Origin of the sequence: Salmonella sp. SJTUF15570 (assembly GCF_043357055.1) — a bacterium.
Taxonomy (GTDB): Bacteria; Pseudomonadota; Gammaproteobacteria; order Enterobacterales; family Enterobacteriaceae; genus Salmonella; species Salmonella enterica.
Genome location: NZ_JBEUKJ010000009.1, coordinates 1 through 57671 on the forward strand (window position 1 = coordinate 1; position 57671 = coordinate 57671).

Genomic DNA, 57671 nt, shown 5'->3' on the forward strand with positions numbered 1-57671 from the left:
AATAAATATCCTCCGGCATAGCCGGAGGTTTTTCAGATGCGCCTGTAAGGCTCTCTTACCAGCCGCGCCCTAACAGGCGCATACGATCTGACATTTGCATCAAACTTCGTTACTTACGGCCCGTAAACGGGCTGCCCGGATAAGGGATCGATAATTGCTCACCCATTTTATCCTCTTCAAGCTGGTGCTTTATGTAGTCCTGTATCTTCGCCGTGTTCTTACCCACCGTATCGACATAGTACCCTCTGCACCAGAACTCCCTGTTCCTGTATTTGAATTTTAGATCCCCAAACTGCTCGTAAAGCATCAGACTACTTTTACCCTTCAGATATCCCATGAAGCTCGACACACTCATCTTCGGCGGGATCTCCAGAAGCATGTGAATATGATCTGCACAACATTCCGCTTCCAGAATTCGTACGTTTTTCCATTCACACAATTTTCTTAATATGCTGCCTACTGCCCTACGCTTCTCTCCATAGAACGCTTGTCTTCGGTATTTGGGCGCGAAAACTATGTGATATTTACAGTTCCATCGGGTGTGCGCTAAGCTCTTTTCGTCCCCCATTGGGACCCCCTTTTGATTTCTTGTTGAACTTTTGCAGTTGCCAGACCGCAAGATGTTTTAACAAATCAAAAGGGGTTTTAATAACTGGCTTAAAGCTGAAAGCTTTCCGGAACCCCCAGCCTAGCTGGGGGTTTTCCATAGACAAAAAAGAGGCCGGATTATCCGGCCTCCTGGGAAAAATGAGGTAAATGATTAGGCGTAACCGTAGCTCATCAAACGCTGGTAACGACGGTTTTTTAAATCATCGGTGCTTAACACATCGAGATCGGCTAAATCTTCCAGCAGCTGCGCTTTTAGCGATGCCGCCATCGCTTCCGGATTACGGTGCGCGCCGCCCAGCGGCTCCGGAATGATGGAATCGATTAGCTTCAGCTCTTTCAGACGCGGCGCGATGATGCCCATTGCTTCAGCAGCCAATGGCGCTTTGTCGGCGCTCTTCCACAAAATAGAGGCGCAACCTTCCGGGGAGATAACGGAATAGGTGCTGTATTGCAGCATATTCACTTTATCACCCACGCCAATCGCCAATGCGCCGCCGGAGCCGCCTTCGCCAATCACGGTGCAGATGACCGGTACGTTCAGACGAGACATCTCACGCAGGTTGCGGGCGATGGCTTCAGACTGACCACGCTCTTCCGCGCCCACGCCAGGGTAAGCGCCCGGGGTGTCGATGAAGGTGATAATCGGCATGTTGAAGCGTTCAGCCATTTCCATCAGGCGCAGCGCTTTGCGGTAGCCTTCCGGCGCTGGCATGCCAAAGTTACGACGAATTTTTTCTTTGGTTTCACGACCTTTCTGATGACCAATGATCATCACCGGCCGCCCTTCCAGACGCGCGATACCGCCGACGATGGCTTTGTCATCAGCATAGGCGCGATCGCCCGCCAGCTCATCAAACTCATCAAACGCCAGACGGACATAATCCAGGGTGTACGGACGCTGCGGATGGCGCGCCAGTTGGGCTACCTGCCATGCGCCGAGATCGGCGAAGATTTTGCGCGTCAGTTCTACGCTTTTTTCGCGCAGGCGATGGACTTCTTCATCGATATTAATATCCAGTTTCTCATCCTGGCGGCTTACCGCAGTCAGAGAATCGATTTTCGCTTCCAGCTCTGCTATCGGCTGTTCAAAATCAAGGAAATTCAGACTCATAGTATTCCTGTATTAGTCAAACTCCAGTTCCACCTGCTCCGAACCAATGAGGCCACGCAGATCGTTAAGTAAACGATCGCTCGGAGAGACACGCCACGTTGCGCCAAAACGCAGCCGCGCACGCGCATCCGCCCTCTGATAGTAGAGATGTACTGGAATGGTCCCCGAGCGGTGGGGTTCCAGAGACTGACGGAGTCGGTTTAAAAGCTGGTCATCAATTTGCCTGTCCGTCAGCGAGATAGCAAGCCCGCGAGCGTATTTTTCGCGAGCTTCGTCAATATCCATCACTTCGCGGGCGGTCATTTTAAGCCCCCCGCTGAAGTCATCAAAGCTGACCTGTCCGCTGACGATAAGTATGCGGTCTTTTTCCAGCAACTGCTGGTATTTATCCAGCGCGTCGGTAAATAACATCACTTCCAGACGCCCGGAACGGTCATCCAGCGTACAGATGCCGATACGATTGCCGCGCTTGGTGACCATAACCCTTGCGGCAATCACGAGCCCCGCAGCCGTGGTGACTTTACCACGTTCTGTCGGATGCATGTCTTTGAGCCTTACCCCGCCGACATAGCGCTCAATTTCTTTTAAATACTGATTGATGGGGTGGCCCGTCAGGTACAGCCCCAACGTTTCACGTTCCCCATCTAACACCACCTGCTCCGGCCACGGCTGGCAGCTGGCATAGGATTGCTCGATTTGCTCCGGCTCTTCCGCCAGTACGCCGAACATATCCGCCTGACCGATAGCTTCCGCTTTGGCGTGCTGGTCGGCGGCTTTCAGCGCATCGCCCAATGAGTTCATCAGCGCGGCGCGGTGCGGCCCCAGGCGGTCGAACGCCCCGGACATGATCAGCTTTTCCAGCACCCGGCGGTTGAGCTTTTTGGTGTCGGTCCGCGCGCACAGATCAAACAGCTCGCGGAAATAGCCGCCCTGATTACGCGCGTCGATGATCGCTTCGATCGGCCCTTCGCCGACGCCTTTGATCGCGCCGATGCCGTAGACGATCTCGCCCTCATCGTTAACGTGGAAATGGTACAATCCGGAGTTAATATCCGGCGGCAGAATTTTCAGTCCCATCCGCCAGCACTCGTCCACCAGGCCGACGACCTTCTCGGTGTTATCCATATCGGCAGTCATCACCGCCGCCATAAATTCAGCCGGATAGTGCGCCTTTAGCCATAGCGTCTGGTAAGAAACCAGCGCATAAGCGGCGGAGTGCGATTTGTTAAACCCGTAACCGGCGAATTTCTCCACCAGGTCAAAGATTTTCATCGCCAGTTCGCCGTCGATACCGTTCTTTTTCGCGCCCTCTTCAAAAACGGAACGCTGTTTGGCCATCTCCTCCGGCTTTTTCTTACCCATCGCACGACGCAGCATATCCGCGCCGCCGAGAGTATACCCGGAAAGTACCTGGGCAATCTGCATCACCTGTTCCTGATACAGAATGATGCCGTAGGTCGGCTCCAGTACCGGCTTCAGGCTTTCATGCTGCCACTGAACGTCCGGGTAAGAGAGTTCTTCACGACCGTGCTTACGGTCGATAAAGTTATCTACCATCCCTGACTGCAACGGGCCGGGACGGAACAGGGCCACCAGTGCGATCATATCTTCAAAGCAGTCTGGCTGCAGACGTTTGATCAGATCTTTCATGCCGCGCGATTCAAGCTGGAAGACCGCCGTGGTTTCCGAGCGCTGCAGCATGTCGAAGCTTTTTTTATCGTCCAGCGGAATGGCGGCGATATCCAGCGGCGGCTCGCCGTTTTTCTCGCGCCGCTTGTTGATCATCTCCAGCGCCCAGTTGATGATGGTCAGCGTACGCAAACCGAGGAAGTCGAACTTCACCAGTCCGGCATATTCCACGTCGCTTTTATCAAACTGGGTAACCGGATGCTTGCCCTCTTCATCGCAGTACAGCGGCGCAAAGTCGGTAATTTTGGTCGGCGCAATGACCACGCCGCCAGCGTGTTTACCGGCGTTACGCGTGACGCCTTCAAGCTTACGCGCCATATCGATCAGCGCTCTGACCTCTTCGTCCGCCTCGTAAATTTCCGGCAGTTGCGGTTCCGCTTCAAAGGCTTTTGCCAGCGTCATGCCCGGATCGGGCGGCACCAGCTTCGAGATACGATCGACAAAACCGTACGGATGCCCCAGCACGCGGCCCACATCGCGGATAACGGCTTTCGCCGCCATCGTACCGAAGGTGATAATCTGCGATACCGCATCACGCCCGTACATGTCTGCGACGTGCTCAATCACCTGGTCGCGTTTCTCCATACAGAAGTCAACGTCGAAGTCAGGCATCGAGACACGTTCCGGGTTCAGGAAACGTTCGAACAGCAGGTCAAATTCCAGCGGATCAAGGTCGGTAATTTTCAGCGCGTAGGCCACCAGCGAACCAGCCCCGGAACCACGTCCCGGCCCTACCGGCACGCCGTTATCTTTTGACCACTGGATAAACTCCATCACGATGAGGAAGTAGCCAGGGAACCCCATCTGGTTGATAACCTGTAGTTCAATATCCAGACGCTCGTCATATTCCGGGCGACGCTTTTTGCGCTCTTCTTCGTCCGGAAACAGGAAAGCCAGACGCTCTTCCAGCCCCTCTTTCGATTTTTTGACCAGATAATCTTCGGTGGTCATATCGCCGGTCGGGAACTGCGGCAGGAAATATTCACCCAGACGCACCGTTACGTTGCAGCGTTTGGCAATCTCCACCGTATTTTCCAGCGCCTCCGGAATATCGGAGAACAGCTCGCACATTTCTTCTTCACTGCGCATATACTGCTGCGGTGAATAATTGCGTGGACGCTTAGGATCGTCAAGGGTGAAACCGTCGTGGATCGCGACACGAATTTCATGGGCGTCAAAATCATCGCTTTCAAGAAAACGGACATCGTTTGTCGCGACAACCGGCAAACCACGTGCCTCAGCCAGCTCAACCGCAGCATGGAGATAGGTCTCTTCATCCTGTCTGCCGGTACGGATCAGTTCCAGGAAGTAGCGATCGGGAAAATGCGCTTCATAGAAAGCAACGCACTCCTCCACCAGCGCCTGGTTGCCGCGTAGCAGACAGCGGCCTACGTCGCCCATGCGCCCGCCGGAAAGCAGGATCAAACCTTCTTTAAGCTCTACCAGCCAGTCGCGCTCGATAATCGGGCCTGCCGCGCCGTAGCCGCGCTGATACGCTTTCGAGATCAGCAACGTCAAGTTCTGGTATCCCGTATTATTCGCCGCCAGTACCGTCAGATGAGTCAGCTCATCTCCCAGCAGTTCGTTGTGAACGTTAAAGTCCGCCCCGACGATGGGTTTAATGCCCGCGCCATGACCCGCTCCGTAGAACTTCACCAGACCGCAGAGGTTGGTAAAATCGGTGATCGCCAGCGCAGGCATACCTAATGAGGCCGCCTTTTTCACCAGCGGCCCGGTCTTCGCCAGCCCATCGATCATAGAGTAGTCGCTGTGCACCCGCAGGTGAACGAAACGTGGTTCAGACATCTTCAGATTTCTCGATACAAGAATCAGGACACAAGTCCCAGAGCGCGTTTAACAGGCGCAAAACTGCGTCGGTGGTGCGCCGTCGCGCCATACTGGGCCAACTTTTCCAGATGAAAAGCGGTTGGATAGCCTTTGTGCTGCGCAAAGCCATACTGAGGAAAAACGATATCCAGCGCCGCCATTTCTGCGTCGCGGGTGACTTTTGCCAGAATAGACGCCGCGCTAATCTCCGCCACGCGACTGTCGCCTTTCACCACGGCCATTGACGGCACAGGCAGCGCCGGACAGCGATTGCCGTCGATCAGCACATATTCTGGCGCAATATGCAGACCAGCGACAGCGCGCTGCATGGCGAGCATGGTGGCGTGCAAAATATTCAGCTCATCAATTTCATGCGCTTCCGCGCGTCCCAGACTCCAGCTTAACGCCTTTTCTTTAATCTCGTCATACAATGACAGACGACGCTTTTCAGACAATTTTTTGGAATCATTCAGACCGACGATCGGACGAGCCGGATCGAGGATCACGGCGGCGGTCACTACGGCGCCCACCAGCGGGCCACGGCCCACTTCATCCACACCCGCCACTAAATGGGTGTGTGGATAAACAAATTCGATCATTGTGCTAACTCCAGGACGGCATCTGCCGCCTGCTCATCGGCATTACAGCGGATCTGCTGATGCAGTTCACGGAAGGTGTCGTGCATCGCATGGCTGGTTTTACCGTTCGCCAGTAGCGGCAACAGCGCTTCGGCGAGTTTTTGCGGTTCGCACTCTTCCTGCAACAGCTCTTTGACTAATTCTCTTCCCGCCAGCAGGTTAGGCAAAGACACATACTCCGTTTTCACCAGACGTTTCGCCAGCCAGAAAGTGAAGGGCTTCATACGATACCCCACTACCATCGGGCATTTTGCCAGCATACACTCCAGCGCCGCCGTACCCGAGGCCAGCAGAGCCGCGTCGCTGGCGATCATCGCCTCGCGCGCCATGCCGTCCAGCAAATGAACGGCGAGATCCGGCGCAACCTCCGCTTTAATTTTTTCAAACTGCTCGCGGCGTTTCGCGTTCACCAGCGGCACTACCACTTCCAGATCGGGATAGCGCTGTCGCAGCAATTGTGCGGTTTTCAGGAAGTCGGCGCTGAGCATTTCCACTTCCGCGCCACGGCTGCCTGGCAGTAGCGCCAGACAATGGGCGTCATGCGGGATACCCAGCACGTCGCGCGCCGCATTTTTATCCGGGTCCAGCGGCATGGCATCCGCCATGGTGTGACCGATAAAGCGGCACGGGACGTTAAATTTATCGTAAAACGCTTTTTCGAAAGGCAGAAAAGCCAGCACCATATGGGTGGATCTGCCTATTTTGAAAACGCGTTTCTGTCGCCAGGCCCAAACGGACGGGCTGACATAATGAATGGTCTTAATCCCTTGCTTTTTCAGATTACCTTCGAGGGTAATGTTGAAATCAGGGGCATCAATCCCGACAAAGACATCGGGCTTGAGCTCGGTAAAACGGCGGGTCAGATCGGCGCGGATATGCAACAAACGGCGTAAACGTCCGAGCACTTCAACAATGCCCATGACCGCCAGCTCTTCCATTTCGTACCAGGCTTCACACCCTTCGGCCTGCATACGCGGCCCCGCAACGCCCACAAAACGGGCGTTGGGTACGCGCGCTTTCAGCGCACGAATTAAGCCTGCGCCAAGAATATCGCCGGACGTTTCACCGGCGACCAGGGCAATCGTTAAAGGACGCTGTGCCGCCATTAACGAATCGGACCGCGCGTTGAACGCTCAAAGAACTCGGTAAACGCCTTCACTTCCGGATGCTTTTCAGCAAGTTCAGCGATTTCCAGCTTCGCTTCATCGAGCGTTTTACCACTGCGGTACAACAGTTTGTAGGCATTACGAATCGCCACCAGCCCTTCACGGCTAAAGCCGCGACGCTTCAGCCCTTCGATATTTACCCCGAACGGCGTCGCATGGTTACCCTGCGCAATCACATACGGAGGGACATCCTGCGCCACGCCGGAGCAGCCGCCGACCATCACATGCGCACCGATAATGCAGAATTGATGAACTGCCGTCATACCGCCGATAATCGCAAAATCATCGACTGATACGTGCCCCGCCAGCGTGGCGTTGTTGGCGAGGATACAGCGATTACCTACCGTACAATCATGTGCGACATGCGCATTGATCATCAGCAGGTTATCGCTACCCACCTTCGTCAACCCACCGCCCTGCACTGTACCACGATGAATGGTGACGCTTTCGCGGATGCGGTTACGATCGCCAATTTCCACACGGGTCGGCTCACCCGCATATTTCAGATCCTGGTTCACTTCACCGATGGAGGCAAACTGATAAATCTCGTTGTCGCGGCCGATTTTGGTTTGACCATTCACGACCACATGAGACTTCAGTACGGTTCCCTCACCAATTTCGACCTGCGGCCCAACAATACAAAAGGGACCAATGTGGGCATTAGCGCCAATTACAGCGCCGTCTTCCACAATGGCGGTAGGATGAATAAAGGCGGATTTATCAATCACGAATCAGGCCTCCCGGCTACGAGCACACATCATGGTTGCTTCGCACACAACTTTACCGTCGACCAGCGCAACCCCTTTAAAGCGGGTCAGGCCACGGCGCGTTTTCTCGAAAGTGACTTCCATGATCATCTGATCGCCTGGCACCACCGGACGCTTAAAGCGCGCTTCATCAATACCCGCGAAATAATACAGTTCGCCAGGTTCCAGTTTACCAACGCTTTTAAACGCCAGAATACCGGTTGCCTGCGCCATCGCTTCCAGAATCAGCACGCCTGGCAAAATCGGTTTGCCCGGGAAGTGTCCCTGGAAAAACGGCTCGTTGACGGAGACATTTTTCACCGCACGCAGAAAACGACCTTCTTCAAAGTCCAGCACGCGATCGACCAGTAAAAACGGAAAACGGTGCGGCAGAAGCTCTAAAATCTCTTCAATCTGCAGAGTATGAGTGTTAGTAGTCAAAATACTCTTCCTGTCCAAATATACAAAAAGGCAATAATAACACGGCCTGCCGCAATCGTATGAATGTGACAGGCCGGAAAAGAATGGCAACTACAAGGCGGAACGTTAGTCTTGTTGATTAACCTTGCGCTCAATCGCTTTGAGACGCTTGCTCATATCATCAATGTTCATCACCAGTGCAGCAGTTTTACGCCATACTTTGTTGGGTTGCAGCGGAATGCCTGAGGAGTAGACGCCCGGTTCCGTGATGGGACGCATCACCATACCCATGCCAGTTACCGTGACTTTGTCGCATATTTCCATATGCCCATTGATCACGCTGGCGCCGCCAATCATGCAGTAACGGCCAATCTTCAGGCTACCCGCCATAATGACGCCACCGGCAACTGCCGTATTGTCGCCAATCACGACGTTATGTGCAATCTGGCACTGATTATCAATAATCACGCCATTGCCAATAACAGTATCATCCAACGCGCCACGGTCAATGGTGGTACAAGCGCCGATCTCGACACGATCGCCAATAATGACCCGGCCCAGTTGTGGGATCTTCACCCAGTTGCCACGATCGTTAGCGTAGCCAAAACCGTCCGCGCCGATCACCGTACTGGACTGGATCAGGCAATTCTCACCGATCTGAATGTCGTGGTAAATCGTTACGTTCGCCCACAAGCGTGAACCCGCCCCGATTTTGCTATTTTTTCCGACGAAACAGCCTGCGCCGATAACCACGTTATCGCCCAGTTGTACGCCAGATTCAATCACCGCATTCGCGCCGATTGAAACATTGCTACCCAGCGTTGCCGTCGCATCAATCACGGCGCTTGGCGCGATATTCTGCGCGGGCTGCGGCGTAGTATCTAAAATTTGCGCCATGCGCGCGTAGGTCAGGTAGGGATTTTTAACTACCAGCGCCGCGCTCTTGGCAAAAGGAAGATCGTCCTGCGTCATGACAACCGCAGAAGCCTGGCATATACCTAAGTGTTCACGGTACTTAGGATTTACCATAAACGTAATGTGGCCTGTTGTTGCAGATTGCATGGACGCAACGCCGGTGATGACGATATCGCCATCACCGTGTAATTCTGCATCCAACTGTTCTGCTAAGTCAGCCAGTCGAATTGAAGGCATTACTTATTTAACCTGTTTCAGTACGTCAGCGGTGATGTCTTTCACATCGCTGCTGTTGTAAGCAACGGTGTTTGCGTCTACCACCAGATCGATACTCTGGTCGTTAGCCACTTTTTTCACCGCAGTCTGGATACGAGTCACCAGTTTGTTGCGTTCTTCGTTGGAACGACGAGCGCGATCTTTCTCAAAAGCCTGCGCTTTTTGCGCGAAAGTCTGGCGCTGAGACATCACGTCTTTTTCCAGCTTAGTACGATCGCTACCTGCTTTCATGGATTGCAGACGCTGCATTTTAGATTGCAGATCGGTTTCCATTTTTTGCAGTTCAGCCGCACGGCCTTTAAATTCGTTTTCCAGTGTATTGGATACACCCGTCTTCTGCGCAACCTGTTGGAACAGATTACCCATGTTGACGATTGCAATTTTGTCAGCAGCCTGTGCGGACGTTACCATCGCCAAACCAAGACCTGCAGCTAATAACCACTTTTTCACAATAAACTCCTTACCATCCCATTTGCACCCGAAGGTACAGCTCTTTGCGTGGCCTGGCGATCCCCGGGGGCATCGCCAAAAGTCATCGCTACACTACCAATGCATTCCTTTGCAGTGAACAATTACCAGGTTTTACCAATGTTAAACTGGAACTGCTCGGCTTTGTCTCCATCGTACTTTTTAAACGGCTGGGCGTAGGAGAAGACCAACGGCCCCAATGGGGACATCCATTGTAATGCGATACCCGCGGACATACGGATGTTGCCTGGATCGCTGTAATCCGGTACATCTGACGGCGCAGATGACGGATCCCAGTTCGTATCCCAAACGGTACCCATATCCCAGAAGAAGGAGGTACGAACCGAGTTGGCATACTTTTCGCTGATGAACGGCGTCGGGGTAATAAATTCCAGGCTGGCGACAGCCATGGCATTACCACCTACCGCATCATCTGATTTACAGCCTGATTCCTGAGTACAGTCTTCGTAATCATCATTATCGCCCCCACTAGTGCGGGCGCCGTTTTTATAGACCGCTTTCGGGCCGATAGTATTCGACTGGAAACCACGCACGGTACTGGAACCACCGGCATAGAAGTTCTCATAGAACGGCATTTCCTTGCCGCCTAAACCATCGCCGTAACCCCAACGAGTACGCCCCAGAACCACCCACTTGTGATCGTTATCAATAGGCACATAGGTCGCGGTATCCAGCGACACTTTGTAGTATTCGTTGTCGGAACCTGGAATCGTCACCTTACCCGTCAGGTTGACTCGCGAGCCGTCCGTCGGGAAATAACCACGGTCAAGCTTGTTATAGGTCCAGCCGTAGTTAAAGGTGAAGTCGTCGGCGGCAAAATCGCTGGCATCAGGGTCGCCCATCGACTCAAGATAACGATCCATCGCAATCTGCGGCTGCATGTTGGACAGTTTGTTATGGACATAACCCAGACCAGCACGCAACGTGTTGTACTCGTTGATGGGGAAGCCAAGCGTCACATCCGTACCGTAACTCTTGTTGGTATAGTCGGACAGGTCGGCATCATCCGCTTCAAAGTCGTTATAGAAAATACGACCACCGAGGCTCACGCCGTCAACGGTAAAGTATGGGTTAGTAACGGACAGTTCGCTGTAGGTCTGGTAGTCGTTTTTGGTACCGTTAATCCCCACGGAATAACCGGTACCTAACCAGTTGTCCTGCTGAACGCCGGCCTGGAAGCTAACGCCGCTTTCTGTACCGTAACCGATACCGAAGTTAAAGCTACCGGTGTTGCGCTCTTTCACCTTGTACACCACATCAACCTGATCCGGGCTACCCGGAACGCGCTGCGTGTCGGTGTCGACGGTTTCAAAGAAGCCGAGACGGTTCAGACGCTCTTTTCCCTGGTCAACCAGGTCGCTGCCCAGCCACGCCCCTTCCATCTGGCGCATTTCACGGCGCAGAACGGAATCTTTTGAGGTGTCGTTGCCTTCAAAGCGGATCTTACGCACGTAGAAACGGTTGCCCGCATCGACGTTTACGCGCAGTTTTACGGTTTTGTCAGCATCGTTAATTTCAGGCTGTGACTGCACGCGCGGATAGGCGTAACCATAGCGACCCAGAAGCTTTTTGATGTCATCTTCCATTTTGGTCACTTTGGTGCCGTTATAGAGCTCGCCCGGTTCAATTTTCGTCAGTTTCTCAATTTCAGCGGAATGTCCGGCCAGGTTACCGCTCACCTGAACCCCGGAAAGCTTGTACTGATCGCCTTCGGTGATATTGACGGTGATGTAGATCCCTTTCTTATCCGGCGTCAGACTCACTTGCGTGGAGTCAATATTGAAACGCGCGTAGCCGCGATCCAGATAGTAGCTGCGCAAGGTTTCAAGGTCGCCCGCCAGCTTCTGTTTCTGGTATTTACGATCGCCGACGACGTTCCACCACGGCACTTCGTCACGCAACTGGAAATGAGAAATGAGTTCTTCGGTGCTAAAGGCATGGTTACCGACGATGTTGATCTGTTGGATCTTCGCCGATACGCCCTCCTGGAACACCAGTTTAAGATCAACACGGTTGCGCGGTAGCGGCGTGACGACCGCCTTAACGCTGGCGCTGTATTTACCTACGCTATAGTAAAAGTCTTCCAGACCTTTTTCGATATCAGACAACGTGGTGCGATCCAGAGACTCGCCAACACGTACGCCAGACGCTTCGAGGTTTTGCTTGAGCATGTCATCTTTCACCGACTTGTTCCCGGAGAAAGTGATGCTGGCAATGGTCGGACGTTCTTTTACCTGAACCAGAAGGGTATTACCATCGCGCAGGACGCGGACGTCCTCAAAGTTGCCGGTGGCGAACAGAGCGCGAATGGTGTTACTGATATCTTCATCATTAACCGTGTCGCCTGTGCGCACCGGCATACTGAGGAGAGCCGCACCAACGGCGACTCGCTGCAGGCCTTCGAAATGAATGTCCTTCACTACGAACCCTTCAGCACCGTATACGGTGGCGCTGCTGAACAGCAGCGACGCTATGAGCAACTTTTTCATCGCCATCGTTATTATGCGTTCTTCCTAACTAACTCTCTTACAACCGAGAGAAATCATTGAAAAGTGCAAGCCCCATTAACAACACCAGCAAAATCGAGCCAATGCGATAACTAAAGTCTTGAACCCGCTCGGATACCGGCCCGCCCTTAAGCTTTTCAATCGCCAGGAACAGCAGATGCCCCCCGTCAAGAACGGGCAGCGGAAACAGGTTAATTATCCCTAAGTTCACGCTGATTAGCGCAAGGAACATCAGGTAATAAATCACCCCGAACTCCGCTGACATCCCAGCCCCCTGAGCGATAGAAATCGGCCCACTGAGGTTGTTCAGTTTCACATCACCGGTTATCAATTTACCCAGCATACTGACCGTCAGCTTCATCAACTGCCACGTCTTATCCGTGGCTTCGAGGATGGCGCTAAAAGGCCCATACTGGCGTATAGTCTTGTACTCTTCCGGCAGAGGAATAATTTTAGGCACCACGCCTGCAAACCCTTCCGCCTTTCCGTTAACCGATTTCGTATCCGGCGTTAACGTCAACGACAAGGCGCTCCCCTGCCTTTCAATCTCTAACGCTAACGGCTTACCGGGATTATCGCGTACAAACGTCACGAATTTCATCCACTGCGTTAACGGCTGACCATCGACTTTAACGATCCTGTCGCCCGCTTGCAAACCCGCTTTACTGGCTGCGGAATTCGCCTGCACTTCTGACAGTACCGGTTCAATCTGTGGCCCGCGGGGCCGAATCCCTAAAGAAGATACAGGATCTTGCTTATCAGGCTCAAATGCCCAGTGACGTAAATCAAGCGTTTTGTCCTGCCGCTGGTCGCTACCAAACGGCGCGACGCTCACCGTCGTCTGCTGATCGCCAATTTTGGACACCAGTTGTAAACGCACGGCATCCCAATCAGGGGTTTCGATACCATCAACGGCTTTAAGTTCCGTACCAGGCGCAATTTGCGCCTGCGCAGCAATCGAGTTGGGCGTTATTTCGCCAATGACCGGACGAACGCCAGGGACGCCGATGATAAAGACCAGCCAGTAAGCAAAGATAGCAAAAATGAAGTTCGCAACCGGACCTGCGGCAATAATTGCGGCGCGCTGGCCCACCGTTTTGTTATTGAAGGCGTGACGACGCAATTCCGGCGCTACCGGTTCGGCGCGTTCATCCAGCATTTTGACGTAGCCGCCCAGCGGGATCAGGGCGATGACATACTCGGTGCCGTACCGATCGGTACGACGCCAGAGCGCTTTGCCAAAACCGATGGAAAAGCGCTCAACTCGCACACCGCAGCGCCGGGCAACCCAGAAATGACCAAATTCATGCACAGTGATCAGCACGCCCAGTGCGATGATGAATGCAGCCAGATTCCAGAGAATACTCAGCATAAAACCTTCCGTTAGAGCGTCCTGAACACCAGTAACAACAGGCAAGCAAAGACCGGTACGGCAGCCGTCAGGCTGTCAATTCGGTCCAGAATGCCGCCATGGCCTGGAATCAAGTGGCCGCTATCCTTAATTCCTGCTTCGCGCTTAAACATACTCTCGGTGAGGTCGCCCAGTACAGAAGCCAGAGCCGCCACCACAGAGCAAATCAGCAAGATAACAGGCGCAACATTCAGATTCGCCCACATACCGTAACCCCATGAGATCACGGCAGCCGTAGCAAGCCCGCCGATAAACCCTTGCCAGGTTTTACCCGGGGAAACCTTCGGCGCCAACTTATGTTTGCCAAACAATTTACCAAACATATACGCGCCAGAGTCCGCTCCCCAGACCAGGATCATGACATAGAGTAGCCATATTGCGCCACTGTAATGATTCTCGTCATAGTGCCAGGCGCGCAGCGCCAGCATTCCCCAGAAAAATGGCACAATAGTTAACAAACCGAAAATGAGACGCAATGTTTTTGAGTTGCGCCAGATTGCCGCCGAACCGGGATAAAATAGCACCAGCAGTAGCGCGACAACCCACCATCCTAACGATGCCCAAAGCGACATCTCAACCAGCGGTTGACGAATGTTGTGATGATACTCAGGCAACAAAAATAGCATCAGCGCCAATAACAGACCACACAGCACCGCCAGCCAAACCCGCTGTGAACGCGCGGCGAAACCGCTTAACTGTCCCCATTCCCACGCGGCCAGCATACAGACAACCAGCGTAATAATGGCGAACCCCACCGGCGGCAATAAAAAAAGCGCAGCGATGACCGCGGGTATTAACACAAAAGCAGAAATCAGGCGATACTTCAGCAAAAGCAACCCCCATCAGGCTTTGTCATCACCAGGCTCGGTACCGCCGAAACGACGCTCTCGATTAGCAAAGGCATGCAGCGCACCTTCAAAGTCTTGTTCATCGAAATCGGGCCAAAGAACATCCGTAAAGTAAAGTTCGGCATAGGCAATTTGCCAAAGCAAAAAGTTACTAATGCGATGCTCTCCCCCAGTCCTAATTACTAAATCCACAGGCGCCAGCTCATGCATACAGATTTGCTGGCCTAGTCTCTCTTCATCAATCTGATCGGGGCGCAGCACTCCAGCCTGCACCTGTTCCGCCAGTTGTCGGACTCCCTGGACAATATCCCAACGTCCGCCGTAATTCGCAGCGATATTCAGCGTTAGACCCGTATTATGGGCGGTAAGCGCTTCTGATTTGCGAATACGTTCTTGTAAACGTGAGTTAAATCGGCTGATATCGCCGATAATACGCAGGCGAACGTTATGGCGGTGCAGGCTTTTGACTTCGCTATCCAGCGCCCACACAAACAGCTCCATTAACGCGCTCACTTCCTGCGCCGGTCGGTTCCAGTTTTCACTACTAAAGGCATACAGCGTTAACGCATCAATACCGTTATTGGCAGCAAAAGAGACCGCTCGCCGGACGGACTTCGCCCCGGCTTTATGCCCAAAGGCCCGGATCTTCCCTTGCTTTTTCGCCCAGCGACCATTGCCATCCATAATTATGGCAACATGACGGCAGCCATGTGCTGGCAAATTTTCGCTTACTGGTTGAGTTGCAGACAACATAACGCGTTTTTTGTCCCTGAAAGGATTTAGCGGTACTCAGGAATACTGAAGCCTTTATACACATTCTCTTCGGTTCGCTTCGCGGATGACCGCGCGTCATCGCCCCTGTCGTGCGCTGTCTACGCACGCCGGGAACGTATTCGCCTGCCGTCCCGATGCGTCCTGAATGATTTTGTGTATCCACAAAAAAGCCGTGTAAAACCACGGCTAACCTGACCGAAAAAAGCCAAAAACCTGCGATCAGGTGGCGCAGACTATATCACCGAAGCCCAACGCTAACAAATAGCACGATCTTCTGTCGCGGGATAATCGTCAGCGTGAGAGCCGTATCACTTGTTTTCTGGCTACTTCACGCGCGATGGCGTCAACCTGCAATACGTCATCAACGCTTGCCGGTTCTTGTAAATCCATCCTCTCCAGCACCGCTAAATTGAGCCCGGCGATATCGGTAAAACGAATCTGTTGCGCCAGAAACGCGGCAACGGTGATTTCGTTTGCCGCATTAAGCGCCGTCGTTGCCGCCTGACCTTGCTCAAACGCCTCCATCGCCAGCTTCAGGCACGGATAACGCTGATAATCTGGCGCGCTAAACGTCAGCGCGCTGAGTTTGCAAAAATCAAGCGGCTGCGCGCCGGACGTGACGCGATTCGGCCATGCCATCGTATGCGCAATAGGCGTACGCATGTCAGGTTCTCCAAGCTGCGCCAGGACGCTGCCGTCCTGATAACGCACCATCGAATGAATGACCGATTGCGGATGGATCAACACTTCCATCTGACGTGCGCTGGCATTAAATAACCAACGCGCTTCAATGTATTCCAGACCTTTATTCATCATGGTGGCGGAGTCGACGGAGATTTTTCGCCCCATCGACCAGTTCGGATGACGACATGCCTGATCCGGCGTCATCGCTGCCAGATCGCACATTGGCGTTTCACGAAACGGGCCACCAGACCCGGTAAGCAAAATCGACGTTACGCCATTTTGCTCAAGGTCAGCGTATCCCAGATTATGCTGAATAGATTGCGGCAAACTCTGAAAAATCGCGTTATGTTCGCTATCGACGGGTAAAAGCCGGGCGTTGCTGCGTTTTACTTCGTCCATAAACAGCCGCCCGCAGGTCACCAGCGATTCTTTATTCGCCAGCAGAATCGTCTTCCCTGCGCGAATCGCCGCCAGGGTCGGCAGTAAACCAGCCGCGCCCACAATGGCCGCCATCACATGCCCGACCTCATCAAGCGCCGCCATCTCACAGGCAGCCTGCTGACCGCTCAGAACCTCGGTGCGGCTGCCATGCTGCTGAAGCATTATTTTGAGCTGTTCTGCGCTCGACGTATCGTCCATCACGGCATAACGCGGCGAGAACTCCAGGCACTGCTCCGCCATGCGGGCGACATTTTTACCCGCCACCAGCGCGATAACGCGGAAGCTATCAGGATTATGGCGCACCACGTCCAGTGTGCTGCAACCAATAGAGCCGGTCGAGCCCAGAATGGTTAATTGCTTCATGAAACGTCCAGAAGTGTTGAAACGGAATAAAAAGCAAAGCGCCGCACAGGAGACCTGATAATGTCTTCTGCGCGGCGCTTTGTACACCACTCATCCGCCAGGTTTAGCGGTGGAATGAGTTTATATCTGCGTACAGATCAATCAGAACTGCATCAGTTCTGCTTCTTTATCTGCCAACGCCGCATCAACTTTCTTAATTGCCGCGTCGGTCATTTTCTGTACTTCTTCCTGAGAGCGACGATCGTCATCTTCACTGATCGCTTTATCTTTCAGCAGAGCTTTTACTTTATCGTTCGCATCACGGCGGACGTTACGAACGGCGACACGCGCCTGCTCCGCTTCGCCACGGACAATTTTCGTCAGATCTTTACGACGTTCTTCGGTCAGCGGCGGCAGCGGAACGCGAATGTCGGTGCCCGCAGAGCTTGGATTCAAACCGAGGTCTGACGCCATGATCGCTTTTTCAACGGCTGGCCCCATAGAACGGTCAAACACGTTAATTTTTAAGGTACGGGAGTCTTCTACCGTTACGCTTGCCAACTGGCGCAGCGGGGTCGGAGTGCCATAGTATTCTACGACAATACCATCCAGCAGGCTGGGAGAAGCACGACCCGTGCGCACTTTGCTGATTTGGGTTTTGAACGCTTCAACGCATTTTTCCATGCGTACTTCAGCATCTTTTCTGATATCGCTAATCACGTTACGAATCCTTGAAAACTAGTCTCAGTCAGACCAGACGGTCACACAATACAAAGATGTGCTAAGTATAGTCTCGTTTAATTTCTGCCAGGTAATAAGACCCGTCAATAGAACAGAATCTTACCCGTATTTGGCGCTCACGGGAATTATTCCGTGATTAACGTCCCTTCTTTTTCGCCCATCACCACACGACGCAGCGCGCCTGGTTTGTTCATGTTGAAAACACGAATCGGCAGTTTGTGGTCACGAGCCAGCGTGAACGCCGCCAGATCCATCACTTTCAGCTCTTTATCCAGCACTTCGCTGTAGGTCAGCTGATCGTACATGGTCGCGGAAGGATCTTTTGCCGGATCGGCAGTGAATACGCCATCCACTTTGGTCGCTTTCAGTACGACATCCGCTTCAATTTCGATCCCGCGCAGACAGGCCGCAGAGTCGGTAGTGAAGAACGGGTTACCCGTACCTGCAGACAGAATCACAACACGGTTATTACGCAGCAGGCTAATCGCCTCGGCCCAACTGTAGTTGTCGCACACGCCGTTTAAAGGAATTGCCGACATCAGGCGGGCGTTCACATAGGCGCGGTGAAGCGCATCACGCATTGCCAGGCCGTTCATGACGGTGGCCAACATGCCCATGTGGTCGCCCACAACGCGGTTCATCCCCGCTTTTGCCAGACCCGCGCCACGGAACAGGTTACCACCGCCAATCACCACACCAACCTGAATACCCAGTTCAACCAGTTCTTTGATCTCCTGAGCCATACGATCCAGTATGCTTGCATCAATACCGAAGCCTTCCGTACCCTGCAGAGCTTCGCCGCTTAATTTAAGCAGAATGCGTTTATAGACGGGTTTTGCATTGGTAGCCATGTTTCTTTCCTGAGACTGTCAACGATTGATATGAGTTAATTCCGGCGACATTGTACGTCGCATTTCAGCGCAGACGCCAGGCGTCGGCTGATTTTACAAGAGAGGCGCAAAAAGAAGCCGCCCTCAGGCGGCTCCTCAGGAAAATCAGGACTGCTTAGACATCGCAGCAACTTCTGCTGCAAAGTCAGTCTCGACTTTCTCAATGCCTTCGCCCACTTCAAAGCGGATGAAGCCAGTCACGTCAGCGTTGTGCTCTTTCAGCAGTTGGCCAACAGATTTGCTCGGTTCCATGACGAAAGGCTGACCAGTCAGAGAAACTTCGCCGGTGAATTTCTTCATGCGGCCTTCAACCATTTTCTCTGCGATTTCTTTCGGCTTACCGGACTGCATCGCGATGTCCAGCTGTACCTGGTACTCTTTCTCTACCACGTCAGCAGACACGTCTTCCGGCTTAACGAATTCCGGCTTGCTTGCCGCAACGTGCATCGCCAGCTGCTTAACCAGCTCTTCGTCAGCGCCTTTAGCGGCAACCAGAACGCCGATGCGCGCACCGTGCTGGTAAGAACCCAGCACGTCGCCTTCCAGGGAAGCGACGCGACGAATGTTGATGTTCTCGCCGATTTTCGCAACCAGAGCAACGCGCTCTTCTTCGAACTGCGCTTTCAGGACTTCTACGTCAGTGATTTTGCCAGCAACAGCGGCGTCCAGCACTTTGTCAGCAAATGCCTGGAAGCCAGCATCTTTAGCCACGAAGTCAGTCTGGCAGTTAACTTCCAGAATGAAAGCGACGTTGCCGTCGATTTTGGTTTTGATTACGCCGTCAGCAGCCACGTTGCCTGCTTTTTTCGCCGCTTTGATAGCGCCGGACTTACGCATGTTTTCGATTGCCAGCTCAATGTCGCCATTCGCTTCAGTCAGCGCTTTTTTGCAATCCATCATGCCTGCGCCGGTACGCTCACGCAGCTCTTTTACCAGGGATGCGGTAATTTCAGCCATTCTAAAATCCTCGAAAGATTTGATCTGCCCGGCATCAAACCGCACAGATATAAAAGTGAAAAAGGGGGCCATATACAGGCCCCCTAACCAAACGTGATACTACCTGGTCTATAAGGGCTCTCCCCTTCATATTTCGAGCCGCAGGCGCGTTGCCTTCACTCGCTCATCCCGGTCACTTACTGATGTAAGCTCCCGGGAATTCTCGAGCTTGCCGCCTTCCTGCAACTCGAACTATTTTAGGGAGTTATCAAGCCTTATTACTCGGCTTCTACGAAGCTTTCTTCCGCCTGGGAAGCCAGATCCTGAGAACGGCCTTCACGAACGGTTGCAGCGACAGCGCCCAGGTACAGGCTAACAGCACGGATTGCGTCATCGTTACCCGGGATAACGAAGTCAACGCCGTCCGGATCAGAGTTGGTATCAACGATAGCAAATACCGGGATACCCAGGTTGTTCGCTTCTTTGATAGCAATGTGCTCGTGGTCAGCATCGATAACGAACAGAGCGTCCGGCAGACCGCCCATGTCTTTGATACCGCCCAGGCTGTTTTCCAGTTTCTCAAGCTCACGAGTACGCATCAGCGCTTCTTTCTTGGTCAGCTTTTCGAAAGTACCGTCCTGAGACTGAGTTTCCAGGTCTTTCAGACGTTTGATGGACTGACGAACTGTTTTCCAGTTAGTCAGCATACCGCCCAGCCAGCGATGGTTCACGAAGAACTGGTCGCAGCTGTTAGCAGCTTCTTTCACCGCTTCGCTTGCAGCGCGTTTAGTACCAACGAAAAGGATTTTACCTTTACGAGCAGAGATCTTGTTCAGTTCAGCCAGAGCTTCGTTGAACATCGGTACAGTTTTCTCAAGGTTGATGATGTGAACTTTGTTACGCGCGCCGAAGATGAAAGGCTTCATTTTCGGGTTCCAGTAACGGGTCTGGTGACCAAAGTGAACACCAGCCTTGAGCATGTCGCGCATGGAAACAGTTGCCATGATTTAAAACCTCTATAGATTAAGTTGGGGTTATGCCTCCACGTATCCCATATTACCGACCCCAAAGGGCACCCCGGAATATGTGCCGATACGTGTGTGTTGTTACACAAAGTGAGATTTGTCGCTCCCGTCCATCGTGTGTAGTCTTCGAATGGATCGGAAGTCCGGCGCGCTTTATACCACAAATACGCCACCGACACCAATAATTGTTGGCACTCAATGCTGAATTGAACGATGAATTTCGTGTTACAAGCAGGCGGCAAATTTTTGCATCCCCGGGAGCTTACGGCCAATAAGTGACTGGGGTGAAAAAATGTCGCCAACGCACCTGTGGCACGAAAGGCGAAGTTCAGAATGATTCTCAATTTGGCAGGGTACACCCCTGACTGATACCATTGTCAGCACTTACACAATTATTGCCGAAATCATCGGCACTGATGGACAGAATTCATGGCTATCTCTATCAAGACATCTGAAGACATCGAAAAAATGCGCGTCGCGGGCCGTCTGGCAGCCGAAGTGCTGGAAATGATCGAACCGTATATCAAACCGGGCGTCACCACCGGCGAACTGGACCGTATCTGTAACGATTACATCGTTAACGAACAACACGCGATCTCCGCCTGCCTCGGCTACCACGGCTATCCGAAATCCGTCTGTATCTCTATTAATGAAGTGGTGTGCCACGGCATTCCGGATGACGCTAAACATCTGAAAGATGGTGATATCGTCAACATCGACGTGACCGTGATTAAAGATGAATTCCACGGCGATACCTCGAAGATGTTTATCGTCGGCAAACCGACCATTCTCGGCGAGCGTCTGTGCCGCGTCACGCAAGAGAGCCTGTATCTGGGCATCAAAATGGTGAAACCGGGCATCCGCCTGCGCACCATTGGCGCCGCCATCCAGAAATATGCCGAAGGCGAAGGTTTCTCCGTGGTACGTGAATACTGCGGACACGGTATTGGTCGCGGCTTCCATGAAGAACCGCAGGTGCTGCATTATGATGCAGACGATGGCGGCGTCGTGTTGCAGCCTGGCATGACCTTTACCATTGAACCGATGCTGAACGCCGGGGATTACCGTATCCGCACCATGAAAGACGGCTGGACGGTAAAAACCAAAGACCGCAGCTTGTCTGCTCAGTACGAGCATACTATTGTGGTAACGGAAAACGGCTGTGAAATTCTGACGCTGCGTAAAGATGACACCATCCCGGCGATCATCACACACGACGAATAATGTTTTGCCTGATGGCGATGCCTTCGCATCTTATCAGGCCTACAAATTACACCTTTACTCAAAATCATTCGAGTTGCCTCAAGGCGGCAAGAGAGTGAATCTTCAGGAGCGTACATAAGTACGTGACTGGAGTGAACGAGCGCAGCCAACGTAGAAGCAACTTGAAGGATGAAGAGTAAATACGTAGGCCGGATAAGGCGTTCACGCCACCATCCGGCTTTTTAATGGGTGGCGCATATGAATACTCTTCCTGAACAGCACGCGAATACCGCACTCCCCACCCTCCCGGACCAGCCGCAAAACCCTGGCGTCTGGCCGCGCGCTGAACTGACCGTCGCCGGTATCAAAGCCCGCATCGACATCTTTCAACACTGGCTGGGAGAGGCATTTGACAGCGGCATTTGTGCTGAACAGCTTATTGAAGCCCGAACCGAATTTATCGACCAGTTGTTGCAACGCCTGTGGATTGAGGCCGGTTTCGGTCAGATTGCCGATCTGGCGCTGGTCGCCGTCGGCGGCTATGGACGCGGCGAACTGCATCCGCTTTCCGATATTGATCTGCTCATTTTAAGCCGCAAAAAGCTGCCCGATGAACAGGCGCAAAAGGTCGGCGAGCTGCTGACTTTATTATGGGACGTCAAGCTGGATGTCGGGCATAGCGTACGTACGCTGGAAGAGTGTCTGCTGGAAGGTCTGTCTGATTTAACCGTTGCGACAAACCTCATCGAAACGCGCCTGCTGATCGGTGATGTCGCTCTGTTTCTGGCACTGCAAAAACATATTTTCAGCGAAGGTTTTTGGCCGTCCGACAAATTTTACGCCGCCAAAGTAGAAGAGCAGAACCAGCGCCACCAGCGCTATCACGGTACCAGCTATAATCTGGAGCCGGATATTAAAAGCAGCCCCGGCGGCCTGCGCGATATCCATACATTGCAGTGGGTCGCCCGACGTCACTTCGGCGCCACCTCGCTCGATGAGATGGTGGGATTCGGCTTTTTAACCCCGGCTGAGCGCGCGGAGCTCAACGAGTGCCTGCATATCCTGTGGCGCATTCGCTTTGCGCTACATCTGGTGGTCAGCCGCTACGATAACCGCCTGCTGTTCGACCGCCAGTTAAGCGTCGCTCAACGCCTTAACTACAGCGGCGAGGGCAATGATCCGGTTGAGCGGATGATGAAAGACTACTTCCGGGTTACGCGTCGGGTGAGCGAACTTAATCAGATGCTGCTTCAGCTATTTGACGAGGCGATTCTGGCGCTGCCTGCGGATGAAAAACCACGTCCTGTTGACGATGAGTTTCAACTGCGCGGCACGCTCATTGATCTGCGTGACGACACGCTGTTTATCCGCGAACCGCAAGCGATCCTGCGGATGTTTTATATGATGGTGCGCAATAGCGCGATCACCGGCATCTACTCTACGACGTTACGCCATTTGCGCCACGCCCGCCGCCACCTGAGCCAACCGCTGTGTTACATCCCGGAGGCGCGCACTCTGTTTCTGAGTATGCTGCGCCATCCCGGCGCGGTCAGCCGCGGCCTGCTGCCCATGCATCGCCACAGCGTACTGTGGGCTTATATGCCGCAGTGGTCACACATCGTCGGACAAATGCAGTTTGACCTGTTCCACGCATACACGGTGGATGAACACACCATCCGCGTAATGCTCAAACTGGAGAGCTTTGCGAAAGAAGAGACACGCCAGCGCCATCCGCTATGCGTCGATCTCTGGCCGCGGCTTCCCCATCCGGAACTGATCCTGATCGCCGCGCTGTTCCACGATATTGCGAAAGGACGCGGTGGCGACCATTCGGTACTGGGCGCGCAGGATGTACTCACCTTCGCCGAACTGCACGGTTTGAACTCACGCGAAACGCAACTGGTCGCCTGGCTGGTGCGCCAACACCTGCTGATGTCAGTCACCGCCCAGCGCCGCGACATCCAGGATCCGGAAGTCATCAAGCAGTTTGCCGAAGAGGTGCAAACCGAAACACGGCTGCGTTTTCTGGTCTGCCTGACCGTCGCGGACATCTGCGCGACCAACGAAACCTTGTGGAATAGCTGGAAACAGAGCCTGCTGCGCGAGCTGTACTTCGCCACTGAAAAACAGCTCAGACGTGGAATGCAAAATACGCCGGATATGCGTGAGCGCGTGCGTCACCATCAGCTTCAGGCGCTGGCGCTGCTGCGAATGGACAATATTGATGAAGCCGCGCTGCACAAAATCTGGACCCGCTGTCGCGCTAACTATTTTGTTCGTCATAGTCCAAATCAGCTCGCCTGGCACGCACGCCATTTATTGCAGCACGATCTGCGCCAACCGTTAGTGTTGCTCAGTCCGCAGGCCACGCGCGGCGGAACCGAAATTTTTATCTGGAGTCCGGACAGACCCTATCTGTTTGCCGCCGTCTGCGCCGAGCTGGACAGGCGTAATTTAAGCGTCCATGACGCGCAGATCTTTACCACTCGCGACGGCATGGCAATGGATACGTTTATCGTTCTGGAACCAGACGGCAGCCCGCTGGCGGCGGATCGCCATGACGTTATTCGCACCGGTCTTGAACAAACCATTACGCAGCGTAGCTGGCAGCCGCCGCAGCCGCGTCGGCAACCGGCAAAGTTACGGCACTTTACGGTCGAAACGGAAGTCAATTTTCTGCCCACCCATACCGACAGAAAATCATTCATGGAATTGATCGCGCTCGATCAACCTGGTCTGCTGGCCAGGGTCGGACAAATTTTTGCCGATCTGGGAATTTCGCTTCATGGCGCCCGAATTACAACCATTGGTGAACGAGTAGAAGATTTATTCATAATCGCCACAGCGGATCGGCGCGCACTTAATAATGTGCTGCAACTTGAGGTGCAACAACGGTTGACAGCGGCCCTCAATCCAAACGATAAAGGGTAGTGTGTTTATTTATATGAAAGAGTTTAACAATGCAGCAGCTACAGAACGTTATTGAGACCGCTTTTGAGCGCCGCGCCGATATTACGCCGGCTAATGTAGATACCGTGACCCGAGAGGCGGTAAACCAGGTCATTTCTCTACTTGATTCCGGCGCGCTGCGTGTCGCAGAAAAAATCGACGGTCAGTGGGTCACTCACCAGTGGCTGAAGAAAGCGGTTCTGCTCTCTTTCCGTATTAACGATAACCAGGTTATCGACGGTGCGGAAAGCCGCTACTTCGATAAAGTCCCGATGAAATTCGCTGATTACGACGAAGCGCGTTTTCAGAAAGAAGGCTTCCGCGTCGTTCCGCCTGCGGCCGTTCGTCAGGGCGCATTTATCGCCCGCAACACCGTGTTGATGCCGTCTTACGTTAACATCGGCGCCTACGTTGACGAAGGCACCATGGTTGACACCTGGGCGACGGTGGGTTCCTGCGCGCAGATTGGTAAAAATGTTCACCTTTCCGGCGGCGTAGGTATCGGCGGCGTACTGGAGCCGTTGCAGGCTAACCCGACCATCATTGAAGACAACTGCTTTATTGGCGCACGTTCTGAAGTCGTGGAAGGCGTCATTGTCGAAGAAGGTTCCGTCATTTCCATGGGGGTATACCTCGGCCAGAGCACCAAAATCTACGATCGCGAAACCGGTGAAGTTCACTATGGCCGCGTACCGGCGGGCTCCGTGGTCGTTTCCGGCAACCTGCCGTCAAAAGACGGTAAGTACAGTTTGTACTGCGCGGTGATCGTGAAAAAAGTCGACGCCAAAACGCGTGGTAAAGTGGGCATTAACGAATTATTGCGCACTATTGATTAAGCGAGTGAAAAGTGGGGGCGACAGCCCCCCTTTGCATTACGGCGAATGCGGTAACACGGTTTCCGGCGCAATCTTTGCTGCAAACGCCGAAGCCAACGCAGTCAAAACGACATAACCGGCAACCAACGTCCAACTGTTATCATAGACTGCGCTTAACGCTTTAGCGATAAACGGCGTGAATCCCCCTGCCACAACCGCCCCCAACTGAGCGCCAATTGATGAACCGCTGTAGCGTACAGGCGGATGAAACAGTCCGGCGAAAAAAGAAGGTTGCACGGCATTCAGTGAATTATGACCAATGTTAATAAGCAGAACGTAGCCCATTGTCATCAGTATGAGCGAACGGCTTTCCAGCAGCCAGAAAAAGGGAAAAGCCATTGCCGCGACAAAAAGCGCGCCGAAAATATACACCTGACGGCAGCCACGCCGATCCGACATGATGCCGAATAGCACGTGCATGGGATACGCCAGCAGACAGGTGAACATTACAATGTACAGAATAGTCAGGCTGGCAATCCCAAGCTGCGTTGTCGCCCAGGAAACCGCGAAGACGGTAGCAAGAAAAAAGGGAACGCTTTCCGCAAAACGCAGAATTATAATCAGCAAAATGCTGCGCCATTGTTCTCGTACTACTTTGACCACCGGCCTTTCTTCTCTTTGCTGCCTATGATTAATGGCCTGCTGCTTTTTAAACGCACGGAAGACAGGCATCTCATCCAGACGATGACGCATATATAATCCAGGCAACACCAAAAGCGCACTGAGCAGAAAAGGAATACGCCATCCCCACGATAACAACGCCCCCTTCGGTAATTGGGTCACGACTATAAATACGCCTGTCGCCAATAATTGTCCCGTGAGTCCTCCTGTTTGCGATAGCGCGCTTAACCGCCCCCGGTGCTTTCCAGCAGCATATTCCACGACCATCAACATGGCGCCTCCCCATTCGCCTCCAACCATAAATCCCTGTAGAAAACGCAGAATAACCAGTAAAGCAGGCGCCAGCGCGCCAATACTGGCGTAAGAAGGCAGGCAACCGATGAGAAACGTGACCGCGCCCATCCCCCCTAACGTGATTAATAACGTGTTTTTACGCCCAAGCGTATCTCCCCTGTTGCCAAAAAATAGCGCGCCCAGCGGTCGGGAGATAAATCCCACGCCGAAACTGGCAAAAGAAGATAACGTTGCAGTCAATGGGCTGGCGCCAGGGAAAAAAAGCGGGCCAAATACCAGCGCGCTTGCCAGGCCGTATAATAGAAAATCATAATATTCAATGGAGTTTCCTATCCAGGCGGAAACCACCACCCGGCGAATAGTAGCATTATACGTTCCGGACATAGACTCCGCCTCTCAAGGTTATCGACCACTGCCTCCGGTCAATTTCCCACACTGACTTCAAACGCTTTCTCTATAAACGGAATATCACGTTGAATTACTTAAGCTATCAATAACCGCCGCCCTTTTCCTCATGACGTTGCTGAGACGTCTTCTGCGATCAACCGCGCTTTTTTTGTATACACTGGTGGCGAAAAACCAATTTTTCGTTAATTATTCAAAAGTTATAGTGTGATGAAGGATACCGCTATGTATGACAATCTAAAAAGTCTGGGCATTACCAATCCTGAGGAAATCGATCGTTACAGCCTGCGGCAAGAAGCCAATAACGATATCCTGAAAATCTATTTTCAAAAGGATAGAGGTGAATTCTTTGCTAAAAGCGTGAAGTTTAAGTATCCACGCCAGCGTAAAACGGTGGTGGCCGATGGCATCGGTCAGGGTTATAAAGAAGTACAGGAGATTAGCCCTAACCTACGCTATGTGATTGACGAGCTGGACCAAATCTGCCAGCGCGACCGCTCAGAACTCGATCTCAAACGTAAGATCCTCGACGACTTGCGCCATCTGGAAAGCGTCGTCGCGAATAAGATCAGTGAAATCGAAGCCGATCTGGACAAGCTTACTCGTAAGTAAGCTGTGTTGTTGCCGGATGGCGACGTGTTACGCCTTATCCGGCCTACAGATATATCCCCGTAGGCCTGATAAGCGTAGCGCCGCCGGCTTAACGCTGTTCATCCAATTGTAGCGCCACATACAGCAACAGCCGATCGTCAAAATTTCCCAAATCCAGCCCGGTCAGTTCCGAAATACGATTTAGCCGATATTCCAGCGTGTTACGATGAATAAACAGCGCCTTAGAGGTCGCCAGCGGCTGGACATTATGGCGAAACCACGCCGTCAGCGTCCGACGTAATAACCCGTTGTTATCCATCGCTTTGAGTTTTACCAGCGGGCGCGCCAGCTCATTGGCCTGCCAGCCGCCACGCAGGCTATCTAACAGAACCGGCAGCATCAAATCCTGATAAAAATAGCTGCGGCTTTCTGGCATCCGCTGTTTGCCGACCATCATCGTAGTGCGCGCCGTGCGGTATGAGCGTGCAATACTGCCCGGCCCGGTAAAGTAATTGCCCAGCGCCACGCGAAAACGTAGCTGACCATTCTCTTTCATGCGCGAGATAAGCTGCTCTACGCGCTTACGATGATCTTCAGCATCCCAGCGACCAAACGAGTTTAAGGCGGGTTTGAGTACCACCATCTCGGTGAGAGAAACAATGGCTATCAGGTTGTTACGCTCCGGCGTGGTAAGCGCATTCTGCAACTGCTGAAGTTCCGCCATTGCGCTATCGACGCCAAGCTGGCCGCTGTCGACTTCCACCACCGCCGCCACACGCGGCTGGTTCAAATCGATCCCCAAACGCTGCGCCCATTCCACCAGCGCCGGCGTATTTTCTTCGGCCTGAATCAGGTTCATCACCAGCTCTTCGCGCAAGCGGCTATCCTGCGCCAAAAGGTGCATTAACCGCGACTGCTCCAGCATCATTTCGGCAGTCATACACACCAGTTCGCCATATTTACGCAGGTGCTCTGGTTCGCCGGTGAGGCCGATCACGCCGACAATTTCGCCCTCAAGGCGTAAGGGAAGATTAATCCCCTGACGTACCCCGTGCAGGTGTCGCGCCACGGCGTCGTCGATATCCACAACCCGGCCCTGCGACAGCACTAACAGCGCGCCTTCGTGCAATTCACCAATACGTTCCCGATCGCCGCTGCCGATAATACGCCCGCGGGCATCCATTACGTTGATATTGGTATCGATGATGCGCATAGTGCGCGCCACGATATCCTGCGCCATTTTGGTATCAAGATGCCAGCCAGCCATAAATCCCTCCTGTGAGCAGAGCACAAGCATAAGGAAGATGACAGGTCTCGACATTGTGCAAATGCACAAAACGGTGCAAATAAGTATGGAGTTGTGGGGGGTTTCACAGAAAAGTGTTGCCCCCTTCCATGGCGGAAGGGGGACAAAGGTGATTACTGCATCAGCAAATAAATAGAACTATCACCACGCTGAATATTCAGCGCCAGAACCGACGGCTTGCTGTCGAGAATCTTACGCAGTTCGGCGATATTTTTCACCGGCTGCTGGTTAGCGCCGATAATCACATCACCTTTTTTGAGGCCAATTTGCGCGGCGGGTGAATTCGCTTTCACGCTGCTCACCACAACGCCTTTATCCTGGCCTTTATTGCTCATTTCAGCGCCTTCAATCCCGCTGAAGATGGTGCTGGAATCAACCTGACTCTGGCTGCTCTGCTGCAATTCCAGATTAACCGTAATCGCTTTACCTTCACGCAGCAGACCGAGGCTGATTTTGCTGCCGACCGGCATAGTGCCGACCTGAGCGCGCAGCGCCGCAAAGCTGCTGATCGGTTTACCGTTCAGCGAGGTAATGACATCCCCGGCTTTGATACCCGCTTTCGCCGCGGACGAATTCGGCATCACCTGGCTGACGAACGCGCCACGCTGGGCATCGACTTTCATCGCTTTCGCCAATTCGGAATTCAGCTCAGTCCCCATGATCCCCAGTTCGCCGCGTTTCACCTGGCCGTATTCCACCATCTGCGACGTCAGGTTTTTCACCATGTTACTGGGGATAGCGAAGCCGATACCGATGTTGCCGCCGTCCGGCGCCAGAATCGCGGTGTTAATACCGATCAGCTCACCGTTCAGGTTCACCAGCGCGCCGCCGGAGTTACCACGGTTAATCGCGGCGTCGGTCTGAATAAAGTTCTCGTAATTTTCTACGTTCAGGCCGCTACGCCCCAGCGCCGAAACGATACCTGACGTCACCGTTTCGCCCAGACCAAACGGGTTACCAATAGCGACGGTATAATCCCCCACGCGCAGCGCGTCGGAGTCCGCCAGCTTAATCGCCGTCAGGTTCTTCGGATTCTGAATTTGAATCAGCGCGATATCAGAACGCGGATCTTTGCCTACCACTTTAGCATCGAATTTACGCCCATCGCTAAGCTGTACTTTAATCACGCTGGCGTTATCAACCACGTGGTTGTTGGTGACGACGTAGCCCTTCGCGGCGTCAATAATTACGCCAGAGCCCAGCGCCATGAATTTCTGTTGTTGACCGCCGTTGCCGCCGTTACCGCCGCCCTGGCAGAATGGAGAATTCTGGAACGGAGAACCGTCCTGGCAGAACGGGGAGTCATCGCCAAAGAACTGCTGGAAATTACGCGGCATACGCGGCGTATTCACCGTGGTGCTACCTTCTACATTAATACTGACCACCGATGGCATCACTTTTTCGAGCATCGGTGCCAGGCTTGGCATCTGCTGGGCAGTCATTGCTGAAGAGGACGTTTCAGCCGCCGTGGCAGACAGAGGCGACAATGCCAAACCTAAACTCAGAGCCAGTGCACTCATTGCTAATGTGGTTTTTTTCATGTGTTTCAATCTCGATTAACAGGTAACGCAAAATTGCTGTGTACGTCAGATTCATTTTATAACGCGAAGTTCCGGAATAAAGTTTCTGGAAAAAGTAAAAATTTATTGTCCATCTTTACAAAAGTCCATTTACTGTTCGACCGCCATCAAACGCCGATATTCATCCCATGCGTAAAGGTCAGTCATCCCGCTGATATAATCCTGAATCAACCGACAGCGATAATAATATTCCAGTACCGGGTACTCCGCCGAATCCGTGGGTAATTTACTGACGACTTCCACGTAGGCCAAACGATGGCGCGTAGAAAGTTTCTGAAATAAGCGCGATTCTATGGGGAAGCGTTTCAACCGTTCTTTTTCCACCAGCTCGCGAAAGTCGTTAAGCGACAGGCTTAATAGCGGCTGATAGATATCTAATAACCCGCTGATCACCCGGTATCCCTGTAGTTCAAGCTGTTCTACATCCGGATGGCTAAACACATGTTCAACCGCCACATTCTTATAGAGTTCAAGCAGGCGGCTAAAACCGCTGGCATCTTCCAGCAACGCCTGATTGAAGGTACCGGCAAAAATCTGCGGCAAATTATCAATAAAACGCTGAGCGGCATAGGGCACCAGTTTATTTAATGTATTTACCCGTAAATACATAAAAAACTGATCTTCGGTACTGCGGCTTAATGTATTGGCGCGTGATTTTTCCCACGCATTTCCTACCACCAGCTCAAACAGCGAATCCTTCTCATGGTGGCCCCACGCGTGATATAAATGGTGATAAAGCTGCTCAACGCTAAAGATTCTTTTCTCTACCGCGTCTTCAAGATCGGCGACACAATAAGAAATATCATCTGCGGCTTCCATAATCCACGTTAATGGAAAGCGACTGTAAGGCGCTAACTGAAGTTCTTTACGTAACCTCGCAATATACTTCTCTTCAGAAAGATAATAGCCCGGTTTCTTCATTAAATAGCGATGGGAATCCGGCACCGGCCCTCGCCACCATGCCGGACGGGTATATTTTAAAATTCCGCCAACCTGCGCCCAGGTAAGATTCATCCGCATGAGCGTATGCACCAGACGAATTCCCTGTGCATTGCCTTCAAAATGGCAGATATCCTGACGTACCTTGCGGCGAATATCGTTCAGATTTTCTTCGCCTTCCTGTAACCGTAGCGAGGAAACCACACAGCGATCATGCGTGAGCGGCTGACTTTCCGCATCTTCCGGATGCAGCCGCTGACGAAACCAGTCATTGATCGCCGCCTCGCCAAAATGACCAAACGGCGGATTACCGATGTCGTGCATCAGGCAGGCCATTTCTACAATACTTTCAAAGGGACCGGTCAGCGCATCCAGACCGTACTCCTCCAGCCGGTTTTGCTCTTTCAGGCGGCTTAAAATCTCTTTCGCGATATACCGCCCTACCTGTTGCACCTCCATTGAATGCGTCAGGCGAGTACGCACTGCGGCATTGCGCTCCAGCGGGAAAACCTGCGTTTTTTGCTGCAAACGGCGTATAGCCGGAGAGTTGATAATCCGCCCGCGATCGCTTTCAAAAATCCGCAGGATCTCATGTTCCGTCTTTACGCCCTGCGGTGAACGATAACGACGATGCCAGTTAATTTTATTTCGGAAATCGATCGATGCCATATCCTCTCCCCGCCTGAGAAATGCGCTTCCCCATAAGCGCATGATAAACTATGCCCCCAAAACTGACTTATCGCGAGTAAATCTATGAAAATCGGCATCATTGGCGCAATGGAAGAAGAAGTTACGCTGCTGCGTGACAAAATTGACAACCGTCAGACGATTACGCTGGGCGGCTGCGAAATTTACACTGGCCAGTTGAACGGCACCGAAGTGGCGTTGCTGAAATCCGGTATCGGTAAAGTCGCGGCGGCGCTGGGCGCAACGTTGCTTCTGGAGCACTGCAAGCCGGACGTGATCATCAATACCGGTTCCGCAGGCGGTCTGGCGTCCACGCTGAAGGTCGGCGATATCGTCGTCTCTGACGAAGCGCGTTACCACGACGCTGATGTGACCGCTTTCGGCTATGAATACGGGCAATTACCGGGCTGTCCGGCCGGATTTAAGGCCGATGACAAACTGATCGCCGCCGCGGAATCCTGCATCAGAGAGCTGAATCTGAACGCGGTACGCGGCCTTATTGTTAGCGGCGACGCGTTTATTAACGGCTCCGTCGGGCTGGCGAAAATCCGGCATAACTTCCCCGACGCGGTCGCCGTAGAGATGGAAGCCACCGCTATCGCACACGTCTGCTATAACTTCAACGTGCCGTTCGTGGTGGTACGCGCTATTTCTGACGTAGCCGATCAGCAATCGCACCTCAGCTTTGACGAATTCCTCGCGGTGGCGGCGAAACAGTCGACTCTGATGGTCGAAACGCTGGTACAGAAACTGGCGCATGGCTAAGCAAATGTTCAGGGCGCTGGTCGCCCTGCTGCTTACGCTCCCGGTGTGGCTTTACGCTGCGCCGCGCGTAATTACCCTCTCTCCCGCCAATACGGAGCTCGCTTTTGCCGCCGGAATTACGCCCGTTGGCGTCAGCAGCTATTCCGACTACCCGCCCGAAGCGCAAAAAATAGAACAGGTCTCTACCTGGCAGGGAATGAATCTGGAACGCATTGTGGCGCTGAAGCCGGATCTGGTCGTCGCCTGGCGCGGCGGTAATGCGGAACGCCAGGTAAACCAACTGACGTCATTAGGTATTAAGGTCATGTGGGTGGACGCGGTAACCATCGAACAGATCGCCGACACGCTCCGTCAACTGGCCGCCTGGAGCCCGCAGCCGGAAAAGGCTCAGCAGGCAGCGCAGACATTGCTAAACGAGTACGCCGCGCTCAAAGTCGAGTATGCCGGTAAAGCTAAAAAGCGCGTCTTTCTTCAGTTTGGCATGAATCCTCTGTTTACCAGTGGTAAAGGGTCTATTCAACATCAGGTTTTGACGACCTGCGGCGGAGAAAACGTCTTTGCTGACAGCCGCGTGCCGTGGCCGCAAGTCAGCCGTGAACAGGTGCTGGCAAGGCATCCCCAGGCCATTATCGTGGCCGGAAAAGCGGGCGAAATTCTCAAAATTGAACAATACTGGGGAAACCTGTTAAAAATTCCGGTTATTCCGCTTAACAGCGACTGGTTTGAACGCGCAAGCCCGCGTATTATCCTCGCCGCAAAACAACTCTGTAATGCGCTTTCACAGGTGAATTAGAGCCTGTCTTACCAGGCTCCCAGTGGGGATTCGACAATGCTCGTCTATTGGCTGGATATTGTAGGCACGGCTGTATTTGCTATCTCTGGCGTGTTGCTGGCCGGGAAATTACGTATGGACCCGTTCGGCGTCCTGGTGCTCGGCGTCGTTACTGCCGTCGGCGGCGGGACAATCCGCGATATGGCGCTGGATAACGGCCCGGTATTCTGGGTTAAAGATCCTACCGATCTGGTCGTCGCCATGGTCACCAGTATGCTGACCATCCTGCTGGTTCGCCAGCCAAGACGTCTACCGAAATGGATGTTGCCGGTACTGGATGCGGTCGGGCTGGCGGTGTTTGTCGGCATTGGGGTGAATAAAGCCTTCCTCGCTGAAACGGGGCCATTAGTGGCCGTCTGTATGGGCGTGATTACCGGCGTCGGCGGCGGGATTATTCGCGATGTTCTGGCACGCGAGATCCCCATGATCCTACGCACCGAAATCTATGCCACGGCCTGTATTATCGGCGGGATTGTTCACGCCACCGCGTTTTATACGTTTTCAGTACCGCTGGAAAGCGCCAGCATGATGGGTATGGTCGTCACGCTGTTCATTCGGCTGGCGGCCATTCGCTGGCATTTGAAATTGCCGACGTTTGCCCTGGATGAAAATGGACGTTGATATTGTTTTGCCCGATGGCGCTACGCTTATCGGGCCTGGAACATCTTTCCTGTAGGCCGGATAAGACGCTCGCGTCGCCATCCGGCACAACGAACAGCGATCAAATGCTGAAGGAAGAGCCACACCCGCAGGTACTTTTCGCATTCGGGTTGGTTACAATGAAGCGGGAACCTTCCAGACCTTCGGTATAATCTACCGAACCACCCACCAGATACTGCAAACTCATCGGGTCAACCACCAGGCCAACGCCCTGTTTTTCGATGGTCATATCCCCTTCGTTAACCTGATCGTCAAAGGTAAAACCATACTGGAAGCCGCTGCAACCACCGCCGGTGATATACACGCGCAATTTCAGATTCGGGTTATCTTCGTCAGCGATAAGACTTTTTACTTTATTCGCTGCTGCGTCGGTAAACTGCAGCGGCAGCGCTACGTCATCACTCATATTTTGCTCCAAACGACATCGGTAATTGGATAAATTTTCACCCAATATTGGCAGTCATTATCTAATACCCTGGTAATTCGTTCAAGTATTCTCGCCCGCAGGCGCATTCTGGCTTTTCGCCGCCTGTTCCGCATCCTGCTTCGCCAGAGTGCGCGCCAGGATGGTTGAGTATAACGGTTTCCCGCCCAAAAACTGGGCTAATAGTGTCGCGCCAAGACAGGTGATAATCATTGGCAAAATGAGCTGGTAGTTATCGGTCATCTCCAGCACCAGCACAATCCCCGTCAGCGGGGCGCGCACCGACGCCGCCATCAGCGCCCCCATCCCGGCAATCGCAAAGGTACCGGCCTCCAGGTGATACTGCGGGAAAAGCACTGCCGCCGCCATACCGAAGGCCGTACCAAGCAGCGTTCCCAACGCCAGCATCGGGGCGAAAATGCCCCCCGGCGCGCCGGAAGAAAAGCAAAGCAGCGTCGTGACAACCCGGGCAATAAAGATGAACAGCAGTAGCCCGACGCTAAAATTACCTGCCGCGGCGATAGGAATAAGGTTAAATCCGCCGCCTGCCGCTTCCGGCTCAATTAACCCCAGAATACCGCACAGGCCGCCGATCACGCCGCCCATAAGCACCCATTTTTTAATTTCGCCGCCATGAAAGCGCTGAAACATATCCTGGGTACGCAGCACCAACGAATTAAATACCGGCCCGACGCAGCCAAAAATAATGCCGAGGATAAGGTATAACCACAGTGTGTTAACCGGCGCATCAGACAGTTTGCCGACTTCAATAATTGGCGCTTCGCCGTTAAATATGCGGAACACAATGCTCGACATGATGACGCCGGTAAACACCGCTTTAATCGAAATCAGGTTGTAGCGAAACTGCGGGCGCATCTCTTCAATAATAAACAGGATACCCGCCAGCGGCGCGTTAAACGCCGCAGAGAGCCCCGCCGCCGCGCCGGTCGCCAGCAACGTATGCCGCGCTTCGGCGCTGCGCATACGAAAAACATCCAGCACCATGCGCCCCAGGTTGCCCCCGATTTGCACCGTTGGCCCTTCGCGCCCTAATACCATTCCTGCGCCCAACGTTCCCATCCCGCCGATAAACTTCACCGGCAACACGCGCCACCAGCGCACCGGACGTAGCTCCTCCAGCGCGCCTTCAATTTCCGGGATACCCGAGCCGCCGGCTTCCGGCGCAAATTTTCGCACCAAAAAGTAGCCGACCATCGCCAGTAACGCCGAAAGGATAAAAGCCAGCGGCCAAAGCAAAAACGCATGGTCCGCGACCTGAACCAGCGCGCCAATGCGCATGTTTTGTACCCAGGAAACCGCCTTTTCAAAGGCGACGCCAACCAGTCCGGTAAGCGTGCCGACAACGGCCGCCATTAACAGGATGGCCAGCGGCGTTTTATCCCGCTGCATTAACCGGCGAATCTGATCTCTGCGCCGTAAGCGCACAATTTGCTGAGCTAAAAAGGTGGAAGTGTCTGTTTTCATCAGAAGATCATTAATTGGTAATACAAATCTAAAGTCGGCATTCTACTCGCCAACGCCGTGAAAATCCCCTGCAAATCGTATTGTTTCAAATGCGTAAAACTTTCATAACCTTCTCTGAATAACTTAGAATAGCGGGTATTCACTTTTTCTACGAACCAGGAATCTTTCCATGAGTAAGTCTGAAAATCTCTATAGCGCGGCCCGCGAGCTGATCCCCGGCGGCGTGAACTCCCCTGTTCGCGCCTTCACTGGCGTGGGCGGCACCCCGCTGTTTATCGAAAAAGCGGACGGCGCGTATCTGTACGATGTCGATGGCAAAGCATATATCGACTATGTCGGTTCCTGGGGGCCAATGGTACTGGGGCATAACCATCCGGCTATCCGCAATGCGGTGATCGAAGCTGCGGAGCGCGGTTTAAGCTTCGGCGCGCCAACCGAAATGGAAGTAAAAATGGCGGAACTGGTGACCAACCTGGTGCCGACCATGGACATGGTGCGCATGGTGAACTCCGGCACCGAAGCGACGATGAGCGCGATTCGCCTGGCGCGTGGTTTTACTGGCCGCGATAAGATTATCAAATTCGAAGGCTGCTACCACGGCCACGCAGACTGTCTGCTGGTCAAAGCCGGTTCTGGCGCGCTGACACTCGGTCAGCCGAACTCGCCGGGCGTGCCGGCAGATTTCGCGAAACATACGCTGACCTGCACTTATAACGATCTGGCGTCAGTACGCGCGGCGTTTGAACAATATCCGCAGGAAATCGCCTGTATCATCGTCGAACCCGTGGCGGGCAATATGAACTGCGTCCCGCCGCTGCCGGAATTCCTGCCGGGCCTGCGCGCCTTGTGCGATGAGTTCGGCGCGCTGCTGATTATCGACGAAGTGATGACCGGTTTTCGCGTAGCGCTGGCCGGAGCCCAGGATTACTACGGCGTCGTGCCTGACCTGACCTGTCTGGGTAAAATCATCGGCGGCGGGATGCCGGTAGGCGCGTTTGGCGGTCGTCGCGATGTAATGGATGCGCTGGCGCCGACGGGCCCGGTTTACCAGGCGGGCACCCTTTCCGGCAACCCGATTGCGATGGCGGCCGGTTTCGCCTGCCTGAATGAAGTCGCCCAGCCCGGCATTCATGAAACGCTGGATGAACTCACCACCCGCCTGGCGGAAGGTTTGCTGGAAGCTGCCGAAGAAGCGAATATTCCGCTGGTGGTTAACCATGTCGGCGGCATGTTCGGGATTTTCTTCACCGACGCTGAGAGCGTAACCTGCTATCAGGACGTGATGGCGTGCGACGTGGAACGCTTTAAGCGTTTCTTCCACCTGATGCTGGAGGAAGGCGTGTATCTGGCGCCATCGGCGTTTGAGGCGGGCTTTATGTCGGTCGCACACAGCATGGACGACATTAATAATACTATTGACGCCGCGCGTCGGGTGTTTGCGAAATTGTAAAAGAGAACGTCCAGAAACAACGTAGGCCGGGTAAGGCGAAGCCGCCACCCGGCTTTTTTTTGGTTCATCGCAGGTTAGCCTGAACCGCACCAGACACCCTAAAGCTCATCAATAATATACTGAAAGCTACAGGTCGACGTGAACTGCCCGGAGCCAATGTTGCGGGTGTTCACCGCCACATTAATGTCATGAAGCTCAACATCGGTTATCGGATGATCAACGGCGCTGGTCGTGACGTTCGACTGGTCGCAGCCCAGCACATTGAGCGTAATACCCGATGAGACAAAACGGCAATAAGCGCCACGGTCGTCAAATTTGCTGCCATCGCACAGTTTCCCCCCCTCCATCAAATAGGTATGTAACGTGCGATTCACCGTGCCACCGGTGGCATCAAGCATGAGGGTTGTTTTCTGTTTCGAAACGTTCGCATCCCAGGAGATATCAAAGGTATCAACGGGAACTTTCGGGCAAACTGAGCTGCGCGTATCCGGCGGAGAATACGTTTCGTTAGTGATAAAAGCGGTAGCAACGATATGGCTCGACGCCAGCCAGGGGCAACCATAATCATCGCTTTGTACCGTAATCTCCAGGGTAAAAGAACCACACCCCCTCCAGTTCGAGGGAAGATTCTTGCACGCAGATCGCGAAACAGTGTTATCAAAATCCTTCAATACAACCTTCGGCGCAGGTTCTGGCCCAGACCAGGAGTTGGCGGGTAGCGTATCTCCTTTACGATGTCCCCCAAGGTTCCAGGAGCCATAGTATATTCCCTCCGGGGTCGCTATCGTCACCTCCACCACAATAGATTTGTCGCTATTAGGGCCAATACCATAATACATCGTGGTACTTGGAAACGTCGCTTTCAGCATGGGTTTAGCCACTACCGAATTACAATAAATGGCAACCAACAACAAAAATAAAATCCGTATGCTTCTCATCATAAATACTCAAATGTAACTAGTGCGCTTGCGAAGAACGTTCCCGGAACCAGATCTTCGCCAGGAAAGCGTTGTACCCAGGCATTCAGGCTTAGCGCGTTATTCCCCGTCACCAGCGTGAATATCGCTCCCTCTTCATCGTTCATGCCCACGGGAACGCCGGATAGCGTTTCAATACCAATCCCGATCCCGGAAGCACCTGAATGGCTATCGATGGCCAGGATACCGCGCATTCCGGTCGCTTCGGTTCCAGTGAAAGACACCTGCACCCCGTTACTCAGCGCCGAATCGCAATCCGTGAGCTCAAACACCAGAGGCTTACGAGCAGACTGGCCGTCGGGAGTGAAATCAGAACTGTCAAGCGACGAAAAATCGACTTCGGCAATCCCCGTCCCCTGCATCGTGAGCGTGCAAGGACTGGCCACCAGGCTACCGGAAAAATGCAGGTTATCTGCCGCTGAGACCGGCAATATCAGCGCCCCACAGAGGATGCAGGCCGCGCCGTGTAATAACGCCTGTCTTTTAGCCATTACTGATAATCCACCTGTAATGTTGCCGTCGCATCGAAGCCGCCTTCTTTCAGCGAAGCGCCGCTCTTTTTAACCGGTATGGCTTTCAGAACAGGTGCCGACTGCTCATTTACAGTAATGGTGGACCCCAACGTAAACGGTTGGTCGTTCTGCCTGAGTTCAATCCCCAGTCCCGCCACGCTGGTGTTTACCGCCGCCGGATTAAAATCACTCACGGAACCGCTTAGCGTCAGGGTCATCGCCATCGCCTCATCGCGCACCGTTGAATCACAGGTGATCTCATACGGAACATTCTGCGCATAACGCGTACCATCTATTTTATTAATCAGCAGGTTACCGAACTCAACGTCGATCGTCTGATCATTGTTAATCGTACAATTCGGCGGCGAAATTAATGTGCCGTGGAACTTAAGATTATCGGCTGCCTGTGCGGCAAGGCTGCCCCCCATTAACATCGTCAAAACTATTTTTTTCATTGGTAATCCACCACCAACGTGGCGCCTGCGTTAAACGCGCCACCTGTTAACGTTACGCCATTATTTTTGACGGGAATTGCCTCGATGGCCGGACCGCTGCCGCCGCTGTATTGAAATGACAACCATTGCGTATTGCCGGGTGAAATCAGCGCGCCATCCGTGGCGGTTTGCAGACGGATACCCAATCCATCGACATCGGTTTGCAATACCGACTCGCCATTGATAGTCACCGCATTCCCCTGAATCTGTAACTTCAGGTAATCGCTCACTCTGCCGTTACAGCTCAGGCGATAGCCCACCGCCTGCCGGTAATTCACCCCATCCACTTTCGTCGTCAACACATTGCCAAATTCCACCTCACCGCCGGTCACAGTACAGGGCGGCGCGGCATTAACGACTATCGTCAGCGTCATGTTGACCGTCTTACTTCCCGCTGCCAGCGGCATACTGACCGCACTCAGCATGGCCGCACACGTTACCGTGCCCAGCCGTAACCGCCATTGCCTCATCTTGCGTCTCCTTGTCGGTTACGACTTTCTGCTTTTTGCTTCATCTACCGCACAACTATTGTCAGTACAGTTAAAAATCAGCGGTAACCGCGCGCCATAATCGTTGACGTAAGTCAGCACAGGCGAGTGACCTAATTCACTGGCGTCCCCTCCCAGCGTCACGTTGCTTTTTGGTGCAATCACTAATGGGCTAAAGCCTCTGGCCGGTGTGCCGTCCATGCGGCTGCTGGCGTTGCTTAACACCACGTAGTAACCGGTCGGATTGCTCACCTGATAGCCATTGCCCTGACGCTGAAGGGTGATCTTGTATTGCCAGGGATGCTGCATATCGATTTTCGATAGCGCCTGCGGGCGGTAAAAAACTTTGATGCGCGTTTGCAGGGCGATTTGCAGCGTGTTGGGCTTGTCGCTTTGCGGCGGAATTTCGCGCACGTTGTAATAAAAAAGGGTTTCCCGATCCTTGGGGAGCGACGCCAGCGCCGGCATCCCCTGAATTTTGACCTGTCCGATTGTCGACGGCTCAATGCGCTGGACCGGTGGGACGACGATTAAAGGTGAGGTGATTTTGACGCCCTTCTCATCTTCCACCCAGGACTGCGCCAGATAGGGCAGTTTGCTGTTGGCGTTTTTCAGATCGACGCTTATCGATTTATCTTCGCCGCGAAACACCAGGCGGGTGCGATCGGGCGCGATGGCGGCCTGAGCGCTACCGTAGCCGCCCAGCAAAAGCAGCAAAACAGCGGCCAGGTTATAACGTTTTAATGGCATCATGAATGCGATTTCCTGAATCAATGTGTTGGATAACGAGAAGAGAGCGCTTCGGGTTGCGTTGAAGACGTCAGCCGCTGCGTATGAAGCTGGAGTAATGGTTTCTCTGCGGGCTGCGTTGCCTCAGGTGATGAAGCGTCGCCGATGCACGGCAGCAGCAGGCCGCTAAACAGATCGCCCGGCAGCGGGTCGGGCAACGCCGCTTCACACTGCGTTTTACCTTCCCATGTCACCTGCAACCGCTCGCCGGGGTTAATGCCGATCAGATAAACGCTGCCGTCTTCACCTACGATCCCTAACTGTTGCTGGCGACTGTTGTAAACCTCCGCGCCGAAGGGCGGCGTGCCGCCATCGCGCAGGCGGATACTGGCCATGGCTTTTTTACCGCTGAGCACCTCCAGGCGGCGATAACCGATCGCCCCTTCCGTCAGGGTCGCCTGAGCGATGGAGAGGGTTGCTTCCGTGTCTTCCGGCAACTGGGTAATGTCTATTTTCACCTGGTTGCGGTAGTAGTCGTTGACGTCGACAATGACGGCTTTACCAAACGCGTTGGTATATACCGGCGTGCTGTAGCCGGAGATGGGTACGTTCGCTTCATCGCCGACATCCACCATCAGCCGCGAGCCGCCGTTGACGCTGGTACGGTGCAGCGCCCCGCCTTTAGCAGTCAGCGTCGCGCCGCCCTGGATGTTCAGCCCGCCGGAGGTATAGTCGCCTTCCTGATAGTTCGCACTGACGTCAATGTCGGCATAGCTCGCTTGATGACGGTAATAGCCGTCGAGAGTCGCGCCGTTATCCGCGCGGCCAGCGTTGATCTGGTAGTTATTGCGATCGTCAATGCGCTCGTAATAGCCGACCTGATTGCTGTTGTTGTCATCGCTAAAGGAGCCGTTGTAGCTCAGCGTGCGGTTGTTGCCCCACGGAATACTGAGCGAGACGTACACGCCGTCATCACGTTCATTGTCATATTCGTTGCGAAAACCGTTCACCGACAGACTGATCCCGCGCACCTCGCCGACATCGAAATAGTGCGACAGCGTCAGGTTATAGCTGTCCTGGTTGGGTTGGTTCCAGTAGGTGCGATGGGTGTAGTTGATATAGGCGTTGACGTTTATTGCCGAAAAGTTCTGGCTGTACGTCAGGGTATACATCTCTTTATCGTGGCCGGTACGCTGACGATCGTTATCGTCATTATGCGTATCGATAAACTCGTCCATCGTCATGTAGTTTTCTTCGGAAAAGCGATAACCAGCAAACGTCAGACGGCTGTCTATATCATCAAAATCTTTAGCGTAGCTGGCACGGAACGAGTTACCCTGAATGGTGCCGTCGCCGTAGGCGCTACCCTCAGGCAGCGTCGCACGGGAATGGGTGACATCGACGGAAAACGCGCCCAGCAGCGCCAGATCGCGCCCCAGCCCTAACGCCAGCGCCTGATAATCCTGCTCGCCGATGGCGCCGCCGTACAGCGACCAGCCGTTAGCGATCCCCCAGGAGGCTTCGGCTGAGGTGAAAAAGCCGCCTTCCATATTGTGATCCCAGTCCTGCGGTCGCCCGGCTGCCAACTTGTAGCGCACCTGGCCGGGACGGGTCAGAAACGGAATGGAGGCGGTGCTGACGTCATATTCCTGCACCTGACCGCTTTGTTCTTCAATTTTGACGTGTAGATCGCCGGATACCGTTTCATTAATATCCTGAATGCGAAACGGCCCTGCCGGGACCTGCGACTCATAAATCACCCGCCCGCGCTGGGTCACGGTGACTTTGGCGTTGGTGCGCGCCACGCCTGATATATCCGGGGCGTAGCCGCGCAGATTAGGCGGTAACATCTGATCGTCGGTGATAAGGCTGCCGCCAACATAGTTAAAGCCGTCAAAAATATCGGATTCCAGCGATCCTTCGCCCAGCGTTAGCTGCGCCCGGAGCTGTGGGATCGCCCGCCAGGCGTAATAGCGGTTCCAGTCCCAGTTCTGTTCGGAACTGGAGCCAAAGTTGTCTTTATCTTCACTGTCATTTTCGTGACGATAGTTAGCCTGCCAGTCCGCGCGCAAACGCCACGCGCCGAGGTTGGCACCCACCGTGCCGTTGCCGCTGATGTCATACTCATCGCCGTCATCATGTTCAGCATGTCGCCACTGGCTGTTAACGTTGTAGTCAAATAATACGCCGGGAATCCCTTCATCCCAGCGGGAAGGTGGATCCCACTCTTCATCGCTGTATTCCAGATAGGCCTGAGGAATAATCACCGTCAGCGTTGACTGGCTTAAATCCGTTTGGGTTTCCATCCCTTCCAGTTGATCTGGTTGCAGACACTGACCGGCATTTATCCAGATCATTTTATCTGCTATTTCAGGTTTTAACCCCAGCAGCGATACCAGTTCAGGCGATAAACAGGGATATGTATTATCAGGATCGTTATTATCAACGGAATACGTAATAACATTATCCTGGGCAATTTGACTTTGATTGACCAGCACCTGGAGATGATAGCTCCCCGGCATAATGTAGCCTTTACGGGAAAAACGGGAGAGATCCAGGCTGGCATCATCTTTAACATCAAGAAATCGGGTATTAAATTGAATGGGCGCTTCCGCATAGCTATTTTCCGGACCGACAGCCAGAACAATACCCACCACGGCCGCAAGCGTGCTCAGACGAAATTTTTTATAGTGAGCCATCAGACAATCTATCCCTGAAATATATAATCTATTTTTTTACTTTGAGCATTATCCTGCGGCAGACTGCCGCAGGATGATATTTCACTTACAGATAGCTGATCGTGAAGTTTACGGTGCTGCTGAATTCGCCGGTATCGATAGTGGTGGCAGCGGAATCGCCTTTCACCCAGGCTTTGAAGTTAAGAGTCTGTTTCGCCGCCGCCACGCTGCCGTTCATTGTCAGGTTTTCGCTGTAAGCGTCGCCCAATTTGATCGCGGAACCCAGGTGGTTGCCGATGACAATGCTGGAACCCGCCATTTCGCCGCCGCCGATGCGCATCAGCGCAACGCTGCCCGGATTAGCGCTGGATTCGTTACCGATGGCAGAGAAAACGGTAGACGCTTCTTTCTCAGTGGTGAATGCGCAGTTTTCCAGACCGATATGGAAATCGACTTTTGAAGATTCTTTACCGCCCATCAGAGAACCGGTACCGATATGGCCCAGGTTAACGGTCTGGTGTTCGTCGCCAACCACGATTGAACACGGTGAATCTTCAATAGTACCGGTAAAAGTAACCGTACCAGTATTACTGCCCGCAGCATTGGCAAAGCTGGAAACACCCATAACCAGTGCGGCAGCAACCGCAGCTTTTACTGCTGTATTCATTTTTCATCCTTATTAAAAGTTGGTGAGTATTTTTACGCTATTCACACGGAGCTATACTCAATACCCCATGTTTATATGGGTAGATATATATTATATGACGAGTTATGAAATTCCCGATGCAACATTCAAAAGAAGCAAACAACACGTTAATAAATAATATCCCTTAGGCGCGGCAAAGTATTTTCCATTAAAAACCCAAAGACAAGTGTTTTTTATTTAAAGGATCATCAGCATTAAATAATAAATATTTTTTACCGTTCAAAAAACAAACAAAACAAGCAAGACGGGAGAGCCAAAAAAACAATAAACATGTCAAAATGAATAAAAAAAGATCAGAATTACAGTACTGAGTGTATAGCAATGATGCATAAGATTTATTTTTGGTATAAATTCCATCAAAAAAATCAAAAAATGCTAAGTTACATTTTTTTTGTTTACTCGTGGCAATTAATTTATTTTAATAGAGTTGTTTTTTATTACTTCGATAAAAAAACAATATTTTATTATCGAAGTTTTATAATGAAAACTTATTATTAAATTAAAATTGATTTACGGGATGCATTAAAGATGCGGCATCCACATCTTAATATTTAAAAAGGCTTAATACCGAAACCGGTAATTCTTATTATTGGATAGATCATGCCGCAATTTATCATCAACGTTTCGGGCCTGGATATGTTGAAATTAGTCACCCTGTTCAGGAGACAGCGGCACGCCACTGAAATAGCACATGACTTATCGATACAGAAATAACACCTGCTTCTTGCTGAAAATAAAAGCAGAGTTCCCTCGATAAAACGTGACAGGACAGCTTTCGCACGCTGATAGCGTTCAGCTATTTTTAGGTCTACAAAATATTGCCACAACATATTGATATTGTGTAATTTGTAGGTCGGGTTGAGCATGGCCGCCACCCGACATAAATGTGGCACAGCTTTTTTACCGGCTCTGTTTACGTAGCAAATAGATAAAGTACGGCGCGCCAATAAAGCTTGAAAGCAGTCCCGCCGGGATCTGATACGGAAATAGCGCCATCCTGCCGCACCAGTCGGCAAAGACCAGTAAAACGCCCCCTGCCAGCGCCGAGATGACCATATGCGGCATCGTCCGGCGAAAACCAAGCATCCGCGCAATATGCGGCGCCATCAGTCCAACGAAACTCAGCGGCCCAATGGTCATCGTCGCGGTTGCCGTCAAACAAGCCGCCAGCGCCAGCAGCGCGATACGCGACGGCGTAAGCGCCATGCCCACCGCGCGCGCAGCATCGCCGCCCAGAGGCAAAATCGTTAACCAGCGGCGACACAACGGCACAATGGCCAGCAAAATCACCATCACGATCGCGGTTCGCGTAACCTGCCCGCCAGTGGCGTTATAGGTAGATCCTGCGATCCAGGTCAATACTTCCGCCATCCGCGGGTCGCCGCTCGCCTGGAGCATCATTAGCAGCATGGTAAACGCGGTGCTGAGCGCCATCCCCGCCAGCAACATCCGTTGCGGCGAGAAACCGCCGCGCCCGGCGGCTAACATAATAATCAGCAGTGTCGCCGCCGCGCCCAGGCTTCCGGCGGGCAGTAGCCAACCGAAAGCATTCCCCGGCACCAAAAACAGCATCAACACCACGCCAAACGCGGCTCCGGAACTGATCCCCAGCACTTCCGGGCTGGCCATTGGATTACCGGTCAGACGCTGAATAATGCAGCCCGCCACCGCCAGCATGACGCCCGCCATTAACGCCGCCAGTATCCGCGGCCAGCGCCACGGCATCAGTTCTTCAAGCAGCGTTCCGCTCGCCCACGTCCAGCCGTGCGCGTCGCGACCAAAAGAGAGCGCGCCCCATGTTGCCAGCAGCAAGAGCGCGCCACCGGCAACGGCAAAAGCGAGGACATGCCGACGCTCCGCCGCCACACGATCGCTGGCGTTCATATCCGGCGCGCTCATGCTTTTAAGCCGCGGCAGCAGCCACAGGAGCAGCGGCGCGCCGATTAACGCCGTTACTGAACCGGTGGAGACCTCCATCCATACGCGGGTGAGCCAAAGGATAATCTGATCGGATAGCCACAAAATAAGCGCCCCAATGAGCGGCGCCAGCATCAGGCGCGCCAGCAGACGTCTTGCGCCAAGCATTTTCGCCAGCAGCGGCGCAAACAGGCCGATAAAACCGATAATGCCCACCGCGTTGACCAGCAGCGCGCTCAACACAATCGCCAGCGACAGCGCCGCCAGACGCGCTAACGACAGCGCCAGACCCAGATTACGCGCAACGCCGTCATCCAGCCCCATCAGCGTCATCGGGCGTAACAACAATAACGTGAGCATCACACCGCCCAGCAACTGCGGCCACAGACGCTGCACGCCGCTCCAGTCGGTTTGCGTCAGCGTTCCGGTGCTCCATAAAAACATGCTTTGCAACTGATCGTGGTGGAAAATCACCAGTAACTGGTTGATTGCGCCACAATAGAGGCTGACCACCAACCCGGCGAGGATCAGGGTTACCGGCGACAGGCGTTTGCCCCACGCCACGCCGAACACCAGCGCGCCGACGATACAGGCTCCCGTCAGGGCGGCAAACTGCGTCGCCAGCGCGCCGGGAATCGCCCATAGCGTAGTCACCGTGATCCCCAATTGCGCGCCGGTCGCCACGCCCAGCGTGGTCGGTTCCGCCAGCGGGTTACGCAATACTTGCTGGAACAGGACGCCTACCAGCCCAAGCCCCGCGCCCACCAGTAGCGAAATCGCCAGTCTTGGCAGCAGGCTGTAATAAAAAATCATCTGCTCAATGATGTCGATATCCGGTGACCAGATAGCCTGTTGCCACTGGCTGCGCGGTAGCGCAACGGAGAAGTTAACCCATGTCAGCCAGCAGGCGGCAACAAACAGCGCCAATAACAGCAACGCCGGATGGCGGCTTCGCCTTATCCGGCCTACAAAGCGCCCGAACCGTAGGTCGGATAAGACGCTTTTCGCGCCGCCATCCGGCATTTCACGTTTTCTGCTCACGCTTTGCCTCCCAACACGTTATTCAGGATGCGGACAAAGTGCATCGTGGAGAGGGTCGCGCCATAGAACCAAACGGCGGGCACCCGGTGAAAGCGCCCGGCGCGGACAAACGGCATGGCCTGCCACAGCGGCGTTGCCATCAGCGCGTTCATATCGGTGTTATTCCCGTGATCGAAGCAGATCACATCCGCTTCTTTATACATCGCCAGCCGATCGATGCTAACCGCCGTACTGCCCCAAAAGTTGGTTTCACCCTGCCAGGCATTGACAATGCCATACTCGTCCAGCACCTCCTGGAACAGGCAATTCGGGCCGAGCACCAGCATATGCCGCGGATCGATAAGCGTCGTCATCAGTAACGGACGCCCCCCGCGGCGGATAAAATGCGGCTTCTGGCTGGCGATGAAGCGATCGTATTGCGCCAGATGTTTTTCTGCCGCAGCTTCCAGATTCAGCGTCTGCGCCAGTTCAACCAGCGAGCGTCGGGCTACCGCCAGCGGCTTTTTGCCGTCGCTAAAATCGAACCCGCGCCCCGGCGCGATCCGCGCCAGTTTCTCCGGCGAGGGTCCGTACCCTGCCGACCAGACCATAAACGACGGCTTCATCTCCGTCAGCAGTTCAAGATTGGGTTCAGTGCGAAGACCCACATCAATCACCGAATCCGGCAACGGCGGTTCGCTAACCCACAGCTTATAATTTGGCACGTCTGCCACGCCATAAGGCGTAATACCGAGCGCCAGCAGCAGCTCAACCGGCAGCCACTCCAGCGCCACAATCCGGCGGGGATCGATAGCGGCAGCCTGCGCCGTATTCATTTGCCAAAGTAGCGGCGAGAGCGCCATCGCCGTTAATAAACGGCGGCGAGTAAGAGGATATAAATCACGCATTAATACACAAAACTCACAGGTGCCGCGCCCGCCGGATGCGGAAGGATACCCATCGGGATACCGTAAATCTGTTCCAGCGTGTCACTACACATCAGTTCCGCAGGCGTTCCTTGCGCAATCATTTCACCGCCGCGTAGCGCGACTAAATAATCACAGTAGCGGGCCGCCATGTTGATATCGTGCAGCACCGCAACCACCGTCAGCCCGCGCTGCTGGCTTAAGCGATGCACCAGCGCCAGCACGTCCACCTGATGGGCGATATCCAGCGCTGACGTCGGCTCATCCAGCAGCAGACAACGGCTGTCCTGCGCGACCAGCATGGCAATCCACGCGCGCTGGCGCTCGCCGCCGGAAAGGCTGTCTACCAGACGATGCGCCAGCGGTTTTAAGCCGACCAACGTAATCGCCTCGTCTACTTTTTCCCGGTCCGCGACGCCAAAGCGTCCCAACGCGCCGTGCCATGGATAGCGGCCAATCGCCACCAGTTCGCGCACCGTCATTCCTTCCGCCTGCGGCAATTGTTGAGGCAGATAGGCAACTTTGCGGGCAAACGCCTTGCTGCTCCAGCTCGCCAGCGGCTGATTGTCGAGCAGAATATCCCCTTCGGAAGGCGGCTGATGGCGGCCCAGCATTTTTAACAGCGTGGATTTACCGGAACCATTATGACCGATAAGTCCGGTGACGCGACCTGCGGGAAACGTTAACGAGAGAGGGTGTAAAAGCGTGCGGCCCGGCACACGAAAGGCGACGCTTCGCAGCGCAAAGGTGGTATCGGAATGAATGTGGTTTTCCTGCATCGCAGCCAACTTGTAAAACGGGCACGGCAAGCCGTGCCCAAAGAGAAATTAGAAACGGAAGGTTGCCGTTGCAACGACCTGACGTTCTGCGCCCCAGAAACAGCCGTAGGTCTGGAAGCAGCTGGCGACGTATTCGCGGTCGAGCAGATTATTAACATGAAGGGCAACGTTGGAGCCTGCCATGCCTACGCGCGCAAGGTCATAACGTACCAATGCATCGACAACCGTATAACTCCCTACTTTAAAGGAGTTTGCCGGATCGCCATAGCTTGACCCCGTGAAACGCCCGCCAGTCCCCAGCGTTAAACCGGACAATGGACCATCAAAGAAAGTGTAATCGCCCCACAACGACGCCATATGCTTTGGTACCTGTGCAGGAGTATTACCTTTATAAGTCGTATCCGTCGTGTATTCGGCGTCAGTATAGGTGTAAGAACCCACGACGTTGATGCTTGCAGAAAGCGCCGCTTTCGCTTCTAGTTCCACGCCGCGGGCGCGAATTTCACCGCCTTCAACCGAGAAGAAAGACCCCGCCGGATCAGCCATCAGGTTGTTGGTTTTGGTCAACTGATAGACCGCACCGGTAATGACTATCGGCCGATCATTCGGTACATATTTAACCCCCGCTTCATACTGCTTACCTTTCGAAGGTGCAAATATTTTCCCGTTCTCTCCCGTCTGTGAAGCCGGCTCAAACGACTCACTATAACTGAAGTAAGGCGTTATTCCATTATCAAACAGATAGTTAACACCACCACGCCAGGTAAACTGCTTATCATCACGTTTAGATGTGATGCCAGTAGTGCGATTAAGAGACTCTTGATCGGCCCAGTCATAACGTCCACCCAATGTTACCAGGACTTTATCCCACTGTGCCTGGTCCTGGACGTACAGACCCGTTTGCTTTTGCTTATTCAAAATCTGGTACGGGCCGGATGTTGCTGGATCTCGCGAAGCAAAGTCGAAATCAGTGTACACCGGGTTATAGAGGTCAAGCAGAGGTACGGAGTCGTCGTAGCCAAACCAGGCATTAATATCGTTACGCATACGCATAAAGTCGACGCCGGTCAGCAGCGTGTGATCCACCTCACCGGTGGCAAATTTACTTTGCAACTGAGTATCAACGGAGAAGTTTTGCAGTTTCTCGTCGTCAACAACATATTTACGAGCCAGATAATGACCTTTGTCCGCTGGCGCTAATGCCGCGCACTGCTTGCTGTCACGGTTTGCCGGATCGGAACAAACGCCGTAACCATAGACGCTATTTTGCGAGACTTTATTCTCGGCATAGCGCAAATTCTGGCGCACGGTAAAGGTGTCGTTGAATTCATGATCGAAGCTGTACCCTACCATCTTCTCATTACGAGAATAGGTATTGTTTTTCGCCCCTTCGTTGAAATCTGTTGGCAGACGTTTACCGTTTGGCAGCGGCTCAACCGTTCCCTCTTTCGGCAGCCAGCCGTAGTAACCCGTCTCTGGTTCATTCTGGAAGTAAGAGAGAAACGTAAAGTTTGTCTTGTCATCCGGACGCCAGGTGAACGCTGGCGCAATCGCATAGCGCTGCTCTTCCGCGCGATCCTGCTGCGCATTGGCGGAACGCGCCAGACCGGTCAAACGATAAGAATATACGCCCTCTTCATCCAGCGCGTCGCTGAAGTCAAAACCAGTCTGGAACAGGCTGTCAGTACCCATCTTGAACTGAATTTCTTTCAGCGGCTCCGTCGTCGGGCGCTTGCTAACCATATTCAGCAAACCGCCAGGGCTACTTTTCCCGTACAGAACGGAAACCGGACCACGCATCACTTCCGCGCGTTCCAGCATATACGGGTCTATCACCGCATCATTATAGAAGTTGCCCTGCATTTTCAGGCCATTCAGATAGTTATTCTGGCTTTGGCCATCAGCGGCGAAACCGCGAATGATCAGGTAGTCGTAAGTATTGGACGCGCCACGAGTGCCCACGGCAACGCCAGGGGTATAACTCAACGCTTCTTTAACCGACTTTGGCTGATGCAACGCCATCTCTTCGGCGGTAACAACGGAAATAGACTGCGGCACCTTTTGAATCGGCGTGTCCGTTTTGGTTGCCGTGGCGGATTGTCTTGCAGCGATGGTTGCCGCCGGTCCCCAGGCACTTTCCTGCGCGGCAGGCGCTGCGGTTACGGTAATGGTTTCTTCTTTCGGTTGAACCGCCGCCTGTGCATAGACAGACATGCCGCTAACCGCTGTGGCTACTACAACTGCGATTTTACGCAGTGAGGAGTTTGGCTGAGCAGTTTTAAGACGCGCCATTGGTATATCTCTGATGAAAGTGAATGATAACGTAAACGATAATTATTATTATAACCGCAGCATGATAGGCGAAATATCGTCGCAATGGCAAGCGATACGCGGCCCTACGAAAACTAAGGGGTTAAGAAATAACCAGATGAAAAGGAAGGGTTAATAAATTAGACTGAAATGTTATTTATAGGGGATTTGCCGGATGGCGACGTAAGCGCCTTATTCGGCCTACGTCGCACATAATGGGGTCGTAACGGTGTAGACCGGGTAAGCACAGCGCCACCCGGTACTATTACCGTGATTAATTGCCGCCGAACATCTCCTTAATCCAGCCGGCAACGCCGTCGCTCTTCTCTTCTTTCGGCGGCTGTTGCTGCGCAGGCTGCTGCGGCTGAGACGACTGATCGAACGGATTGCCTGACGGCTGCTGTTGCTGCTGCATCATCTCGCCCTGCTGGCACAGCGTATTTGGATCGTCCGTCCAGACCGGCAGAGTGCGCATACCGCCGCTACAGACAAAATTACCGTCGTAATCAACGCCCATATCCACCACATCTTCCGGCGGCGTCAGAACTAAAGGCGTCGGCGTCTGGTTCGCCAGATAGCGCTGGTAAATCGCCATCGCGCCGCTGGCGCCGTACAATTTCGTCGGCTGGTTGTTATCACGGCCTACCCAGGTGATAGTCACCTGGCTGCCGTCGATACCGGCAAACCAGGTATCGACATTGTTGTTTGTCGTCCCGGTTTTACCGGCCAGATGCAGACCCGGATATTTCGCGCCAAGCTGACGCCCCGTACCACGCTGGACGACCTGCTGCATTGTCCAGAGCGTCAGGTAAGCCGCCTGTGCCGGTACGGCGCGTTCAGCTTGCGGATAACTTTGGTACAGCACCTTACCATCTTCCGCAATAACCGAACGCAGCGCTGATAACGGCGCGCGATTTCCACCGCTGGCGATAGTCTGGAACGCTTGCGCCACTTCGATCGGCGTCAGGTTCAGCGCCCCTAACAGCATCGCCGGAACCGGATTGAGCTGATCTTTCGGCACGCCGAGCTTCGTCCAGGTATCGGTTACCGCCGGTAAACCTAACGCCATCCCCAGATTGACCGTCGGTACGTTCATTGAGCGAGTTAACGCATCCACCAGCATCACTTTCCCGCTTTCGCTGTAGCGACGATCGTCGTTCTGCGGCGACCAGACCTGACCATTCGGCTGGCGCAGAGAAATCGGCGCATCGGCAATCCAGGTGTTCAGACGGTATAAGTTCGGCTGACTTAACGCGGTCAGATAGGTCGCCGGTTTCGCCAGCGACCCGATGGAACGGCGCGCCTGCATGGCACGGTTATAGCCGGCATACTGCGGCTCCGCCCCGCCAACCATCGCGCGCACCTCGCCACTAAAGCGATCCACCACCACCATCGCGGTTTCCAGATCGCTCAATTTACGCTGCTTCTTCAACGCCGGAATGCCTTCGACAACGGCTTTTTCTGCGGCATCCTGCGCCACGGAGTCAAAGGTGGTGAAGATCTTCACGCCGGAGAGATCTTTAATTTTATCCCCCAGCTTCGCCTGCAGTTCCTGACGAACCATCTGCATAAACGCTGGCTGCGGTGAAATAACGCCGCCGCGCGGCTGTACGCCAAGCGGACGCGCGCTCAGCATGTCATAGAGTTCCTGATCGATGATTTTCTGCTGCTGTAACAGGCGTAGCACCAGGTTACGACGCTCCAGCGCCAGTTTCGGGTTGCGCCACGGGTTATAAATCGACGCCCCTTTTACCATCCCCACCAGTAACGCCTGCTGATCGAGGCTCAGTTCCTCTACCGGACGACCAAAGTAATACAGGCTCGCCAGCGGAAAACCGCGAATTTCATTATCCCCGCTTTGACCGAGGTAGACCTCGTTCATGTACAGCTCAAGAATACGATCTTTACTGTAACGGGCATCCATGATCAGCGCCATGTAGGCTTCATTCGCTTTACGCCAGTATGATCTTTCGCTGGAGAGGAACAGGTTCTTCACCAGCTGCTGGGTCAGCGTACTGGCCCCTTGCACCGTGCGTCCCGCCGTCAGGTTGGCCAGTACCGCACGCCCGATAGAGTAAAGACTAATGCCATCATGCTCATAGAAATGACGGTCTTCCGTCGCCAACAGCGTATCGACCAGCAGATCCGGGAAACCGCTGCGCGGGACGAATAAACGCTGCTCGCCATTTGGCGAAGAAAGCATGGTGATAAGCCGCGGATCGAGGCGGAAGAAGCCAAACTGGCGGTTGTTATCCAGATTGACGATGGTTTCCAGACGCCCGTCACTGAACGTCAGCCGCGCGCGCACCTGCCCTTCTTTGCTGTCCGGGAAGTCAAACGGACGACGGATCATCTCAATGCTATTGGCCTGCACGGTAAATTCGCCGGGACGGGTCATCTTCGTCACCAGACGATACTGCGTCGCTTCCAGCAATTTCACCATCTCGTTTTTGCTGACAGGCATGTCTGGCTCAAGGTTCACCATCCGGCCATATACCGCCGCCGGAAGCTGCCAGACCTTGCCATCAATACGGCTGCGGATTTTTTGATCCAGATAGACGCCGTAAATGGCGAACAGCACCACAAAAACGATAAACAGTTTTAGCAATAGCCACAGCCAGCCGCGCTTGCCACGAGGCTTACGCCCTTTGCCCTTACCTTTACGCGGCATCGGTTCTTCATCCTCATAGTCATCATCATAATCGTCGTCATGCTGCCGACGACGGCTCACCTTTTGTTTCACAGGACGTGACGGTTTCCCCTTACGTCCAATCGGCTCGCGGTCATTCCCCGCCATGCTTTTTCTCCGCAACATACAGGCGCAAAGGCCCGATTCTCTATTCTTCCGCCAGACGACAGAAGAAGAAATCTCTCAATTTACCCTTTGCCGGATGGCGATTAACGCCTTATCCGGCCTGGAGGCAACGTATAACACGTCACGAATACTTCTTCGTGCGCCGCGTTGGGGCCGTATTCGCCGGATCGTCCGGCCAGACATGTTTGGGGTAACGGCCCTTCATCTCTTTTTGCACTTCGCGATACGCCCCCTGCCAGAAAGCGCTTAAATCGCGTGTAATCTGTAGCGGTCGCTGCGCAGGCGAAAGCAGTTCCAGCACCAGCGGCACGCGGCCCTGAGCGATGGTTGGGGTCTTCGCTTCGCCAAACATTTCCTGCATTCTGACCGCCAGAGCGGGCGGGTTATCTTCATGATAACGAATCGTTATTCGGCTTCCCGTCGGCACAGTGTAATGCCCAGGCAGTTCACTATCCAGACGTTGCAGCATGGCATAGTCAAGCAGTCCCCGTAACGCCTGAGTCACATTCAGAGATTTCAGACTCCGTAACGACTGTACGCCTGTCATGTGCGGCAGCAACCAGTTTTCCAGAGTCGCCAGCAGCGACGCCTCATCCACGGCAGGCCAGTCATATTCCGGCAGCCATTTCGCCGCACAGTGTAGACGCAGACGGAACTGCTCCGCTTCCGGCGTCCAGTTAAGGACGGACAGACCTCTATCGCGGATGCCGTTCAGCATCGCCTGATGAAGCTCCTCTTCAGACGGTTTCGCCAGTGGCTGAACACTAACCGTCAACTGTCCAATACGCATTCTGCGCCACGCTTTCAACGTTCCCTGCGCTTCGTCCCATTCAACCGTGTCAGACTGGCGCAGTAAATCAGGACACGCCTGAATCAGCGAGGCGATATCCAGCGGCTGCGCCAACAATATTCGGGCGTCCGGCGAGGCGCTACCTTGCAGCAACAGCGGCGCGATCAGCCATTCATGACGTCCCAACGCGTCATCCGCATCTAACATCGCGCCCATACCATTGGCTAACTGATAGCGCCCTTCCTGACCACGACGCCGCGCGATGCGGTCGCTAAATGCTCTGGCCAACAGCGGCATAATAAGCGCGCTATCCGGCTCGCCATTACGCACCTGCAGCCGTTTTAAAAGCTGCTGGCTACGCTGCTGCCAGCCCGGCTGTCGCCGCGAAAATAGCACGCTTAAATCCGTACCGCCGCCGCGCGGCGGGTCCTCAAGGATGGCCGCGAGCATGGCGGCGGTAGCGGCGCTATCGCCCTCGTCGGCGTTGACTAACATCGCCGCCAGGCGCGGATCGTTACCCATTGCCGCCATTTTTTGCCCCCGCGCGCTTAACCGCTCGCCCTCCAGCGCGCCTAACATCAATAATAAACGGCGGGCGGCCTGAAGATTCACCTCCGGCGGCCTGTCCAGCCAGAAAAGCGATGCCGGATCGTGACATCCCCACTGCAACACTTCCATCAACAAACCGGAGAGGTCGCTGTGTAAGATTTCCGGATCGCTTTGCGCCGCCGCCCGCTCCGCCTGTTCTTTGGCCAGCAGATGTAAACAGATTCCCGGCGCCAGTCGTCCGGCGCGCCCCGCGCGCTGCGTCATTGACGCCTGACTGATACGCTGCGTAACCAGCCGCGTCAGTCCCGTTCGCGCGTCGAATCGCGCCACGCGCTCCTGAGCGCTATCGACGACCAGACGAATCCCTTCAATCGTCAAACTGGTTTCGGCAATGTTAGTCGCCAACACTACTTTACGCATCCCGGCGGGGGCGGGAACAATCGCTTTGCGTTGCGCCTCCAGTGACAATGCGCCATACAGCGGACAAAGCAGGACATCGCTGCCTACCCGCGACGCCAGATGTTCATGAACGCGCTGTATTTCGCCTACACCGGGTAAAAATAGCAGCAGCGAACCGTTTTCATTGCGCAGCAGTTCCGCTGTCGCCATCGCGACGGCTTCATCAAAACGCAAATGCGCCGCGAGCGGCTGATAACGTCGCTCCACGGGAAACGCTCGCCCCTCCGAGACGATCGTCGGCGCATCAGGCAGTCGCTGACAAAGCCTGTCGTTATCCAGCGTCGCAGACATAATTAACAGCCTGAGATCGTCACGGAGCCCTTGCTGGATATCCAGCAACAGCGCCAACGCTAAATCCGCCTGTAAACTGCGCTCATGAAATTCATCCAGTATCACCAGCCCCACGCCGCGTAATTCGGGATCGCGCTGAATCATTCTGGTCAATACGCCTTCGGTCACCACTTCCAGCCGGGTACGCGGCCCCACGCAGCTTTGCGCGCGCATCCGGTAACCTACCGTTTCGCCAGGCTTTTCATTCAACGCTTCCGCCAGACGCTGGGAGACATTACGCGCCGCCAGACGACGCGGTTCAAGCAGGAGAATTTTTCCAGCAACCGGCCCCTGTTGCAGGAGTTGCAACGGCAGCCAGGTGGATTTCCCCGCCCCGGTAGGCGCGGACAACAAAACCTGCGGCGCGGTTTTTAGGGCTGTCAACAATTCAGGCAATACGGCGGCAACGGGCAATGACGTCACAAACGGCTCCACGGGGTTAACTTTCTTTGCGCCGCATTGTAGCATCGTGTTAATCCATAACCGAGTATCCCTATGTCTGAGCCAAAACGGCTGTTTTTTGCGATTGACTTACCCGACGACGCGCGCGCGCAAATTATCGCCTGGCGCGCCGCCCATTTTGCGTCTGAAGACGGACGCCCCGTGGCAGCGGCGAACCTGCACCTGACGCTGGCCTTTTTAGGCGACGTCAGTAACGATAAGCAGCGCGCGCTTGCGCAACTGGCCGGACGAATTCGCCAGCCGGGCTTTACGCTACATCTGGATGACGCCGGTCAGTGGCTGCGTTCGCGCGTGGTGTGGCTGGGGATGCGCCAGCCGCCGCGCGGGTTGTTGCAGTTGGCTAATATGCTGCGCGCGCAGGCCGCCCGCAGCGGTTGTTATCAAAGCCCGCAGCCTTTTAACCCGCATATTACGCTGCTGCGCGACGCCAGCCATGCGGTGGCTATCCCGCCGCCGGGCTTTTGCTGGTCATTTCCGGTCACGTCGTTTGCGCTTTACGCCTCTTCGTATGGGCAAGGCCGTACCCGCTATGCCGAGCTGCAGCGCTGGACGCTGGGCGAATAATAATGAAGGAATGTCGATGCTATTCTCACCCCCTTTACAACGCGCTACGCTGATTCAGCGCTATAAACGTTTTTTAGCCGATGTGATCACCCCTGACGGTACAACGCTTACGCTGCACTGTCCTAATACCGGCGCGATGACCGGCTGCGCCACGCCTGGCGATACCGTCTGGTATTCGACATCAGAAAATACTAAACGCAAATATCCGCATACCTGGGAATTGACTGAAACGCAATTCGGCGCATTCATTTGCGTGAATACGCTGCGGGCGAACCAGCTAACGAAAGAAGCGATTCAGGAGAATCGCCTGCCGGCGCTGGCGGGGTACAATATTCTGAAAAGTGAAGTCAAATATGGCGCCGAGCGCAGCCGTATAGATTTTATGTTACAGGCAGATTTCCGCCCGGACTGCTATATTGAAGTGAAATCGGTCACGTTAGCGGAAAAAGAAAACGGTTATTTTCCCGACGCCATCACCGAACGAGGGCAAAAACATCTTCGGGAGTTGATGGGCGTTGCGGCGGCAGGTCATCGCGCGGTGGTGGTGTTCGCGGTGCTGCACTCCGCCATTACACGTTTTTCACCCGCACGTCATATCGATATAAAATACGCGCA

The 57671-nt window shown here is 53.8% G+C and carries 47 protein-coding genes (1 of these 47 running past the window's edge); 10 read left to right on the forward strand and 37 right to left on the reverse strand.

Features of this window, described 5'->3' with window-relative positions; genetic code table 11:
- Nucleotides 1-109: 109 nt before the first annotated feature.
- The 18 genes from tnpA to rpsB form a co-directional block, all read right to left on the reverse strand.
- Nucleotides 110-568 carry an IS200/IS605-like element IS200F family transposase gene (tnpA, locus tag ABVN44_RS17425; protein WP_000502119.1) on the reverse strand — a complete coding sequence of 153 codons (459 nt, stop codon included), beginning with the start codon at nucleotides 566-568 and terminating at the stop codon, nucleotides 110-112.
- Nucleotides 569-760: 192 nt separating this feature from the next.
- On the reverse strand, nucleotides 761-1720 hold the full coding sequence (gene accA, locus ABVN44_RS17430; protein WP_000055753.1) for an acetyl-CoA carboxylase carboxyl transferase subunit alpha: 960 nt from the start codon (nucleotides 1718-1720) through the stop codon (nucleotides 761-763).
- A 12-nt stretch (nucleotides 1721-1732) separates the two neighbouring features.
- Nucleotides 1733-5215: a DNA polymerase III subunit alpha gene (dnaE, locus tag ABVN44_RS17435; RefSeq protein ID WP_023232654.1), complete on the reverse strand. Its 3483-nt coding sequence runs from the start codon at nucleotides 5213-5215 to the stop codon at nucleotides 1733-1735.
- Nucleotides 5216-5238: 23 nt separating this feature from the next.
- Nucleotides 5239-5835, reverse strand: coding sequence for a ribonuclease HII (gene rnhB / locus ABVN44_RS17440; RefSeq protein ID WP_000569411.1), 597 nt, complete (start codon nucleotides 5833-5835; stop codon nucleotides 5239-5241).
- Nucleotides 5832-6980: a lipid-A-disaccharide synthase gene (gene lpxB, locus ABVN44_RS17445; RefSeq protein WP_000741216.1), complete on the reverse strand. Its 1149-nt coding sequence runs from the start codon at nucleotides 6978-6980 to the stop codon at nucleotides 5832-5834. Before lpxB ends, rnhB begins: the two co-directional genes overlap by 4 nt.
- A complete protein-coding gene (gene lpxA, locus ABVN44_RS17450; RefSeq protein WP_000565950.1) occupies nucleotides 6980-7768 on the reverse strand; it encodes an acyl-ACP--UDP-N-acetylglucosamine O-acyltransferase in 789 nt (262 codons plus the stop codon). Before lpxA ends, lpxB begins: the two co-directional genes overlap by 1 nt.
- 3 nt (nucleotides 7769-7771) lie before the next feature.
- Nucleotides 7772-8227, reverse strand: coding sequence for a 3-hydroxyacyl-ACP dehydratase FabZ (fabZ, locus tag ABVN44_RS17455; protein ID WP_000210741.1), 456 nt, complete (start codon nucleotides 8225-8227; stop codon nucleotides 7772-7774).
- 105 nt (nucleotides 8228-8332) lie between these two features.
- Nucleotides 8333-9358 carry a UDP-3-O-(3-hydroxymyristoyl)glucosamine N-acyltransferase gene (lpxD, locus tag ABVN44_RS17460; RefSeq protein WP_023232653.1) on the reverse strand — a complete coding sequence of 342 codons (1026 nt, stop codon included), beginning with the start codon at nucleotides 9356-9358 and terminating at the stop codon, nucleotides 8333-8335.
- A 3-nt stretch (nucleotides 9359-9361) separates the two neighbouring features.
- The gene (gene skp / locus ABVN44_RS17465; protein WP_000758966.1) at nucleotides 9362-9847 is read right to left on the reverse strand and encodes a molecular chaperone Skp; all 486 of its coding nucleotides are present in this window, start codon (nucleotides 9845-9847) and stop codon (nucleotides 9362-9364) included.
- A gap of 122 nt (nucleotides 9848-9969) precedes the next feature.
- A complete protein-coding gene (bamA, locus tag ABVN44_RS17470) occupies nucleotides 9970-12381 on the reverse strand; it encodes an outer membrane protein assembly factor BamA (protein WP_001240923.1) in 2412 nt (803 codons plus the stop codon).
- Nucleotides 12382-12412: 31 nt separating this feature from the next.
- Nucleotides 12413-13765 carry a sigma E protease regulator RseP gene (gene rseP / locus ABVN44_RS17475; RefSeq protein WP_000949017.1) on the reverse strand — a complete coding sequence of 451 codons (1353 nt, stop codon included), beginning with the start codon at nucleotides 13763-13765 and terminating at the stop codon, nucleotides 12413-12415.
- A gap of 11 nt (nucleotides 13766-13776) precedes the next feature.
- A complete protein-coding gene (gene cdsA / locus ABVN44_RS17480; RefSeq protein ID WP_000922422.1) occupies nucleotides 13777-14634 on the reverse strand; it encodes a phosphatidate cytidylyltransferase in 858 nt (285 codons plus the stop codon).
- 12 nt (nucleotides 14635-14646) lie between these two features.
- Nucleotides 14647-15405 (reverse strand): (2E,6E)-farnesyl-diphosphate-specific ditrans,polycis-undecaprenyl-diphosphate synthase, encoded by a 759-nt coding sequence (ispU, locus tag ABVN44_RS17485; RefSeq protein WP_000947413.1) that lies wholly within the window; start codon nucleotides 15403-15405, stop codon nucleotides 14647-14649.
- A gap of 312 nt (nucleotides 15406-15717) precedes the next feature.
- A complete protein-coding gene (gene ispC / locus ABVN44_RS17490) occupies nucleotides 15718-16914 on the reverse strand; it encodes a 1-deoxy-D-xylulose-5-phosphate reductoisomerase (RefSeq protein ID WP_000811904.1) in 1197 nt (398 codons plus the stop codon).
- Between the two features lie 141 nt (nucleotides 16915-17055).
- On the reverse strand, nucleotides 17056-17613 hold the full coding sequence (gene frr / locus ABVN44_RS17495) for a ribosome recycling factor (protein ID WP_000622423.1): 558 nt from the start codon (nucleotides 17611-17613) through the stop codon (nucleotides 17056-17058).
- A gap of 146 nt (nucleotides 17614-17759) precedes the next feature.
- Nucleotides 17760-18485: a UMP kinase gene (gene pyrH / locus ABVN44_RS17500; protein ID WP_000224567.1), complete on the reverse strand. Its 726-nt coding sequence runs from the start codon at nucleotides 18483-18485 to the stop codon at nucleotides 17760-17762.
- A 144-nt stretch (nucleotides 18486-18629) separates the two neighbouring features.
- Nucleotides 18630-19481, reverse strand: a complete 852-nt coding sequence (gene tsf, locus ABVN44_RS17505) for a translation elongation factor Ts (RefSeq protein ID WP_000808106.1) — start codon at nucleotides 19479-19481, stop codon at nucleotides 18630-18632.
- 257 nt (nucleotides 19482-19738) lie between these two features.
- Nucleotides 19739-20464, reverse strand: coding sequence for a 30S ribosomal protein S2 (rpsB, locus tag ABVN44_RS17510; protein ID WP_000246886.1), 726 nt, complete (start codon nucleotides 20462-20464; stop codon nucleotides 19739-19741).
- A 450-nt stretch (nucleotides 20465-20914) separates the two neighbouring features.
- Between rpsB and map the strand changes: the two genes are divergently transcribed.
- The 3 genes from map (at nucleotide 20915) to dapD (ending at nucleotide 25473) form a co-directional block, all read left to right on the forward strand.
- Nucleotides 20915-21709, forward strand: a complete 795-nt coding sequence (map, locus tag ABVN44_RS17515; protein ID WP_001018214.1) for a type I methionyl aminopeptidase — start codon at nucleotides 20915-20917, stop codon at nucleotides 21707-21709.
- A gap of 237 nt (nucleotides 21710-21946) precedes the next feature.
- Nucleotides 21947-24619: a bifunctional uridylyltransferase/uridylyl-removing protein GlnD gene (glnD, locus tag ABVN44_RS17520; protein ID WP_001094519.1), complete on the forward strand. Its 2673-nt coding sequence runs from the start codon at nucleotides 21947-21949 to the stop codon at nucleotides 24617-24619.
- Nucleotides 24620-24648: 29 nt separating this feature from the next.
- Nucleotides 24649-25473: a 2,3,4,5-tetrahydropyridine-2,6-dicarboxylate N-succinyltransferase gene (gene dapD / locus ABVN44_RS17525; RefSeq protein ID WP_001186673.1), complete on the forward strand. Its 825-nt coding sequence runs from the start codon at nucleotides 24649-24651 to the stop codon at nucleotides 25471-25473.
- A gap of 36 nt (nucleotides 25474-25509) precedes the next feature.
- Here the strand turns inward: dapD and ABVN44_RS17530 are convergent, their stop codons facing one another.
- The gene (locus ABVN44_RS17530; RefSeq protein ID WP_129339478.1) at nucleotides 25510-26811 is read right to left on the reverse strand and encodes an MFS transporter; all 1302 of its coding nucleotides are present in this window, start codon (nucleotides 26809-26811) and stop codon (nucleotides 25510-25512) included.
- A 246-nt stretch (nucleotides 26812-27057) separates the two neighbouring features.
- Between ABVN44_RS17530 and ABVN44_RS17535 the strand changes: the two genes are divergently transcribed.
- Nucleotides 27058-27444 carry a DUF3461 family protein gene (locus tag ABVN44_RS17535; protein ID WP_000272193.1) on the forward strand — a complete coding sequence of 129 codons (387 nt, stop codon included), beginning with the start codon at nucleotides 27058-27060 and terminating at the stop codon, nucleotides 27442-27444.
- An 88-nt stretch (nucleotides 27445-27532) separates the two neighbouring features.
- Here ABVN44_RS17535 and cdaR read toward each other — a convergent pair whose 3' ends face one another.
- The 3 genes from cdaR to dgt form a co-directional block, all read right to left on the reverse strand.
- Entirely contained in the window at nucleotides 27533-28690 is a 1158-nt protein-coding gene (cdaR, locus tag ABVN44_RS17540) for a DNA-binding transcriptional regulator CdaR (protein WP_000929420.1), read from the reverse strand.
- Between the two features lie 152 nt (nucleotides 28691-28842).
- On the reverse strand, nucleotides 28843-30270 hold the full coding sequence (gene degP / locus ABVN44_RS17545; RefSeq protein ID WP_000753958.1) for a serine endoprotease DegP: 1428 nt from the start codon (nucleotides 30268-30270) through the stop codon (nucleotides 28843-28845).
- Nucleotides 30271-30399: 129 nt separating this feature from the next.
- Nucleotides 30400-31917 carry a dGTPase gene (gene dgt / locus ABVN44_RS17550; protein WP_000146450.1) on the reverse strand — a complete coding sequence of 506 codons (1518 nt, stop codon included), beginning with the start codon at nucleotides 31915-31917 and terminating at the stop codon, nucleotides 30400-30402.
- Between the two features lie 84 nt (nucleotides 31918-32001).
- Between dgt and mtnN the strand changes: the two genes are divergently transcribed.
- From mtnN to ABVN44_RS17565, 3 genes are read left to right on the forward strand one after another with little or no spacing between them, the layout of a single operon-like run.
- Entirely contained in the window at nucleotides 32002-32700 is a 699-nt protein-coding gene (gene mtnN / locus ABVN44_RS17555; RefSeq protein WP_000689822.1) for a 5'-methylthioadenosine/S-adenosylhomocysteine nucleosidase, read from the forward strand.
- The gene (btuF, locus tag ABVN44_RS17560) at nucleotides 32693-33493 is read left to right on the forward strand and encodes a vitamin B12 ABC transporter substrate-binding protein BtuF (RefSeq protein WP_023232651.1); all 801 of its coding nucleotides are present in this window, start codon (nucleotides 32693-32695) and stop codon (nucleotides 33491-33493) included. Before mtnN ends, btuF begins: the two co-directional genes overlap by 8 nt.
- A 36-nt stretch (nucleotides 33494-33529) precedes the next feature.
- Nucleotides 33530-34153, forward strand: a complete 624-nt coding sequence (locus ABVN44_RS17565; protein WP_000964234.1) for a TRIC cation channel family protein — start codon at nucleotides 33530-33532, stop codon at nucleotides 34151-34153.
- A 100-nt stretch (nucleotides 34154-34253) separates the two neighbouring features.
- On the opposite strand, the gene erpA is transcribed toward ABVN44_RS17565, so the two are convergent.
- Nucleotides 34254-34598 carry an iron-sulfur cluster insertion protein ErpA gene (gene erpA / locus ABVN44_RS17570; RefSeq protein WP_001278668.1) on the reverse strand — a complete coding sequence of 115 codons (345 nt, stop codon included), beginning with the start codon at nucleotides 34596-34598 and terminating at the stop codon, nucleotides 34254-34256.
- 81 nt (nucleotides 34599-34679) lie between these two features.
- Nucleotides 34680-36101 (reverse strand): H(+)/Cl(-) exchange transporter ClcA, encoded by a 1422-nt coding sequence (gene clcA, locus ABVN44_RS17575; protein ID WP_023232650.1) that lies wholly within the window; start codon nucleotides 36099-36101, stop codon nucleotides 34680-34682.
- A gap of 169 nt (nucleotides 36102-36270) precedes the next feature.
- Here clcA and hemL point away from each other — a divergent pair, with 169 nt between their 5' ends.
- Nucleotides 36271-37551: a glutamate-1-semialdehyde 2,1-aminomutase gene (gene hemL, locus ABVN44_RS17580; RefSeq protein ID WP_000045249.1), complete on the forward strand. Its 1281-nt coding sequence runs from the start codon at nucleotides 36271-36273 to the stop codon at nucleotides 37549-37551.
- Nucleotides 37552-37649: 98 nt separating this feature from the next.
- Here hemL and stfH read toward each other — a convergent pair whose 3' ends face one another.
- From stfH to hrpB, 13 genes are all read right to left on the reverse strand, one after another.
- The gene (gene stfH / locus ABVN44_RS17585; protein ID WP_023228087.1) at nucleotides 37650-38489 is read right to left on the reverse strand and encodes a fimbrial adhesin StfH; all 840 of its coding nucleotides are present in this window, start codon (nucleotides 38487-38489) and stop codon (nucleotides 37650-37652) included.
- Nucleotides 38489-39019, reverse strand: coding sequence for a fimbrial protein (locus ABVN44_RS17590; RefSeq protein ID WP_023232649.1), 531 nt, complete (start codon nucleotides 39017-39019; stop codon nucleotides 38489-38491). The genes stfH and ABVN44_RS17590 overlap by 1 nt, the downstream gene beginning before the upstream one ends.
- Entirely contained in the window at nucleotides 39019-39495 is a 477-nt protein-coding gene (stfF, locus tag ABVN44_RS17595) for a fimbrial minor subunit StfF (RefSeq protein WP_023232648.1), read from the reverse strand. Before stfF ends, ABVN44_RS17590 begins: the two co-directional genes overlap by 1 nt.
- Nucleotides 39492-40004, reverse strand: a complete 513-nt coding sequence (locus ABVN44_RS17600; protein ID WP_001250313.1) for a fimbrial protein — start codon at nucleotides 40002-40004, stop codon at nucleotides 39492-39494. Before ABVN44_RS17600 ends, stfF begins: the two co-directional genes overlap by 4 nt.
- Nucleotides 40005-40022: 18 nt before the next feature.
- On the reverse strand, nucleotides 40023-40775 hold the full coding sequence (stfD, locus tag ABVN44_RS17605; protein ID WP_023232647.1) for a fimbrial chaperone StfD: 753 nt from the start codon (nucleotides 40773-40775) through the stop codon (nucleotides 40023-40025).
- Nucleotides 40776-40792: 17 nt separating this feature from the next.
- Complete coding sequence (locus ABVN44_RS17610) at nucleotides 40793-43450, reverse strand: fimbrial biogenesis outer membrane usher protein (RefSeq protein ID WP_023232646.1); 2658 nt, start codon at nucleotides 43448-43450, stop codon at nucleotides 40793-40795.
- 85 nt (nucleotides 43451-43535) lie between these two features.
- Nucleotides 43536-44096, reverse strand: a complete 561-nt coding sequence (gene stfA, locus ABVN44_RS17615; protein ID WP_001090554.1) for a fimbrial major subunit StfA — start codon at nucleotides 44094-44096, stop codon at nucleotides 43536-43538.
- 939 nt (nucleotides 44097-45035) lie between these two features.
- The gene (fhuB, locus tag ABVN44_RS17620) at nucleotides 45036-47075 is read right to left on the reverse strand and encodes a Fe(3+)-hydroxamate ABC transporter permease FhuB (RefSeq protein WP_094204714.1); all 2040 of its coding nucleotides are present in this window, start codon (nucleotides 47073-47075) and stop codon (nucleotides 45036-45038) included.
- A 14-nt stretch (nucleotides 47076-47089) separates the two neighbouring features.
- Entirely contained in the window at nucleotides 47090-47980 is an 891-nt protein-coding gene (fhuD, locus tag ABVN44_RS17625) for a Fe(3+)-hydroxamate ABC transporter substrate-binding protein FhuD (protein WP_001205357.1), read from the reverse strand.
- Nucleotides 47980-48777 carry a Fe3+-hydroxamate ABC transporter ATP-binding protein FhuC gene (fhuC, locus tag ABVN44_RS17630; RefSeq protein WP_023232643.1) on the reverse strand — a complete coding sequence of 266 codons (798 nt, stop codon included), beginning with the start codon at nucleotides 48775-48777 and terminating at the stop codon, nucleotides 47980-47982. Before fhuC ends, fhuD begins: the two co-directional genes overlap by 1 nt.
- A gap of 48 nt (nucleotides 48778-48825) precedes the next feature.
- Entirely contained in the window at nucleotides 48826-51069 is a 2244-nt protein-coding gene (fhuA, locus tag ABVN44_RS17635; protein WP_010835134.1) for a ferrichrome porin FhuA, read from the reverse strand.
- Between the two features lie 292 nt (nucleotides 51070-51361).
- Nucleotides 51362-53884, reverse strand: coding sequence for a bifunctional glycosyl transferase/transpeptidase (gene mrcB, locus ABVN44_RS17640; protein ID WP_000918127.1), 2523 nt, complete (start codon nucleotides 53882-53884; stop codon nucleotides 51362-51364).
- A 139-nt stretch (nucleotides 53885-54023) separates the two neighbouring features.
- Nucleotides 54024-56453, reverse strand: a complete 2430-nt coding sequence (gene hrpB, locus ABVN44_RS17645) for an ATP-dependent helicase HrpB (protein ID WP_023232642.1) — start codon at nucleotides 56451-56453, stop codon at nucleotides 54024-54026.
- A 72-nt stretch (nucleotides 56454-56525) separates the two neighbouring features.
- Here hrpB and thpR point away from each other — a divergent pair, with 72 nt between their 5' ends.
- Both thpR and sfsA read left to right on the forward strand, forming a co-directional pair.
- Complete coding sequence (gene thpR / locus ABVN44_RS17650; RefSeq protein WP_023232641.1) at nucleotides 56526-57056, forward strand: RNA 2',3'-cyclic phosphodiesterase; 531 nt, start codon at nucleotides 56526-56528, stop codon at nucleotides 57054-57056.
- A gap of 16 nt (nucleotides 57057-57072) precedes the next feature.
- Nucleotides 57073-57671, forward strand: partial view of a DNA/RNA nuclease SfsA gene (gene sfsA / locus ABVN44_RS17655; protein ID WP_000899408.1) — the 5' portion only. 106 nt of this gene lie beyond the right edge of the window; the window shows 599 of its 705 coding nt (coding positions 1-599); it begins with the start codon at nucleotides 57073-57075; its stop codon lies beyond the right edge, outside the window.

Excerpts from the sequence above, each read along its gene's own strand:
- tnpA (WP_000502119.1), bottom strand. The coding sequence starts at position 568 with ATGGGGGACGAAAAGAGCTTAGCGCACACCCGATGGAACTGTAAATAT.
- accA (WP_000055753.1), bottom strand. The coding sequence starts at position 1,720 with ATGAGTCTGAATTTCCTTGATTTTGAACAGCCGATAGCAGAGCTGGAA.
- dnaE (WP_023232654.1), bottom strand. The coding sequence starts at position 5,215 with ATGTCTGAACCACGTTTCGTTCACCTGCGGGTGCACAGCGACTACTCT.
- rnhB (WP_000569411.1), bottom strand. The coding sequence starts at position 5,835 with ATGATCGAATTTGTTTATCCACACACCCATTTAGTGGCGGGTGTGGAT.
- lpxB (WP_000741216.1), bottom strand. The coding sequence starts at position 6,980 with ATGGCGGCACAGCGTCCTTTAACGATTGCCCTGGTCGCCGGTGAAACG.
- lpxD (WP_023232653.1), bottom strand. The coding sequence starts at position 9,358 with ATGCCTTCAATTCGACTGGCTGACTTAGCAGAACAGTTGGATGCAGAA.
- bamA (WP_001240923.1), bottom strand. The coding sequence starts at position 12,381 with ATGGCGATGAAAAAGTTGCTCATAGCGTCGCTGCTGTTCAGCAGCGCC.
- rseP (WP_000949017.1), bottom strand. The coding sequence starts at position 13,765 with ATGCTGAGTATTCTCTGGAATCTGGCTGCATTCATCATCGCACTGGGC.
- ispU (WP_000947413.1), bottom strand. The coding sequence starts at position 15,405 with ATGTTGTCTGCAACTCAACCAGTAAGCGAAAATTTGCCAGCACATGGC.
- ispC (WP_000811904.1), bottom strand. The coding sequence starts at position 16,914 with ATGAAGCAATTAACCATTCTGGGCTCGACCGGCTCTATTGGTTGCAGC.
- pyrH (WP_000224567.1), bottom strand. The coding sequence starts at position 18,485 with ATGGCTACCAATGCAAAACCCGTCTATAAACGCATTCTGCTTAAATTA.
- tsf (WP_000808106.1), bottom strand. The coding sequence starts at position 19,481 with ATGGCTGAAATTACCGCATCCCTGGTAAAAGAGCTGCGTGAGCGTACC.
- rpsB (WP_000246886.1), bottom strand. The coding sequence starts at position 20,464 with ATGGCAACTGTTTCCATGCGCGACATGCTCAAGGCTGGTGTTCACTTT.
- map (WP_001018214.1), top strand. The coding sequence starts at position 20,915 with ATGGCTATCTCTATCAAGACATCTGAAGACATCGAAAAAATGCGCGTC.
- glnD (WP_001094519.1), top strand. The coding sequence starts at position 21,947 with ATGAATACTCTTCCTGAACAGCACGCGAATACCGCACTCCCCACCCTC.
- dapD (WP_001186673.1), top strand. The coding sequence starts at position 24,649 with ATGCAGCAGCTACAGAACGTTATTGAGACCGCTTTTGAGCGCCGCGCC.
- ABVN44_RS17530 (WP_129339478.1), bottom strand. The coding sequence starts at position 26,811 with ATGTCCGGAACGTATAATGCTACTATTCGCCGGGTGGTGGTTTCCGCC.
- ABVN44_RS17535 (WP_000272193.1), top strand. The coding sequence starts at position 27,058 with ATGTATGACAATCTAAAAAGTCTGGGCATTACCAATCCTGAGGAAATC.
- cdaR (WP_000929420.1), bottom strand. The coding sequence starts at position 28,690 with ATGGCTGGCTGGCATCTTGATACCAAAATGGCGCAGGATATCGTGGCG.
- degP (WP_000753958.1), bottom strand. The coding sequence starts at position 30,270 with ATGAAAAAAACCACATTAGCAATGAGTGCACTGGCTCTGAGTTTAGGT.
- dgt (WP_000146450.1), bottom strand. The coding sequence starts at position 31,917 with ATGGCATCGATCGATTTCCGAAATAAAATTAACTGGCATCGTCGTTAT.
- mtnN (WP_000689822.1), top strand. The coding sequence starts at position 32,002 with ATGAAAATCGGCATCATTGGCGCAATGGAAGAAGAAGTTACGCTGCTG.
- btuF (WP_023232651.1), top strand. The coding sequence starts at position 32,693 with ATGGCTAAGCAAATGTTCAGGGCGCTGGTCGCCCTGCTGCTTACGCTC.
- ABVN44_RS17565 (WP_000964234.1), top strand. The coding sequence starts at position 33,530 with ATGCTCGTCTATTGGCTGGATATTGTAGGCACGGCTGTATTTGCTATC.
- erpA (WP_001278668.1), bottom strand. The coding sequence starts at position 34,598 with ATGAGTGATGACGTAGCGCTGCCGCTGCAGTTTACCGACGCAGCAGCG.
- clcA (WP_023232650.1), bottom strand. The coding sequence starts at position 36,101 with ATGAAAACAGACACTTCCACCTTTTTAGCTCAGCAAATTGTGCGCTTA.
- hemL (WP_000045249.1), top strand. The coding sequence starts at position 36,271 with ATGAGTAAGTCTGAAAATCTCTATAGCGCGGCCCGCGAGCTGATCCCC.
- stfH (WP_023228087.1), bottom strand. The coding sequence starts at position 38,489 with ATGAGAAGCATACGGATTTTATTTTTGTTGTTGGTTGCCATTTATTGT.
- ABVN44_RS17590 (WP_023232649.1), bottom strand. The coding sequence starts at position 39,019 with ATGGCTAAAAGACAGGCGTTATTACACGGCGCGGCCTGCATCCTCTGT.
- stfF (WP_023232648.1), bottom strand. The coding sequence starts at position 39,495 with ATGAAAAAAATAGTTTTGACGATGTTAATGGGGGGCAGCCTTGCCGCA.
- ABVN44_RS17600 (WP_001250313.1), bottom strand. The coding sequence starts at position 40,004 with ATGAGGCAATGGCGGTTACGGCTGGGCACGGTAACGTGTGCGGCCATG.
- stfD (WP_023232647.1), bottom strand. The coding sequence starts at position 40,775 with ATGATGCCATTAAAACGTTATAACCTGGCCGCTGTTTTGCTGCTTTTG.
- ABVN44_RS17610 (WP_023232646.1), bottom strand. The coding sequence starts at position 43,450 with ATGGCTCACTATAAAAAATTTCGTCTGAGCACGCTTGCGGCCGTGGTG.
- stfA (WP_001090554.1), bottom strand. The coding sequence starts at position 44,096 with ATGAATACAGCAGTAAAAGCTGCGGTTGCTGCCGCACTGGTTATGGGT.
- fhuB (WP_094204714.1), bottom strand. The coding sequence starts at position 47,075 with ATGCCGGATGGCGGCGCGAAAAGCGTCTTATCCGACCTACGGTTCGGG.
- fhuD (WP_001205357.1), bottom strand. The coding sequence starts at position 47,980 with ATGCGTGATTTATATCCTCTTACTCGCCGCCGTTTATTAACGGCGATG.
- fhuC (WP_023232643.1), bottom strand. The coding sequence starts at position 48,777 with ATGCAGGAAAACCACATTCATTCCGATACCACCTTTGCGCTGCGAAGC.
- fhuA (WP_010835134.1), bottom strand. The coding sequence starts at position 51,069 with ATGGCGCGTCTTAAAACTGCTCAGCCAAACTCCTCACTGCGTAAAATC.
- mrcB (WP_000918127.1), bottom strand. The coding sequence starts at position 53,884 with ATGGCGGGGAATGACCGCGAGCCGATTGGACGTAAGGGGAAACCGTCA.
- thpR (WP_023232641.1), top strand. The coding sequence starts at position 56,526 with ATGTCTGAGCCAAAACGGCTGTTTTTTGCGATTGACTTACCCGACGAC.